This is a genomic window from Vibrio sp. EJY3 (assembly GCF_000241385.1).
Taxonomy (GTDB): domain Bacteria; phylum Pseudomonadota; class Gammaproteobacteria; order Enterobacterales; family Vibrionaceae; genus Vibrio; species Vibrio natriegens.
Genome location: NC_016614.1, coordinates 401,553 through 459,223 on the forward strand (window position 1 = coordinate 401,553; position 57,671 = coordinate 459,223).

Genomic DNA, 57,671 nt, shown 5'->3' on the forward strand with positions numbered 1-57,671 from the left:
TTGATGGATGAAGTAGGGCACACAGAGACACATGCGCCACATCCGTTACATTCATCAAGGTTTAAATTTGGTTGCGCTACTTTCCCAAGCTCCAATTTGAACTGAATCGCCATTGGGTCGCACATATCACCGCAGCTGCGGCATTCAACGTTTTGTTTTGCTAAACAGTTGTCATTTATTTGTGCTTTTGCCTGCCAAGGTTGCTCTGTTTCTGCTAAAAATAGTGGTTCGGGACAGGCATCTGCGCATTGATAGCAAAACGTACATTCATCAATGCTAAAGTCGACCGAAGGGAAGCCGCCGTCACTTTTAGTTATAATTTTAGTTTCGCAGACATCGATACACTTACCGCATCGAGTACAACCATCTGTAAACTGCTCAGGTTGTGCTAACCAAGGTAAGCGTACTGCATCATTGGTGTGCGTTTTTCTTGCAAAGAGTCTTCTTCTTGAAAGGTTTACCACTTAACCACCTCAATGCGGATGTTCATCTTAAAATTTGGTACTCAAATAAGCTTAGCCCACAATTTTCATTAATAAACTGTCATTAACGCTAACGAAATTGTAGTTTTTGACATATTCGTATAAATACCTCCAAGGGGTTAATTGGGGGGTAATGTTGTTTTAGATCAATTAATTCTGTCGCGAGTGATCACATATTGAGGACGCTGAAGCGTCACGGGCTCACTGCATAAGCCAGTCGGACAATAAAGTAAGGAATTCAGATTGTTTAAAAATGTGAAAAAGTCAGTAACTGGGACGATTGCATCTGCAATGCTGATCATTCTGCTGTTATCGATTGCTACCACTGGATTCGCTATTTTCACGCTCGCGTCTAGCCTCAACGATGCTGAAGCGGTGAACGTTGCAGGGTCAATGCGCATGCAGAGTTATAGGTTGGCTAATGATATTCAAATCCAGTCGGTAGATTACTCGGTTCATATTGAAACTTTTGAGCGTTCGATTTATTCACCTTCGATGAAAGCGTTGCAAAACTGGTCAGTACCTGAAGATATAACCCAAGACTATTACGGATTAATTGCTCGATGGCATGAACTCAAATTAGTTCTGAAGCAAGAGGATCCGAGCGACTATCAAATGTTGGTTGCGGGGTTTGTTGCGCAGATTGATGCGTTTGTGTTTAAGCTGCAAAGCTTTTCAGAACAAAAGTTGATCAACTTAGCGTGGGTCGGTGGCCTTGGTCTGGGCGGGATTCTGTGCGCAAGTGTCTTTGTTGTTCTCTTTGTCCGCCGCGAAGTGGTTAAACCGTTGCGATCTTTGGTCGTCGCGAGTGAGCGGATTAAAAACCGCACCTTTGATATTTCGCTTGAAGTTCAAAGCAATAATGAAATGGGCATACTAACACGTACTTTTAACCGTATGGCCACTGATCTTGGCAAACTCTACCGAGGGTTAGAAAAAGCGGTTGACGAAAAAACTCGTAAATTGCAGCAGGCGAACCAGTCTCTCGAAGTGCTTTATGATTCATCAAAAGAACTGACGGCTTCACGAATCGGCCAGGATAATTTTCAGGCTATTTTACAGCACCTTGCTAGTCTGGAAGGTATCAAGGCGGTTAAGCTCGAGATCGAGCAGGTGGGGGAGCCAAATTGGATTCTTGCCGAGGGGGAAGAGTGCTGCCATGACTGCGATGAAGCGTGCCACGCAGATCCGCTCGTACTTGATGGAGAGCACTTAGGGTACTTGTATTGGAAGGCAGGACTGCCGTGTCCAAATGAAACGCTAATTGAAAACTTTGTACAGATTCTTTCCCGCGCAGTTTATTACAATCGAGCTCAGCGACAAGCGGAACAAATATTGTTGATGGAAGAGCGGGCTACCATCGCGCGTGAACTGCATGACTCACTGGCTCAGGCTCTCTCTTACCTGAAAATTCAAGTCGCTTTGCTTAAGAGAAGCGTGAAAAATTTGCCGGATGAAAAGGCAATATCACAAGCGAATCAGGTGATTGCTGAGCTGGATACGGGGTTATCGGCTGCGTATACTCAGTTAAGAGAGCTACTCACAACCTTCCGCTTAACAATAAAGGAGGGGAGTTTTGGGCAGGCATTACAAGAAATGGTTGCTACATTAAATGAACAAACGGCGACTAAGATATCCTTAAACAACCGTCTTTCTTCAACAGAATTAGATGCGCATCAACAGGTGCATTTACTGCAATTGATCAGAGAAGCAACCCTGAACGCTATAAAGCATGCGCAAGCCGACAATATTGTTATTCAGTGCCTCGATTATGACGGCAAGATCACTGTAACAATAGAAGATGACGGAGTAGGCTTTGATCATCAAGACCAAAAAATTAATCATTACGGTATGAGTATCATGCAAGAGCGAGCAACAAGACTGCATGCAGATCTTCATGTAGTCGCGTCGAAAAACAATGGTTGTACCGTAACACTAGAATTCCAACATAGTAAGGAAGTAAACATTGACAGCGTGTAAAGTAATGCTGGTGGATGACCATCCACTGATGCGACGTGGTATTCAACAACTTTTAAGTTTCGAGCCAGAGTTTGAAGTTGTTGCAGAAGCGAGTAACGGTGCGGACGCTGTTGCTAAAGCGCATGAATTGGAACTGGATTTAGTGCTTCTTGACCTCAATATGAAGGGAATGTCTGGTTTGGATACGCTGAAAGCCTTGCGAGCTGACGGTTGTGAAGCGCGCATTGTTATTTTAACGGTCTCGGATAGCCCGGCGGATATTGATGCGATTGTGCGCACCGGTGCCGATGGGTACTTGCTTAAAGATACTGAGCCAGATGAGCTGGTAGAGTTGTTAAAGCAGGCTCATAGTGGTGACAAAACATACAGTCAGGAAGTAGCAAAGTATCTTAGTGAGCGCGGCGAGCAAGAAGACGTATTTGATGCGTTAACCGAACGTGAAAGCCAAATACTCAAAGAAGTGGCGAAAGGGTTTCGAAACAAACAAATTGCCGACCGTCTATTCATCTCAGAATCGACAGTCAAAGTGCATATGAAGAGTTTGCTCAAAAAACTAAAAGTTCCTTCTCGCACAGCGGCTACTGTTCTCTATTTAGAACGTTTTGGCGATAGCAAGTAGCAATAACAATGATCAAACCCGCCTCTATCATGCATAGAGGTGGATTTTCAATAATCTGGGCGAATAGAGTACAAGTCGCTAATATGCTTCCCACATCCTAAATAAAATTCATAAGCCGAGTCTTTGTTCTCGGCGTCAACCATCATGCGGAACATTCTTCCCTGTTCAAAATATAGAATTTCATATTCTACACAGTTATCAAGTTGCTCAACGGCAGCCATACTTAGCCTCCATAAACTATCCTAGAATTATTCAAGCAAATTATATGCCGTTTAGGGAGCGCTATTCGATTTGTTTTTTAGCCAACCAATACGCTCTAATTCACTTTTTTGCGGATAGTAGTGATCAAAAAGTTCTTTTCAAACTCTATATTCTATTAGGGTGACAACAAATATTTGTCACATCAAGGTAAGTTTGCCGCAATATTAAGTGATACCACTGATTATAGAGGGTAAACAAAAGAAAAGGGAATTCGGTAAGTGATTAAATTACATGACGTATCTAATAAAGTACTTCGCTACAGCCTTATATTGATTTCCATTTTTGTCCTGGCTGGTTGTACTAAAAAGTTTTTCTATAACAATTTAGATTGGTTTGTCCTCGAATATCTTGACGATTATGTCACGCTCAACCAAGAGCAAGAAAGTTTGCTAGAAGAGCGGTTGTTATTCTTAGCAGAGTGGCACAAGCAAGAAGAGCTGCCTCGTTATGTCGACCATTTAAAGGAAATGGAAACCATGACAGAGGAAGATATTACGTTAAATTACTTACAGCAAAGCCGAGAAAGATTCCGAGAGCATTATAACCGCATTGTGAGTAAGGTCGCGCCCGAATTGTTCTCATTGAGCTTGTTATTAACGCCGCAGCAGCAACGTGAGTTTTTACTTAACGTACAAAAGGATTATAAGAAGAGAAACGCTAAATATGCGGATAAGACAGAAAAGGAAGTGAGAAAGATTGTTTTTGAAAATACGGAAGAGTGGGTGACAGAATGGATAGGAGAGCTAAATGATGATCAACAACGCTATGTGACGCAATTTTCTAATCAAGTTATTCTCAATAGCCCTTTATGGCGTAATTATCGAGCATCAATATATCAAGAGCTCGAATATATGTTCGACAATAAATCCAACAGTGTTATTTATCAGAAAGTGTTCATGCAATTAATGTTTGAGCCAGAAAGTTTTTATAGTGACCAACTATCTCAAAATATGGATCACAATCTCGCGCTGGTGGACCAACTCACCCTTTCGCTCTCTAAGTCCATGACGGAAAAGCAGTGGAACCATTTTCGCGGCGAGGTTGCCCAGTGGCGTGAGTTAGCACAGGAGCTTCTCGATTGAACGGTAGGATTAGCTCTGTTTTTAAATAGAAAATGATTCAAAGCAAGTTCTTATTCTACGTTGGGCGTAACATGCTAAGAAGCCTAGAGTAATGAGAATAATTATGAAGCATTTAGTTGAAAGATTTCTTCACTACGTCACGTTCAATACCAAATCAAACCCCAAAGTGACGACCTGTCCAAGTAGTCCGGGGCAGCTCGTTTTTGCACAACATTTAAAACAGGAAATGATTAACCTCGGCTTAAGTGATGTTGTTTTAACGGACCATGGTTACCTTATGGCGAGGTTAACTTCTAATGTGAATTACGATGTGCCCGCTATCGGTTTTATCGCGCATATGGATACTGCGCCAGATGCGTCCGGTAAAAATGTTTCGCCTCAGTTTGTGGAAGACTATCAGGGGGGCGATATTGCGCTGGGGCTTGGTGACGAAGTGTTATCACCTGTTCAATACCCTGATTTGCATCAGCTTCATGGTCACAACCTAATCACGACCAATGGTAAGACCCTTTTGGGCGCAGATAATAAAGCAGGTATCGCAGAGATATTATCGGCAGTGGCGATGCTGATTGAAAACCCTGATATTCCTCACGGCGATATTTGCATTGGATTCACGCCCGATGAAGAGATCGGTCGGGGCGCTGATAAATTCGATGTTGAAAAGTTTGGAGCGCAATGGGCTTATACCGTTGATGGTGGTCCTCAAGGTGAACTTGAATATGAAAATTTCAATGCAGCGACCGCTGACGTTGTTTTTCACGGTGTCAGCGTTCACCCCGGAACCGCAAAAGGAAAGATGGTCAACGCGATGAACCTGGCGGCCAAATTTCAGGTTCAGATGCCGGAAGACCAAACGCCCGAAACCACAGAAGGTTACGAAGGCTTCTACCACCTTAAATCAGGCAGTCTTGGCATTGCTCATAGTGAGCTGAGCTATATTATTCGTGATTTTGAGCGAGAAGGTTTAGAAAGTCGTAAAGCTTTTATGCGTCAGCTCGTCGATGAGATGAACGCCGGTCTGAAACATGGCTGTGTAGAAATCAAAATCACAGACAGTTACTACAACATGCGTGAGATGGTCGAGCCTTATCCGCATATTATCGACCTGGCAAAGCAAGCGATGGAAGCATGTGATGTTGAGCCTCTGATTAAACCAATACGAGGCGGAACCGATGGGGCTCGTTTGTCGTTTATGGGGCTACCCTGCCCAAATATCTTTACTGGCGGATTTAACTTTCATGGTATCCATGAATTCGTGTCAGTAGAAATGATGGAAAAATCGGTATTGGTGATCGCCAAAATTGCAGAGCTGACGGCGAAGAAATACCAAAAGTGATAGTAACTACCGCGAACAAATAGAAACAGCCCAGACGATATCTGGGCTGTTGTGTTTTTAGTGTTACTTTAAATGAAGGTTAACGAACGTCTGTTCCTTCAATTTCGATTTCTTCTAACGGCAGCCAGTCCACTTCTACGCCAGCTTGATCGAACATATCCTGACTCACCTGAATCTTATCTCCCCAGCGAGACAGAAAATCTTCTGATTGCTCTGGGCAATGTACGCGTGAGATGCCAGTCTGAATAATTTTTGCCGCGCAGTTAGGGCACGGAAAATGCGTGACCCAAATGTCACAGCCGTCTAAATCACGCTTAGAAAACAGAATAGCGTTTTCTTCTGCATGCAGTGTTTTTAAGTATTTAAGTTCTCGCTCATCGGTATCCACGCTGTCGGAAACCCCGTGTGGATAGCCGTTAAAGCCAACAGAAACGATACGGTTTTGCTTAGTAATTACTGCACCTACTTGTGTGGAGGGATCTTTACTCCAAGATGCCACCAATTCGGCCATTTGGTAAAAACGTTTCGCCCATTTAGAAATCATGTACATCCTCTCGATCGAAGGCTTTGAAATATCGAAATGATAACTCATTTTGTTGTAAAAAATAGTCAAAAAACGAGTGCTGACGCTTAATTGCTCACTTTTCATCGTTCTGTCAGGTAAGGGAGTCTGGTCGACAGGCTCTAGATGTTGGTGAAGGGGGAGAGAAAAGTAGTCATACACTGCGTTGATGTTTGATGGATTTTCATACTCCAGAATTAATAAAGATCATAAAAAAATTTCCATCGCATCACGTTAATTTTACTTGGTTTCATTTAATTACAATTAGAAACGATTTGCATAATTTATGTAGGAGAATTCGCACTCTACAGACGGTAAGGTTGAAGGGTTTTTTAATAATATCCTGTTCCATAAAAATGGTAAATACATGCAAAAGAAAACACTTGTCGCACTAATAGCGGCCACTACTATCCTTGCAGGATGCGGAGAAGTGAAAAATACCCAGGGAGGGAGTCAGGCTCCTCTCGTTGTGACACAGGATGTCATTGTTATCGACTATCAACCAAGCAAGTCGTATATCGGCCGAATTGAAGCGGTAGAAGATACCAATATTACCGCTCAAGTTTCAGGCTACCTGAAAGCGCGTCATTTTGATGAAGGGCAAATGGTAGAAAAAGGCCAATTGCTTTATACCATCGAGCCTTCTTCTTTCGAAGCTCAGGTAGCAAGTGCGAAAGCAGCATTGGCGCAGGCTAAAGCGGCACTTAAGAAAGCAGAGCTTGACCACCAACGCGGGAAAAACTTGCTACCTCGCGGCAGTATTTCTCAGTCAGAGTTTGACGCTCTGACCGCGGCGCTATTAGGTGCCAGAGCGGAACTTGAAGCTGCTAACGCCCAGTTGAAATTAGCGGAGGTTAACCTCTCTTATACCCAGATTCGTGCACCATTTAGCGGCCGTATCAGTGATACCAAAGTAAGTACTGGTGATTTGGTTTCTCCATCATCAGGGGTGTTGACCACGTTGGTTAGCCTTGATCCCGTTCACACCTCATTCAGTGTTAGTGAGCGCGAACGTCTGGCGATGGGTATGGACAAAGTAAAAGGGGATGGCTCCGCGGAATCCAGTAATGTAGAAGTACAGCTAGAGCTGGAAAATGGAGAATTCTTTGAGCACTTAGGGCAACTCGATTTCTTGGGTAACCGCATTAACACCCAAACTGGCACGATTGCGATGCGAGCGATTGTCACCAACCCTGATCATAAGCTATTGCCGGGTCAGCACATCAAAGTGAACTTGCGCGATAAGAACACAAGAGATGTGATTGTCGTGCCACGTCGCGCGGTACAAACGGATCTGGAGGGAGACTTTGTAATGATCACCACCGAAGGTAATGTGGCTGAGCGACGTAACGTTGTGCTGGGGCCGCAAGTAGAGCAAGGGATCATTATTCGTGATGGTCTGGATCAAAACGATTCGGTGATCACACAGGGCTTACAGCGTGTTCGCAATGGCGTAGAAGTGAGTATTCAAACTCCGACTGAAGATAAGCAGTAGGGGGCAGAATGCTAAGTCGTTTCTTTATACAAAGACCTAAGTTTGCTCTGGTCATTTCCATTATTTTGACCTTGGCGGGGGCTATCTCATTAGCCATCCTGCCAGTTGCAGAATACCCACAAATCAGCCCACCTTCAGTTAGCGTATCGGCGTATTACACCGGAGCAAGTGCTGAAGTTGTCGAACAAGCGATTGCCGACCCGATAGAAACCTCGGTGAACGGTGTAGAAGACATGATTTATATGTCTTCGAAAAGTGCCAACGATGGCTCTTACAGTTTGAACGTTACTTTCGATGTTGGAACCGATCCCGACATGGCGCAAGTTAACGTTCAGAACCGAGTGTCGCAGATTGAGTCCAAATTACCACAAGAAGTACGCATGGTAGGCGTGACGGTTAAAAAGCGTTCGCCTGATCTTCTGATGGTACTGAACTTCTATTCTCCAGACGGCAAGTATGACGACCAGTTCTTGATCAACTACATTAACTTGAATGTAAAAGATCAGCTTGCCCGCGCTAAAGGGATCAGTGAAGTTAACGTGATTGGCGGCGGTGAATACGCGATGCGAGTCTGGTTGGACCCTGAAAAAATGGCCAATCTCAAGCTGACAACATCAGATGTGTATGCTGCGTTGGCCGAGCAAAACGTTCAGGTCGCGGCGGGTCGAGTAGGTGCAGCGCCATACAATAACCCGCAAGAAGTACAGTTCAACCTAGTGACAAAAGGCCGTTTGGAGAGTGTTGGCGAGTTTGAAAATGTCGTACTTCGTGCCAATTCTGATGGTTCAACCGTTTACTTAAAAGATGTCGCACGCGTAGAACTGGGTAAAAAGTTCTACGACGGTAATGGTCAGTTCCGTGGTCAAGACGCGTCTATCGTTGCGTTGTCCCTTCAGTCAGATGCCAATGCGCTGGAAAGTGGCAAAGCGGTAATGGAACTGCTTGAGCGTTTGAGTAAAGACTTCCCAGAGGGTATGGCGTACGAAACCAGTTATGACACAACGGTGTTTGTTTCTGAGTCAATTAAAGGGGTCGTCAAAACACTGATAGAAGCGATTTTATTGGTTATCGCGGTTACTTATCTGTTCTTAGGCAGTGCGCGTGCCACGTTGATTCCGGTGGTCGCGATTCCTGTGTCGTTGATCGGTACGTTTGCCATCATGCAAGTAACAGGCTTTACCATTAATACTGTTACTCTGTTTGGTTTGATTCTTGCGATTGGTATCGTGGTGGATGACGCTATCTTGGTTATCGAAAACGTGGATACAACCATGGCGAAGGATCCAACCATTTCACCGCGTAAAGCCACTCTGCTTGCGATGAAAGAGGTAACTGGGCCAATCATTACCTCAACCTTAGTGCTTCTTGCCGTGTTCCTTCCGGTGGCAATGCTTCCGGGCATTACTGGCATCATGTATCGTCAGTTCGCGCTGACTATCTGTATATCGGTAGTGATTTCATCAATTAATGCGTTAACGCTTTCACCTGCGTTATGTTCATTGGTGCTAAAACAAGGTGGTGGCAATACGGCAAACTGGTTCCAGGCATTTAACCGTGGTCTAGAGCGTGTGACCAAAGGCTATGGTCAGATTGCAGGCTTCCTGGTGAAGAAATCACTGTTGCTCGTGACTTTCTTTATTGTTGCAGTTGCGGCGGTATCTTTCTTTGCCAAGACAACATCCACGGCATTTGTTCCTCAGGAAGACAAAGGGATCTTGCTGGTAAATGTTCAACTACCAGATTCTGCGTCATTGTCTCGTACTGAAGAGGTAACGCGTGAGCTAATGCAAATGGTAGAGCAGGAACCTGGTGTTGACGGTGTGACTGTCGCAAACGGTTATTCATTCATGACTGGAGCTGCCGCTTCAAATGGCGCTTCGATGTTCATTAAATTGCACGACTGGGAGACGCGAAACGCCTTAGATGGTGACCACTCTGCAAATAGCATTGCTAACCGTATCAACGGTCTTGCTGCGATGAAATTACCACAGGCAGTAGTGTTTGCGATGGGGCCTCCTGCGGTTCCGGGTATGGGAGCAGCGTCGGGCTTTGAATTTGTGTTGGAAGATACCTTGGGACGCAGCCGTACCGACTTGTCCATGGTGATGGGTGAGATGATTCAGGCGGCAAACCAAGCGCCGGAAATTGCTTATACCTTCAGTACATTCCGTGCCAACGTGCCGCATTACTACGTTGATATTGATCGTGAAAAGGCGCAGCAACTCGGTATTTCACTGTCTTCAATCTTCCAGACACTGCAAGGCAACTTAGGCAGTTTGTATGTGAATGACTTCACCATGTTTGGTAAGAACTTCCGAGTGACCATGCAAGCGGACAGCCAACATCGTAGTAGTATGCAGGACTTAGAACGTTTCCACGTGCGTACGGCTGGTGGAGATATGGTTCCGCTAAGCACACTGGTTAGTTATGAGCAGGTGTTTGAGCCAGATGTTGCATGGCGCTACAACATGTACCGCAGCGCGATTATTCAAGGCCAACCAGCACCGGGTTATTCGAGTGGTGACGCGATCGCAGCCATGGAGCGTGTCGCGGCAGAGGTTCTGCCTCAAGGTTACACCTATGAGTGGACGGGCATGGCTTATCAGGAAGTGCTTGCTGGCAATCAGGCTATCTATGCTTTTGCATTGGCACTGATCTTCATTTACCTGTTCATGGTGGCACAGTATGAGAGCTGGAGTATCCCGCTGGCTATTATTCTCGTCGTGCCGGTCGCGACACTTGGCTCTTTCCTCGCACTGAACCTAACCGGAACACCATTGAACTTGTATGCGCAGATTGGTCTGGTGCTGCTGATAGCCTTAGCCGCGAAGAACGCGATCTTGATTGTGGAGTTCGCAAAGCAAGAGCGCGAAGAAAAAGATGCGGACATCGATAGTGCGGCGGTGAAGGGTGGTACATTGCGCTTCAGAGCGGTAAACATGACGTCGTGGTCATTTATCTTAGGTATTTTCCCATTGATTTTTGCTGCTGGTGCCGGGCATGTGAGTCAGAACTCTTTGGGCATTTCCCTGATTGGTGGCCTGCTATGTGTGCTTCTTGCAGGTACATTCCTGATCCCGGGTTTCTATGCTCTGGTTCAGAAACAGCGTGAGAAGGTGCATGGCGGCAATACTAAAATGGTCCCTCTTGATGATGAGTAGTGATGATCAAATGTTGGTCATCGTCCTTTAAATGAAAAAGCCCGAAGTGTTACGCACTTCGGGCTTTTTATTTGGAACTATCTTAGCGGATTAGGCGACGCGAGTTTTAAACTCTGCAACGGCATCTTCCATATCATGCGCTTGAGCCGAGACGGAATCTACTTCCAGCAAGCACTCTTTTGCTGATTGCATATTATTTTCCGAGATCACATTCAGTTCATTGATTGAGTCGCTAACCTGATTCATCACAATACCTTGCTCCTCAATCGCAGAAGCAATACGCTCCGAGTTCCCCTGAATCGTATGCATGTCAGTGATAATTTGTTGGAGGCTAGCGTCCAGCTGCTCAGAAGCACTCAGCGTTTGTTGCCCTTGATCGTTACACTGGTCGATATCGGACACGACGGCCGACATTTGCACCTGAATATCGGTGACCACTCGCGTTATTTCTTCAGTAGATTGATGTGTACGACTGGCCAGTGCTCGAACTTCATCAGCAACCACGGCGAAACCGCGACCTTGCTCACCAGCACGCGCAGCTTCGATAGCTGCATTAAGCGCGAGCAGGTTAGTTTGTTCTGCGATTTCCTGAATGATATTTACCGCGCCGCCAATCTTATCGACATGCTGATTTAAAGAGCTGATAGATTGCTGGCTGTTAGATAAAATGCCACTCAGCTGGCCAATATTCGTCACAGTGGCTTCGACGACTGTACGTCCTTGCTCTGCATTGTTGGCGGCTTGATGAACGCCTTCTACAGCAACAGACGTACTTTCCGATATTTCACCGATGGTCGCGACCATCTGTTGAACTGCTGTCGCCATAGAGGTGGTGTGATCGGTTTGAGTGTGAAATTGCCCCATGACGCCTTCAAGTTCACGGTGCATATTGTCGGTGCTTGCGGTCAGTTGCATCGACTTCTCTTGCGTGTTCTGAATTAAACGCTCAAGTTTTTCCAGCAGATCATTAAGGTGATGGCTGATATCAAACAATTCATCTTTACCCGCTAGATCGGAGCGTATTGATATATCGTTGCTCTCGCTGATGGTCTTTATTGTTGTTAATAGGCTACTTACGCGAACGTTAATTGATCGAGATATTTGCCAGATAAGCACAAATAGAACGATCAGTACCAGAGCCGTAATGACTTGCTTAATGGTGCTCATACTCTCTTCGCGCTGAGTGGCTGCAGAATCAATCATCGACGAGAAAGTATCGAACTGCGTTTCTACCGCATGAGAGAGTGCTCGAGTCTCACCAAGTAATCCTTTGTTGTAAGCGACCCCAATGATTTGTTTCTGATTGGCAAGTTGCTTTGCAACCTTCAGCAGTTCCGGTGCATCAATACCACCTAGCGAGTTAGGTTCGAATTGACCTGCCTTTACCGCGTTATCAAAATGAATAAGTGCCAGAATCTGCTGGTGGTCGGCAAGTTTTTTCGCATCGAGCAATAGCTGTTCATATCGCCCTAAAAGTCCATTTTCACTGTTAAGACCATATTGTTGAGAAGCGGATGCCAGAGTCTGAAATCCTCTTTGGTAAGCCAGCAGGTCTGTTCTTAGCTGGTGACTTGATGGGAGGTCATAATGCGTCAGTATTTCAGCAAGTTCCTCTTCAAGTTGGATAAATAGGTCAACATTGTCGTTAAATTTTTCTAAGTATTTTAAATCGCTACGAAGAAGAAAGTCTTTCTCATTACGTCGCAAATTTAATAAGCGAATTTCCAAATCACCCACATGCTTAATGGCGTGGTTAAGTTCATTACTCTGGTTGGCGAAATGAGATGAGGTACCTAAAAGGGTCACAATGCCTAAAATGGCGATAGCTCCTAGGAAGTAGAGTTTTTGCCGAATAGTCATATTGTTTTTTCCTGAAAAATTGCTCGGGCGTATTGAGCTGCCGGTGAGATGAAGATGAAATTTTTACTTTGTTATCTGCTTTTGCTTAATACTGTACTTTCTTACGTTGTTGCTTTTTAGTGCCCTGCTTGTTTTTACTGTCAAGGCGACGACGTTGTGAAGCGCGGGTCGGTTTAGTGTTAATGCGCTTCTTCTTTTGTATAGCAGCAGATTCAATCAGTTCTTGCAGCCGATTCAGTGCGTCTTCTTTATTTTGTTCCTGCGTGCGAAACTGTTGTGCCTTAATAATAATCACGCCATCTTTTGTGATACGGCTATCCGAAAGCGCGAGTAATCGCTCTTTGTAAAACTCCGGTAAAGTTGAGTGACGTATGTCAAAGCGCAAATGAATTGCAGTCGCTACTTTATTAACGTTCTGCCCACCATTTCCTTGAGCTCTTATTGGGGATAACTGGATTTCCCATTCCTGAAGTGTGACGGAGTTCGAAATTTTGAGCATGATAAGAGAATGCCGATAGGGACGATTGAAAGAGCTGATAAATTAACATTACAGATGTAAGAATAGAAGAAAAGACATGAACACGATTGATTTCAGGCCATATCAGGGGTTCATCTTCGATATGGATGGTACCTTGCTTGATACGATGCCGGCCCATCTTGCTGCTTGGCAAGCAACCGCCGACCGGTTCGATTTTCCATTTTGTCAGGATTGGTTCCATAGTTTAGGTGGTATGCCGAGCTTTAAGATTGTCATCGAATTAAATAACAAACATGGGTTATCACTTGACCCTAAGCAAGTTTCTAAGTTTAAGATGGAAACCTTCTCGGCGATGGAATTGCACGGTGAGATTATCCCTTGTACTAACGTCGTGTTAGAAGAGTATCACGGTTTTAAAAAAATCGCAGTAGGGACGGGGAGCCAACGCGACAGTGCGATGCGTTTACTCAGTCATGCGGGTCTGTTAGACAAGCTGGATACAGTCGTTACTGCTACAGATGTTGAAAATCATAAGCCGTTTCCAGACACATTTCTTATGGCGGCAGAACAACTCGGTTTAGATGCGTCAGGTTGCCTAGTTTTTGAAGATACGGAGTTGGGTAAGCGAGCTGCACATGCGGCAGGGATGGATTGTGTCATGGTCGACGGTGATGAGCTGGTATTCTTCGCTAAACCGTAAATAAATGAGAAGCTTAACCGTTAGCTATTTGTATATTGTGTGATTGCCATTAAAAAGGGGTGCGTTTGCACCCCTTTTGTCAATCAATATACTGATATCACTGAGCTTATGGTTGAACCATTTCGATTACTTCGTACTCGAATTCTGGAACCACAACTTCAACACGACGGTTTAGAGCGCGACCTTCTTTAGTGCTGTTGTCAGCTACTGGGTTTTCTTCACCCATGCCAGACACAGTCAGACGGCCTGCATCAATACCTGCTGCTGTTAGGTAATCAGCAACCGCTTGAGCACGACGCTCAGACAGTTTTTGGTTGTATGCTGCTGGACCTGAGCTATCAGTGTAACCTGTAATCTCTACGTTAGCTTGAGGGTATTCGTTCAAGTGTTCAACGAAGTTGTCAAGACGTCCAGTAGCTTCAGGTGTAAGTTTTGCACTATCAAACTCAAACGTACCTGAACCGTACTCTTCTTTGTGAGTTTTCATAACTGCAACTGGTTCTGGCTCTGGCTCTGGCTCAACTACGGCCGCGACTACAGGAGCAGCTGCGAATGTGTAGTTAACACCAACAGAGAAGAAGTTTGCGTCCATATCGTCCCATACGTCATCAGACATATCTTGGTAACGTTGGTACTCAGCGCGTAGGCTTAGGTTTCGGTTTAGAGCGTATTCAGCACCTAGCGAGCCTGTTGGAACGAAATCTTTTTCGTCACCAGACATCATGTAAGCACCACCGATCTTCGCAAACAAGTTAAAATCGTCTGAAAGAGGTAGGTTTAACTTAGGTGCAAGAGTCATTGCCCACAGGTCGCCATCGATAGTATCAGCGCCTGCAGCTGTCTTGAAGTTAGCTTCGTAGTTACCTAGGAAGTCTACACCGTATTCAAGATCAAAATATTCATTAAAGCCATAGCCAACGTGCATTCCGGCCGCGAATGCTTCATCATCACAAGGGCTGTTTAGATAGCAAGCATCATCGAGTGTACTCATGCCCACTTTGCCCCCGATATACATTTCAGCTTGCGCAGTGTTCAAAAGAGCGCTACCACCAGCTACCACCGCTGCTACTGCAATTGCTACTTTGTTCATAATGTTTCCTTGTATTGATTGCATATTAATTTATACGTCGTGTTATCAAAATTAAAGAAAAAACCAGTTATTATAGGAAATTAGTTTATTAGTTAATTCATTTCATATCAAGCAACAAAATATAAGAACTAGCTATACTTTTCTGTATTCAATACCTCACAAACTTCTGATATTTCTTACATTGTAGTAAAGATTTTTAAAGGTATAAGAAAATATATGATAATTTTGAACTTTTTTCCGTAAATAAAAATTTACACTGTGTTTGTTATTTAACACTGGTAGATTGTTTGCATTTATTTGCAAAAAGTGATTGAAAGTCTACGGCTAAGCCGATAAGTTACTTGCATCGAAAGTCAAAAATGAACCACAGCCCTTGTTGCTGCTTGCTTTATGAACAATATTGCAATGCTCTTAGTAAGCAAAAAGCTGGGTCATTAACAACAACCAGGATGTAGAAGTAATGTTTCAAACTGATGATGTAAGAATAAATAGAGTAAAAGAACTGTTGCCACCTGTTGCAGTTTTAGAGAAATTTCCAACCACTGAAACCGCTGCTTCAACTACTTTTGATTGTCGTAATGCTATTCATAACATCTTGGAAGGAAAAGACGACAGACTGCTTGTTATCGTGGGCCCATGTTCGATTCATGATCCGCAAGCTGCTGTTGAATACGGTAAAAAGCTGAAAGTACTTCGCGACGAGCTAGGTGAGCAGTTAGAAGTTGTGATGCGAGTCTACTTTGAAAAGCCACGTACGACCGTAGGTTGGAAAGGACTTATTAACGACCCGTACCTAAATGACACTTACAAACTGAACGATGGTCTGCGTATCGGACGTAAACTGCTTCTTGACCTCACTGATATGGGATTACCAACAGCCAGTGAATTCCTTGACATGATCACGCCTCAATACGTTGCTGATCTTATTAGCTGGGGCGCGATAGGTGCACGTACGACAGAATCACAGGTACACCGCGAATTAGCTTCAGGTTTGTCCTGTCCGGTTGGCTTTAAAAACGGTACTGACGGAAACATCAAGATTGCGACTGACGCAATTCGTTCGGCAAGTGCGTCTCACCACTTCTTATCAGTAACGAAATACGGTCACTCTGCGATTGTTGAAACCGCAGGTAACCCAGATTGTCACATTATTCTGCGCGGTGGTAAGGAACCAAACTACAGCGCGGCTCATGTTACCCAAATTAAAGATGAGCTAGATGCAGCAGGTCTGCCTAAGAAAGTGATGATCGACTTCAGCCACGCTAACAGCTCTAAGCAGTTCAAGCGTCAGATGCTGGTATCGGATGATGTATCAGAGCAGATTGCTGGTGGAGAAGATGCTATTTTTGGTGTGATGATTGAATCGCATCTGGTAGAAGGTCGCCAAGATCTTGTTGATGGTAAGGCTGCAACTTATGGTCAGTCTATCACTGATGCATGTATCGGCTGGGAAGACACTGAAGTTGTGTTACGTCAGCTTTCAGATGCAGTGAAAGCACGTCGCAATAAGTAACACTCCTTAACCTTATATACTTATAAAGAGCCAGAGGTCGATGCCTCTGGCTCTTTTTATTTTTTGCTGACAGACATACCAATCTGAAGCCACATGCAGTTTGGTTATTCCCGCGTAAAAACTGCTTAGCGCCTGTGTTCTATTAAAGGCTTGGCCAGTCCTTTGAGTGCATGCAATTGCGTAAATTTCTCTGTGTTTACTCTTAAGAAAAGTGAGGACTTGCCGTTAAAGAGTTACCCGTAGAGGGTCGTGAATCAAATACTTCGTAATAGCTCAACAAATTATTACCGAATGATAACTAAAAATGTGAGAAGCATTGTCTATGTCAGTCAATTCAAATAACAAAACTCAGGAGACTCTGGTCGGAGAGTTTGAGGAACTGGTATCAACTACGAATTTGAAAGGTGTTATCACTTACTGTAACGACGCATTTTGTCGTGTTGCAGAATATACAAATGAAGAGTTGATCGGCCAAAATCATAACATCGTGCGTCATAACGATATGCCAAAAGGGGCGTTTGGTGACATGTGGGCTCGTCTTAAGCAAGGTAAGGCGTGGCGTGGCATGGTCAAAAACAGTACTAAATCTGGTGGATATTATTGGGTTGATGCTTATGTCACGCCAATATATGAACATAATCAGGTCGTAGGCTACCAGTCTGTGCGTGTTAAGCCAAAACGTGAATGGGTTGATATTGCTGCTAAAGCTTATAAGAGTATGAAAGCGGCAGAGAAATCTGGTCGAACTTGGTCTTTAAAGATCAATGAATCGTTACGCTACGCTATTTTGCTTGGTGCTCTGAGCGCCCCAGCCGCTGCTTACGCTCTGTCTGCTGAAGGCCCTTTAGCTTGGATCGCCAGTCTCTTGCCCGCTGGTGTGTTAGCCCTGCTATTTCGCCAAGAATTGATTGATACTCCTCAACAACTTAAAAAATTACAAAAGCAGTACGACAGTGTTAGTAGGCTCATATACTCGGGTGATAGCGCGTTCTCTATAGCGGATTTCCATATCAAAATGCTGTCAGCTCGTATTCGAACCGTGCTGGGGCGTATGACAGACTCCGCTTTACCGTTACAAGAGTGCGCCGAAGATCTTAGCCAGACAACGGCTGAAGTGCATGATGCGCTCAATCAGCAAAATATCGATATTCATAGAGTTCGCGATGCCATGCAAGAGGTTGAAATCTCGGCAAACTCTGCTTCATCCACAACCAATGATGCACATCTATTGATTGATGACACGCTAAAATCGTGTTTGATGGCAAAAGAGACCATCATTCAGACGCACAGTAATTTGACTCAGTTAAGTTTACAAGCTGAGCAAGCCACTGAAACGACGTATAAATTAAGTGATCAGGCACAAAAAGTGAGTCACTTGATGGAAGAAATTGGTGGCATCGCTGATCAAACCAATTTGCTGGCATTAAATGCGGCAATTGAAGCAGCAAGAGCGGGTGAGCAAGGTCGTGGCTTTGCCGTAGTAGCGGATGAAGTAAGAGCACTTTCTGGCCGTACTTCTAATGCAACCGAACAAATACAGGCGTCCATCTCTACCATGTTGTCGACCATACATAGTTGGCAACAAGACATTTTGGCGAATAAAGAGCAGACGGATACGTGTTCTGAAGTTGCAAAACAAAGTACGGTACGTCTATCGGAAGTCGAACAGATGATGCAGACCATGAGCGGCTTAATGGTTGATGTGGCTCAGACCGCGGATAATCAGTTAAAACTGGCGAGTGATGTGAACTTGCATATTCAGTCTATTGCCTCGACGGCGGAGCAAAACCTGGCGGCGACTCATTCTGTGGAGAAAAACAGCCTGCAGCTAAAAGAGCAGGTCAAAGATTTCTATCAACTGGCGCTTCGATTTGAAGATAAGCCGTCGTAAGAATTCTCGTTTATTCAGATAATAAAAAGCCCCGCTGTATTAGCGGGGCTCTGTTTTTATAGCAATTGCTTGAAAGCTAATCTTTGATTAAGCAAGCAATTCTTTCGCTGTGTTTACTACGTTTTCTGTAGTGAAACCGAACATCTTGAACAGTTCGCCTGCTGGTGCAGATTCACCGAAGGTAGTCATACCGATGATCTTGCCGCCGAAGCCTACATACTTGTACCAGAAGTCTGCGATGCCCGCTTCGATAGCGATACGCGCTGTCACGTCTGATGGCAGTACTGCTTCACGGTAAGCTGCGTCTTGTTTGTCGAATGCATCTGTTGATGGCATTGAAACAACACGTACTTGCTTGCCTTCTGCAGTTAGTTGCGCTGCTGCTTCAACCGCTAGTTCAACTTCTGAACCTGTTGCGATAAGGATAAGCTCTGGCTTGCCTTCGCAATCTTTCAGGATGTAAGCACCTTTCGCGATGTCTGCAACTTGCTCTGCAGTACGCTCTTGTTGTGCTAGGTTCTGACGAGAGAAGATAAGTGCTGTTGGTGCATCTTTACGCTCGATAGCCAGTTTCCAAGCCACTGCTGATTCAACCTGGTCACATGGACGCCATGTGCTCATGTTTGGAGTCAGACGTAGAGAAGCCATTTGCTCAACAGGTTGGTGAGTCGGGCCATCTTCGCCAAGGCCGATAGAATCGTGCGTGTAAACCTGGATGTTCTGAACTTTCATCAGAGCAGCCATACGCATTGCGTTACGCGCGTATTCCATGAACATTAGGAACGTTGCACCGTAAGGAACGAAACCACCGTGTAGCGCGATACCGTTCATGATCGCTGTCATGCCAAACTCACGCACACCGTAGTGGATGTAGTTACCTGAGAAGTCATTCGCTTCAAGAGACTTAGAGCCAGACCACATAGTCAGGTTAGAAGGTGCAAGGTCAGCAGAGCCGCCCATGAATTCAGGTAGTAGAGCACCAAACGCTTCTAGCGCATTTTGCGATGCTTTACGTGACGCGATGTTTGCTGGGTTTGATTGAAGATCAGCAATGATTTGGTTCGCTTTCTCTTCCCACTCTGCAGGCAGTTCACCGTTTACGCGGCGTTTAAATTCAGCTGCCAGCTCAGGGTATGCTGCTTCATAAGCTGCAAATTTCTCGTCCCACGCTGCTTCCTTAGCTGCGCCTGTTTCTTTCGCTGACCATTCTGCGTAGATTTCCTGCGGAATTTCAAAAGGACCGTACTCCCAACCTAGTTCTTTACGTGTTGCTGCGATTTCTTCTGCACCTAGAGGCGCGCCGTGACAGTCGTGTGAGCCTGACTTGTTAGGAGAACCGAAACCGATGATAGTTTTAGTACAGATTAGTGTCGGACGAGGGTCTGCTTTAGCTGCGATAATTGCTGCGTTGATTGCTTCAGGATCGTGACCGTCTACCGCTGGGATTACGTGCCAGCCGTACGCTTCAAAACGCTTAGGTGTATCGTCAGAGAACCAGCCTTCAACGTGACCATCGATAGAGATGCCGTTGTCATCCCAGAATGCGATCAGTTTGCCAAGGCCTAGTGTGCCCGCCAAAGAACATGCTTCGTGCGAGATACCTTCCATCAGACAGCCGTCACCCATGAATGCATAAGTGAAGTGGTCAACGATGTCGTGGCCTTCTTTGTTGAACTGTGCAGCAAGTGCTTTTTCAGCCATTGCCATACCAACTGCGTTAGTAATGCCTTGACCTAGAGGACCTGTTGTTGTCTCGATACCTGGCGCGTAGCCGTACTCTGGGTGACCTGGAGTCTTAGAGTGAAGCTGACGGAAGTTTTTCAGATCGTCGATTGATAGCTCATAACCCGTTAGGTGTAGTAGAGAGTAAATCAACATTGAGCCGTGGCCGTTTGAAAGAACGAAACGGTCGCGGTCTGCCCATTCAGGGTTAGATGGGTTGTGGTTTAGGTGAGAGCGCCAAAGAACTTCAGCGATATCAGCCATACCCATAGGTGCACCTGGGTGGCCAGAGTTAGCTTGTTGAACACCATCCATGCTTAGTGCGCGGATTGCATTGGCAAGATGTTTACGATCCATAATAGTTACCGAATAAATTTAATTCTAGGAAAGGAAAATTAAGAGGGGAACGCAAACGTTCCCCTTTTGTGATTCTGTGTAATTACAGCTTCGCTGCGATCATGTCTTCAAGTTTACCTTGGTCAATCGCGAAGTTACGGATACCTTCCGCAAGCTTCTCTACTGCCATAGGGTCTTGGTTGTGATCCCATAGGAACTCTGAATGAGTCATTGGCGCTGGGCGCTCTTGAGTGCCTTTAGAGTCAACTAGCTTCTCAACCACTTCGCCTTCAGCCGCTTCTAGTTCAGCAAGTAGAGCTGGAGCGATAGTTAGACGGTCACAGCCTGCTAGTTCTAGGATTTCACCGATGTTACGGAAGCTTGCGCCCATTACTACTGTGTTGTAGCCGTACTCTTTGTAGTAGTTGTAGATCTTAGATACAGATAGTACGCCTGGATCTTCTGAAGCTTCGAAGTCACGACCTTCCTTCGCTTTGTACCAGTCCATGATACGACCTACGAATGGAGAGATTAGGAATACGCCAGCTTCAGCACATGCACGAGCCTGAGCGAATGAGAATAGAAGCGTTAGGTTACAGTTGATGCCTTCTTTCTCTAGGATTTCAGCAGCGCGGATACCTTCCCAAGTAGAAGCCAGTTTGATAAGGATACGGTCGTTAGCGATGCCAGCATCGTTGTACATTTTAACTAGCTGACGTGCTTTTGCTACGCTGCCTTCCATATCGTAAGAAAGACGTGCGTCAACTTCTGTAGAGATACGGCCAGGGATAGTTTTCAGGATTTCTTTACCGATGTTTACAGCAAGCATGTCACAAGTGTCTTGAACTTGTTGAGCTTTGTCGTCGCTCTGTGATTTTGCATACTCGATTGAAGCATCGATTAGAGGAGCGTACTCAGCAATTTGAGCGGCTTTCAGAATCAGAGAAGGGTTAGTTGTTGCGTCTTCTGGCTGGTATTTTTTGATTGCATCGATTTCACCAGTGTCAGCGACTACAGTCGTCAGTTTACGAAGTTGCTCTAATTTGTTGCTCATTCCGATCATCCTATTTCATTGGGCTCATACTTTGCTGTCAGTATGAAAAGTGCATTTGCAAGCGCGTTAGCCAGCGGAAGTAGAAATCTGTTCTGCTCACTAACTTTTAACTTTTCAGCGTTTGAACATTTGTTGTGAACATTTGCTCTAACTCTGAGTAAATGATGCCTCCATAATTATCTGATCTGTGCGAAAAGTCAATTGTTGATCTGGGGGGAAAGTGACATTCATCAATTATTTTTTCCCGCCTTGGCCCACTATTATCGAGATAAACGTTTGCCCATATAGCACATGGCTTATAAGGGCATTAGCGAAGCCCTATTTTAATCTGAGAATTTGTTTTTGTGATGAGCAAATGTTGAAGTGAAGGGCAGGTGTGACATATGCTACGCTCGTGAGCGCTTGTAATGGCGTTGAGTATTTGCTCGAGTGAAGGGCACAGATAAAATACAAATCAGGTTGAATATGAGTAAATCTATTAACGATGTATCTGATGAAAGTACCGATCTTCTGACTGAGATTTCGGTTGCTTACTACCAAGATGGGGCAACACAAGAAGAGATCTCGAAAAAGTTTGCTGTTTCCCGCGCGAAAGTGGGACGTATGCTAAAGCAAGCAAGAGATGAAGGCATCGTGGAGATCACAGTTAAATATCACCCGGTATTTAGCGCTAAGATTGAGCAAAGGCTGATCGAACGTTTTGGCGTGAAGCGCGCCTTGGTGGCTTTAGATCAGCCAAGCGAAGAGCAGCAAAGGTTACAAGTCGCTGGGCTGGTATCTAAATACATGGCGAGCACGCTACAAAATGGTACTGTAGTGACGGTGGGTCAGGGGCGCAATGTGTCTGCGGTCGCGCATCACGTAGGCGTTATCCCTCAAAGAGACGTTAAGTTTGTTTGTGGTATCGGCGGTATTCACCCACGTGGAGGCATGTTTAACGCTGACCATATTTGCCGTCAGTTCGCCAAAAGCTACGGCGGCACATCAGAAACGCTATATGCCCCAGCCTATGCAGAAAACCGGGAGCAGAAACTTGCTTTCATGCAAAACGCGACGGTTAAGCAGACTCTGGACCTCGCACGTAAAGCCGATGTGGCTCTGGTTGGAATCGGCGACATGAGTGAAAACAGCTACATGGTCGATCTCGGTTGGTTTACCGCAGAAGAAGTCGTGCAGTCGAGAATGATGCAAGGTGTCGTTGGAGATTTCGCGGGGTACGATTTTTTCGATATTAACGGCGTATCCGCAAAGACGGTGATGAGCGACCGTATTATCGGTCTTGGCATTGATGAATTCCGCTCCGTTTCTGAAGTGATTGCCATTGCTGCCGAGAACAGTAAACCTTTGGCATTACTCGGAGCTTTAAGAACGGGCGCGATTGACGTTATTGCCACTAGCGTGAGTAATGCATTAACGGTACTCAACCTAGATGAGCAAATGAACGGCAAAACAGTATCGGATATTTAGTACGAATAATGTGCAATTAATGCAATACGGTTGCGAGTGTTTAGAAATCACTCGCAGCCTGATTTCCTTCCTAAGTTTAAAGCATTAGTTTAGAGCATTCCTCGCGGCTCATTGGAACCCGATTAGCTCGGAGGAAGTCATGAATAAGACACTTTTCTATTCGCTGGTGATGATTTTATATTCACTTGAGCTATTTAAATAAACCGGTATTTACGGTTTGTTCTGGTGATCCGCTAAAATAATGATTTAACGATAATCTATTGATTTTAAATATGACTTGTTCAATTTTATCATCCTGGTTATCGTCTTTCTGATCACATAATTCTTGTTGCAGTGTGCATTTTTAATGATTGCAAATTGAAGCAAAGTATATAAATATTAGCCCGCACTCGCAGTTCTCCATGGTTGGAAGAAGAACAATTTTCATTGTTTTGTTGCGAATTCAGTCAGGTTAGTCGTCGTGTTCTCCCACGCATTCTGACTGCGATAAAGTACAGGGAAAGTTTCAATCCGTTTCTGAGTGGCACACAAATAGCGCACAAAGCTCTCATTTCATCTCATTCTCGTTTGCTATTTCTCCCTGAGCACACCATAACTTTATGAAGTATATCCAAATGACTTCAAGAAACAGGGTCAGAGCGTTGCCGTTTCTGCGACTCAAAGATCTCAAGGTTATTTGGCTATAACAATCAATCTAAAAGAACAAGGAGCATTTATGTACCAAGCACTAAGGAATGGGCTAGTGGCACTTGCTGTCGTATTTTCAGCATCAACGATGGCGGAAAATTACACTATTGGTACCGGTAGTCAAAGTGGTACTTATTACCCGCTAGGTGGCATGTTGGCTAAGATTTGGAGCGAGAACTTACCGGATTTTAATATGCGCGCAGAAGTGACTGCGGCCTCTGTTGAAAACACCATTAAAGTCTCTACCAATAAACAGCTTGCTGGTATTGCTCAAGGCAACGTAGTGCTGCAAGCGTATGAAGGCACGAAACCGTTCCCTCGTAAGATGGACGTTGCGGTGTTGTTTGCACTTTATCCAAATGCTGTGCAGTTCATTGTTCCAGCTAACTCAGACATTAAATCGGTTGCCGATCTAAAAGGTAAACGCGTTTCTCTTGGTGCGCCGGGCTCAGGTACTCGCGTTAGTGCAATCAATATCCTAAACACATTGGGTGTGACAGAAGATGACATCAAAGCTCAGTCTCTGAACTACACTGCGACTACTAGTGCTATCGCGAACAACCAGATTGATGCTGGTGTCATCGTTGGTAGTGTCGGTGTTGGTGCAATCACTGAACTGGCTCTTACTCGTGACATTCGTGTACTAAGTTTCAGCGATGAAGAGCTGAAGAAAATTGCGGCAGATTACCCTTCTTATCTAGAGCTTGACGTACCTGCAGATGCCTACAACAAAGTGCCTGCATTTAAGGTGCCAGCGGTTTGGAACGTTTTGGTTGTGAATAAAAACATGAGCGAAGATATGGCTTATGAACTGACAAAAACGACGTTTGAGCACATCGATGAGATTCGTCAGGTATTGGGCGTAACTAAGTTCACCACCATCGAAAATATGACCAAACTGGACGGTGTTCCTCTACACCCAGGTTCTGAGAAGTACTTTCAGGAACAAACCAAGTAATTCGTATTAAAGAAGTAAAACCAATCCACTTCGGCACTTGTCAGCTTTCAATTTGAACGCATGTTCAAGCGCTTAAGTGGATTGAGATAAAGTTACATGGAGTAAGTGATGAGTAAGATTCATCCGAGTAACCAGAAAATTACCGACGTGATACTTTCGATAGCCGCCGTTGCGGCTATCGCTTTATCTGTCTTTCAAGTTTGGCAGGGGATTGTCGCCAGCCTATCGGCGCCAGTATTTCGCCCAGTTCACGTCAGTTGGGTCTTAGCGATTGCTTTCTTGGTTTACCCGACCTTCAAGTCCCGACATTCTGTACCTGTTTACCTGACAGGACGAGTGATTGATTTTGTTCTCGTTGCGCTAACATGCTGGGCTTCGACCACTATTGCCATGTTTGACTACGATGACATCAGTTTCCTGCTTGATGGTTTAGGCTCGGTGGAACAAGCGGCGGGCGTTGTTTTAATCGTAATGCTGCTTGAAGCGACAAGGCGTACTGTCGGGCTGGTGATGGTAGTGATCGCAGCACTGTTTTTAGCCTATGCGATGTTTGGTGATGTGTTACCCGATAACGTCGCGAGCAAAGGGTTCTCTGTAGAAGAGATTGTTCGCTTCCACATCTATTCGACCAATGGCGTTTATGGTGCGCCGCTAGCGATTGCAGCTGGCGTGGTGTTCATGTTCGTTTTATTTGGCGCGTTTTTGCAGGTGACTGGTGCTGGTCAGTTTTTTATCGATATGGCATTTGCTCTGGCAGGTAAATATCGAGGTGGTCCGGCGAAAGCGAGTGTGGTTGCTTCTGCGGCTCTCGGCTCCATTTCTGGGTCAGCAATCGCAAACACCGTAACCACAGGTGCGTTAACCATACCGATGATGAAAAAGCTCGGTTATAAGCCAGAGCAAGCGGCGGGCATCGAAGCGGCTGCATCGACTGGTGGGCAGATCATGCCACCGGTAATGGGGGCGGGGGCGTTTGTCATGGCGCAGTTTACCGGTATCCCATACAGCGATATTTTATTGGTCTCTATCGCTCCGGCTATTTTGTACTTTGCCTGTACCTTGCTCTATGTGCACCTGATGGCTTGTAAGCTAGGTCTTCAGGGGATGACGGTAACTGAGCAGATTTCTAAAGTGTTGAAAGATGGCTGGCACTACTTACTGCCGCTTGTTCTGATCACCGCACTGCTAATGATGAGCTACTCTCCCGTGCTGGTCGGTGTTTTCGGGTGTGTGGCAATCCTGTTAGCGGCGATGACGCGTAAGCATAGTCGAATCAGTCTCAAACTGTTTATTGAAGGCTTGAGAGAAGGTGCGTTTCTGGCTATCCCTATTTCTGTCGCCTGTGCAACCGCTGGTATCGTGGTGGGTGTCGTTGGTCAGACGGGGATTGGCCTGCAGTTTACGCAGTTCCTGATCGCAATGTCGGGTGGTCACTTGTGGTCGGTATTAGCCTTGATTGCGGTTGCTGCCGTGGTTCTCGGAATGGGGTTACCTGTAACGGCGGCCTACATCGTTCTGTCAATTATGGCGGTTCCTGCCCTGATGGACTTTGGCCTAGGGGTACTAACCGCGCACATGATCGTCTTCTGGTTATCGCAAACTTCAAACGTGACGCCGCCAATTGCGCTGGCTGCATTTGCGGGGGCGGGGATTGCGAATGCATCACCAATGCGTTCTGCGGTGCAGGCATTTAAACTAGCTCAGGGCTTTTTCCTTATTCCGGCAATGATGGCCTTTTCTGGCCTGATCTGGATTGAAGGTGAACCGATGCACTTTGTGATTGGTGTGATTTCGACAATCAGCCTGTTTGTCGCCTTTGCGGGTGGTATCGAAGGGCGTCTGTTCTCGCCATTACAATACTGGCAACGTGGTGTTTTACTGGCGATGGCTTTAGGTGTGCTGTTTATGTCAGATATTTACCGATTGGTAGCGCTCGCTGTGATCGTCGTGATCTGTATGATCAACTATCGTCAGCCGGAAAAACCTGCTTCTCAGGCATCATGATGAGAAAGTAGTGATATTACTTGTATCTAAAAGAAGAAAAACCGCCGTCATTTGAGGGCGGTTTTTGTTTTCACTGTTATGCAGTTTCGTGACTTGTTTGTTTGCTAAATTTCAATTGGCAAGTGAAGGCTTGAACCCCACTCCGTCCACGAACCATCGTACACAGATACATTTCGCAGGCCTAATTGATGCGCGGCTAACAACAAAATGCAGGCAGTAACGCCTGAACCACAGCTGAATATAAGGCGTTGGTCATCTTGAATCGTAAGATCACTAAAAACTTGCTCTAATTCCGAAACGGGTTTGATGTGGCCATCCGTCATCAGCTCCTGAAATGGTAAACAGATTGAGGTTGGAATGCGTCCGCTGCGAAGGCCAGCACGTGGTTCCGGTACTTCGCCTAAAAAGCGCGCTTTAGAACGTGCATCAATGATATTTGCGCTTTGATTTTTTGAGTGTTCGAGTACGGTTTGCGCGTCTAAGAACGCTTCTTCAAACAGAGTCCCGGCAAATGTACCTAATTCAGAAGGTGCTGAGAGTGAATCTACGACAGGGAAGCCGCTGTCTATCCACGCAGGTAATCCGCCATTGAGGACTTTTACGTTATCGTGTCCCATCGCTTTAAACATCCACCATGCTCTAGGCGATGCAAGCGTTCCAGAGTTATCGTAGACGACGATAAGATCATCTTTATGCAGGCCAAGCTGTTGTGCGCTGGTATTAAATCCATCTTCAGTCGGCATCATATGTGGCAGCATGGAATCGGGTAGACAAAAGTCGTTGTCATAGTCAAAACGCAGTGAGCCAGGGATCCATTTATCGGTGATCTTCTTTCCCTCAGAAGGGATTTGGAAGCTAATGCTTGCGTCCAATATTTTCACATTGGGTTGGCCTAATAGGGCACTTAATTCCTTCGCGTCAATCAATGTTTGCATCGTTAAATCCTTATTATTAATACCCATATGATCTGGAGACACGCTAATCGCAACGAACAAATGAGAATGACTGTTCAATGGTTGTTTCTGTGGCTTGACTTAATGTTACCGTCGAACCGACAGGGCATACCACTGATGTTGGAACAGAAACGCGTTGTTGGCCAGTCTCGGGTGAGTTGATAGTCAGGTAGCGACGCTGACCATCTAAAGATTGTGATAGCGTGTTATTTATTACGGTTGCCGTCACGGTTCTCTCTGTGTTTGGAGCGCTTAACCAGAGAAGCAGTAAAACGGCAGTCAAGCTGATTAAAACCAAAATGTATTTTTGGGGATTGTCCAAGATTGAGTTCCGTATATTCAAACCTGAGTAATCTTACTGTTTTACAGGAAAATAAATGTCTGTTCAAAGTTGGATGCCGATTTACGCAAAAATCGCTTTCGTCCCATAGCAAAAAGCTCAACGATAGGTTGAGCTTTTGAATGTTATCTCGCTAATTACAAACCGGGCAGGTTGGCATTTTCATTAAATTCATCTCTCGCCAGGACATGCTTAGTGCGTCAAGTATAAGTATTTTGCCTTTTATTGGCCGACCGTAATTGGCGATCACTTTGATCGCTTCCATCGCTTGCACAGCGCCGACAATGCCAACCACTGGTGCCATTACCCCAGCCTCCACACAGCTTAAAGCATCACTGCCAAACAGGGCACTTAAGCATTGGTAACAGGGTTGTGCTGGATCATCGTACGTGAATACGCTTACCTGACCTTCCATACGGATCGCTGCACCGGAGATTAACGGCGTTTTCGTTGCGAAGCACAGGCGGTTAAGCTGGTTACGCGTCTCTACGTTATCCGATGCATCTACAACAAGCGTATGTTGTTCAATCAGGGTTTGCATTTCTGTATCATCAAGACGCTTGGCAATGGCATCAACGACTATATGAGGGTTAAGCTCTCGTAGCGCATCGCGCGCTGAATCAACCTTGTTACGACCGATATCGGCATCGTGATGCAGCACCTGACGCTGAAGGTTAGACAGCTCGACAATGTCATCATCAACTAATGTCAGCTTACCAACACCAGCAGTCGCAAGGTACTGACTTGACGCACAGCCCAGCCCGCCAGCACCAAGAATCAGGACTGAGCTCTGCTTAAGTGCTTCCTGCCCGTCAAAATCAAACTGACGCAGAATGATCTGGCGGTTGTAGCGCAGCATTTCTTGATCAGAAAGAATATCCACGGTGCAATCCTAGTAAAGTGTTGAGTTGAATAGTTGAATGTTTACCGTCTCACCGATTTCAACTCGGCCACGTTCGCGCTCAAGTACAACAAAGCAATTGGCTAAACTCATTGAGCGAAATGCACCAGAGCTTTGGTTTCCTGTTGTCTCTACAACGAACTTACCGTTTTCTAACGAATAAATCCCGCGCTGGTAATCTGCACGTCCGGGTACTTTCTTGAAAGCCGTCTTAGTGATCGCAGGGATGGATAATGGCTCTTTCCACTCTGTATGCCCGGCTAATTTAGCCAGCATTGGTTGAACCAAAACATACATCGTCATCATTGAAGACACCGGGTTGCCTGGAAGACCGCAGAACCAAGCTGTGGAAAGTTTGCCAAAAGCAAAAGGTTTACCCGGTTTAATCGCCAGTTTCCAGAAGCCGATTTCGCCCAGCTCTTCAAGAATATCTTTGGTGTAATCGGCTTCACCTACACTCACGCCACCCGATGTGACAACCACATCCGCCAGCGTTTGTGCTTGCTCAAATGTCGCTTTAAGAGTTTCTGGACAATCAGGGACGATGCCTAGGTCTACTGGTTCACAACCGAAATTTTCGATCAGAGGTTTAATACCGTAACGGTTGCTGTCGTAGATTTGACCCGCTTCAAGCGACTCACCTAATGGTTTTAGCTCGTCACCGGTAGAGAAAAAGGCCACTTTTGGTTTACGCACGACAGTCACATGACTCACACCTAAAGAGGCGATCATTGGAATATCGCGAGGTGTCAGGCGTGCGCCTTTGGCGAGTACGATATCACCTTGCTGGATGTCGTCACCAGTAGGACGGATGTTGTTCTGAGGCTCTACATCAGTTTGGTTAAACTGGATTCCAGAATCCGTTACTTCCGTGTTTTCTTGCATGATGACGGCATCACAGCCTTGCGGTATTTGTGCGCCCGTCATGATGCGAACACACGTGCCTTGCGGCCATTCGCCTTCAAATGGCTGGCCTGCAAATGACTTTCCGGCTAAAGGCAACGTTGATGACGCTTGCAGATCTTGAATACGGATTGCATAACCATCCATTGCGGAGTTGTCGAACGGAGGTACGTGAATTGGAGATAAAATGTCTTCGGCAAGTACATAACCCAATGCTTCAGCGAGTGGCAGAGACAGAGTCGTTTGGATTGGTTTGATTTGCGATAGCATCTTCTCCATCGCTTCTTCAATTGGCATCAAGCCAGGTGCGTCGCAGCAGCCCATTGAGATAGTCCTATATTCTTATGTTTTGAGGCAACTTTATCATAAAGTGACAAAGCCCACCGATAAAATATGGATGTAATTATTCAAAAATCCGAGTATCCTTGTCACCCATCCAAAAGGGGTAAAAAGTCCTCGTGGAGTCGAGAAAACCGCTCAGTCTATTTTTGTTATGTGTTTTGGATATAAATCACTAAACTGAGCGACCGAAGCGCAAACGGAATGAATCAACGAGAAATGTGTTTCAATCTGAGAGCGGCAGTTATGAAAGAGGAAGTGTAATGTCAGGTCTTAGCGAGTCAGCGAAGTTAGTAAAAGAAGCGCTAGAGCAACGTGGATTAGAAACGCCAATGCGTCCTAACAACGTAAGCCGTGAAGAGAAAAAGGAAAAGATCGAGTACCATATGCGTGAGATCTTAGGCCTCCTTCAGCTTGACCTTACGGATGATAGCCTAGAAGAAACACCGCATCGCATTGCAAAAATGTACGTGGACGAAATTTTCTCTGGTCTGGATTATTCGAACTTCCCGAAAATCACTGTTATCGAAAATAAGATGAACGTGAGTGAAATGGTTCGTGTGAAAGACATCACTGTGACCAGCACTTGTGAGCACCACCTTGTGACAATAGATGGTAAAGCCGCTGTAGCGTATATTCCTCGTGGCAAAATCATTGGCCTGTCGAAGATTAACCGAATTGTACGCTTCTTTGCTCAGCGTCCACAGGTTCAGGAACGTATGACACAGCAGATCCTTATCGCGTTACAAACGCTTCTTGAGTCTGACGATGTGGCTGTGACGATTGACGCGACGCACTACTGCGTGAAATCACGTGGTGTTATGGACGCAACCAGTGAAACAACGACCACTGCGTTGGGAGGCATCTTCAAGAGCAACCCAGCGACACGTGCCGAATTTCTGCACGGTTTACGATAAATCGAATTGAAGAAAAAAGGATGGCCGATGCCATCCTTTTTTTATGCTTGTTTGGAGCGGGATCTGACAATTTCTGGCCAGTACATTTTCACATAGCCTGCCGACACCCAAACGACCAATACCGTAGCAATACTCAGCTCTAAAAAGCCAAAGTCATGCAGCCAGTTCCATTGCGGGTGTGATTCTGCAAAAAATGTGGTTAATCGGTGCATGGCAATTGCACTGATAACCGACGGGAATGTGACCGCTGCTATAGACGGTTGGAACTTCAATCGCAGTAGTCGGAAATAACACAGGTAAATTAGCAAGGTCATTGTGATGGCGATACCCGCTAACGCTCCTGTGAGGATTGGGTCTGGCTCAGGGAAGTTCACTAAATAGGCTGCTAGTGACAAGTTCACAGGAGCCGCCATGATCGCCAGAGTAGGGCGCGCCTTTCTGGGTAACGACCCAAAGAAAACTAAGCGGTATAAAACCAAAGGCAACATAAAGAAATAAATGCCAATGCACATTAGCGCAACGGTTTCTGAGAACACGTTATGCCCGAATTGAGAGCCAGCGAGCGAGCTACTTATTATCCCCACAGGGTACAGAAACCAACTGGGAACAATATTCGACATTTTAAAGTTAGTGAGCTGAAAGCCGAAAAAGAGCACCATCATAGAAAAATGGAGCAAAAGCGCTAAAAACCACAATGGGTAAGCGATAATAGGTGACACTGAAGCAAGGTAATCTGTCAGGATCAGAAGTGCCATGCTCATCGGTGCCATTAAACTGCCGCTTAATGGATTACGAATATCGACGATGAATAAGCGAGGGCTAGTCGCATATTTGATCAGCACCGGAGCAAGTAATAGAGCGCCAAGTGACGAGAGAAATGGTCGAATCGGTTCACCGATAGCTGGAACGTAAAGCGCCCAGGCTTGACCTAAACCAATAATACCAAGTGCCAATGCTGCCTGAGAGGGAGGGACACTATAAAACTGTACAAGTCTTCTCCAGTTCAAATCTACTCCGAAATGATTCTATTCGTATAAAACGTTAATACCGACCTAGCTTTCTGAAAAGGTTTTACCTGAAAAAATATCTCAGTGTCTATTTTTTGCTCAGGTTAAACAAAGCCAAATGTCATGGAACAATTGCTCTATCAGGCGCGAATACTAGCAAGTTTTATTGGTAGTTACTCATAAAGGTATAGGGGAACGATCATAGAATGGCAATTTTGTGAGTTTGGTATCGAATATTTGGTAAAAGATGCAAAAGTAGCAGGTAATCGGCTCCAAACAACCCTTCCGGATAAAAGATTATTTGGAGCGAAAAGGGGACTAAACGCTTAAGATGCTTGATTTTCTGGTAGATCTTGTTGACGTAGCTTGTCATTTTTAAGCGTACGACGAAGTAACTGACTGTATATCGGTTGTCCGCCTAGTAACTGGGCAATAATTACTGCGCCCAGACAGGTAATGATGAGCGGTAAAATAAGGTAGTAGTTATTGGTCATCTCGATAACCAGCAGAATGCCTGTGATTGGAGCACGTACGGTTGCAGCAAATAAGGCGCCCATGCCTGCGATCGCAAACATGCCCGGTTCAATATCTAGGGCTGGTAGCAGCACTTCTGCACTGGCACCAAATGCATAACCAAATAAGGTACCTAAAGCGAGCATTGGTGCGAAAATACCGCCAGGTGCACCAGAGCCAAAACAAAGTAATGTTGTTACAACACGGCCAACAAACAGCAGAACTAACAGTGTGATGGAGTAGTTCCCGTTGGTTACGTCGGGGATGAGTGCGATGCCGCCACCCGTCAATTGTGGCACGTATAAAAGCAGTAAACCGAATACACCACCTAGAATCGATCCCGTAATAAGGTAACGCTTACGATCGTTTTTGTGGATAGCCACAAAGCTATCTTGAGCGATGGTGATGAGTTTATTGAAGATAACGCCGAATACACCAAACAAAGCCCCTAGTAGTAGGAACAGCCAAAGAGACTGTAATGCTGGTGGCTGATACTGAGGCATAGTGATCACCGCATCTTGGCCATTAATCGCCCGAAACACAATGTTGGCCATGATGGCGGAGATGATCACCGCACGAATGGAAATCAATGAATAGCGAAATTGAGGGCGCATCTCTTCAACGACAAACATGATGCCTGCTAACGGCGCGTTAAACGCCGCGGCCAAGCCACCGGCCGCGCCTGAAGCGAGCAGAGAGTGTCTTGTGTCGTCATCTTTTACGCGGAAAATATCTGTCACCATTCGACCGACAGCGCCACCCATTTGTACCGTTGGACCTTCACGGCCTAACACCATGCCTGATCCTAGCGCACCCATACCACCGAAAAACTTCACTGGTAGCACGCGCCACCAACGGACTGGACGAATATTGTCCATCGCGCCTTCTATTTCAGGGATGCCGGAACCTGCAGCCTCGGGAGCAAAACGGTGAACAAGGAAGTAGCCGACAAAAGCCAACATGGCGCTAATAAGTACGGCTGCCAGCCATAGCGGTAACATGCTACCAATTTCACTTTTTAGCCATTCGGTACGAGTTTCAGAAACGAGGTGGACGGCATGTTCGAAGTAAGTTCCGACAACGCCAGCAAGTATGCCTACGATAGCGGCCATTAACAAAACCGATATTGGTGTCGACCCTCGAGAGATAAACTGGTTAATCGCATCTTTCGGCACGTGCGCTAACACAGACTTCACAATTCTCTCTCTCTTGGTCATTAACGGTTTCTCCTGCTTCTGTTTGATGGGACGGAGGAAATTATACGCCCGGAAGAGTCTAGACCTAATCGGCAAAGTTGCAATTTAGCTTTCCACTATTGGTAGCTCAAAGATTCTGACTCTATAGTATTCGCAAATATTGTGCTATTGATCTCATATCTCACGTTGTTTTTTTACAGAGAAAGCTTGTTTTCTGAGAAAAATGAACCATGCTTTAAGTGTAAAGCAACATGACTGCTTCAGAAGGAGGGATGTGACGTTTTACTCACAATTTGGATGGATTCAAACCCTACGGTAATTCCTCGTTTTAAGTTTGGGATGCATCTGTAGACTTCCCGATTCGCACACTCACGATTGAGTAACGAGGTAGAGGCGCACTTGAAATGTGCGCCTTCTTAATGTCTGTCACCTTGAATTGTTAGAGTTTATTTGTTGCACCCTGCTTGATAATTTTTCATTCCACGTTAATGTTTTGCCAACTGTTGCTGCCTTGATAAAACCCAATGCGTTTCTTATCCCTTTTCTTAATTTCCTTTTGTAGTGCTTTATTGCCGCAGTCCACCTTGGCGATGGATAATCATTGGTGGCACAGCGTATTGTCTGATCAACCCTTGGGTCAGCTAAAAAGCACCATTCAAAAAGGTGGCCTTTGGTATCGGTGTGATACCGAATGGAACGATTCGGAACCGTCTGTTGATACGCTTTGTTTAGACGAATTTAGCTACTATCACCAGCATTTGTACGGTGAAGTTATTTTACGTCAGGAAACGGCTGAATTTGTTTTTTTGGCGCAATTCCAATGGCAGAGCTGGAATGACCTAATTCTTAACTTAAGAAAAGATGGCTTGGTAATAAAAAGTATCCATTTTGATGATCAAGAAATGGATGTGCTTAGCTCGCTGAAAAATAAGTCAGCAGACGATGTAGATAAAGAAGTCATCTTAATGATGAATCGTTACCCACCAGAAGCCAATCGGAGAATTCAGTGGGTAAGATCAAGTGAGTTTCAATCAGCGTCTCCAAGTTTGGCGGTGTCGCTGAATAGTGATGGTGACATGATCACGCTTCGAGTTACGCGCTTTTAGGCTCCTGCTGATTTTTGTTCTCATGATGTAATGAGAGAAACGTTGCCATCGCAGACTCATCTAAAAAGCCATCTGCTTTTTTATGTGAGCGCAGATATTGGTAACCAGCGATAAGTTTACGATGCATCTCTTGCTCATCTTCTGGCAGTGTTTCGTTCATCACGTGTTGAAAAGCGACTTTATACGCCTCCAAATCCACCACTTCAGCGCGGCGATAAAGGTACCCGCACCCTGTAGCCAACCACTCAAGAGAGCAGTTTGCTCGCATCGCAATTTGGTTCGCTTTTGTTAGGCTTGGTTCACTACCTTTTAAATATTTTCTAATCAAGGCTTCTGACACTTCAACACGGCGTGCAAACCCGCTGATGCTTTCTTCGCCAATTAAAGTCGATAATCGTTGGGCAAAAGACATATTTCGTACTCCAGTTCGAATTGCGAAAGTTTACCCGTTGAGACAGCGCGAAAACAAGACTAGGATGAAAGCAGATTAAATAAAGGAGAGAACCAATGGTTGCAAAAGTAGTGACTGCACCAAGTGGCCCAGAATTTTCAGAACTGGTTCAAGGATACTGGCGCGCTGTAGATTGGGGAATGACGGCTCAAGAGCGTTTGACCTTCCTTAAGCAACATGTGGAGCTAGGTATTACAACGGTTGATCACGCCGATATTTATGGTAACTACGAGTGTGAAGCACTGTTTGGCGAAGCGTTAAAGTTGGACAAAAGCGTTCGTGAACACATTCAGATCGTAACCAAGTGTGATATCAACTTATGTGGTGATAAAACGCCAGAGCGTAAAATCAACCATTACGACACGAGTTCTGCGCACATTTACCAATCGGTGAACAACTCACTTGAGCGTTTAAATGTAGACGAAATCGACGTTCTGCTTATTCACCGCCCAGACGTTTTGATGGACGCTGACGAAGTGGCAGAAGCATTTTCAGAGCTGCATAAAGTGGGTAAAGTGAAACACTTTGGTGTCTCAAACTTTACGCCGCGTCAGTTTGAGTTGTTGCAATCGCGTCTGGGCAAACCACTCGTGACAAACCAAGTGGAAATCAACCCACTAAACTTTGAGGTTGCGCACGATGGTACGTTGGATCAGATGCAAATGTTGCGCACTCGTCCAATGGCTTGGTCTTGCTTAGGTGGTGGCTCTATTTTCAGCGGCGATAGTGAACAGGCGGTTCGTGTACGTAATGAGCTAGAAGCCATTCGTGAGGAAGTCGGTGCGGCCAGTATTGATCAGGTGATTTACGCTTGGGTTCGTCGCCTGCCTTCTAATCCAATCCCAATTATTGGCTCTGGTAAGATTGAGCGCGTTCAAACGGCTGTTGATGCATTAAACATCGAGTTGACTCGTGAACAGTGGTATCGCGTTTGGGTTGCATCTAAAGGACACGGTGTGCCATAGAGCGCCCTCACAGCATCAATAATTGTATTAGGCATCCACATTGGGTGCCTTTTTTGTATACTTATTTTGTGTGCTTGTGACGAAGAATGTGGTTATGGACTTTAATCTTGCTTTAAAACTTTATACAGCAGAACAAGTCAAAAATGGTGAAGTGATTGCTGCGCAGATGGCTGGCGTTTCAATGTATAGCTTGATGCAACGAGCTGGGATGGCTGTTTACGAGCAATTTCTGCATCTCTACCCCAGAGCAAAGAATGTATTGGTCGTTTGCGGTAAAGGCAATAATGGTGGAGATGGTTATGTTTTTGCTTCTCTCGCTAAGCAAGCCCAACTCAATGTGAAGGTATTTCAGCTTGGAGATACTTCTTCACTTACTGGCGATGCTCGCTGTGCTTACGAAGATTGGCAAACCGTTGATGGCCAAAACAGCAGCTGGGATGACTGGAACACCGCATTACTTGAAGCGGATGTCATCATCGACGCAATACTGGGGACAGGGTTGAGCGGTGAAGTGAGAAAAGAGTATCGCCGCTATATTGAGCAAATTAACCAAATTCTGTGTCCGGTCATTTCAGTCGACATTCCCTCAGGATTATGCGCCAACACGGGCTCTGTGTTAGGTGATGCAATATACGCAAACCACACGGTTACTTTTATCGGTGTCAAACAAGGTTTAGTGACGGCCCAGGCGAGAAGTCATGTGGGTGAATTGCACTTTCGTGGCTTGGGCGTCAATGTAGAGTTTGACTCTATAGAAGAGGAGAGTGCACTAGGTATCGATCACAAAGTCATCCCTCGACTTTTACCTCCACAAAAACCAACCGCTCACAAAGGCGATAACGGTAAATTGCTTTGTGTCGGTGGCAATCTCGGAATGTCCGGCGCGATTCGCTTCTGTGCTTCGGCTGCTGTGCGCAGTGGGTCGGGACTGACGGCAGGGATAACCCATCCAACGAGCCTAATGCCACTGCAAATCGCTTGCCCAGAAGTGATGAGCCAAAGTATTACCGCTGATGAGTTGCGGAATACCGAAAATGAACTGACTAAGCGAATTAGATGGGCTGATGCGTTAGTTTTTGGCCCTGGATTTGGCGATGATGAGTGGGCATACCAAGCTTATCAATATTTGTCTCAGCCGCATAAACCGAAAGTCGTCGATGCCGACGGGTTGAATATACTGGCGATGCTCAGCCAGCGTTATGATGGAACGTTAGTATGCGATAACCAACGAGTGATGACCCCACATCCGGGAGAAGCCGCGCGTTTGTTAAATGTGACCACGCAAGACGTTGAACGTGACCGGTATTCAGCCGCTAGGCAGTTGCACGAACGTTTTGGTGGCGTGGTGGTACTGAAAGGCGCTGGGACGCTCATTTATGATGGCATACGAATGTATGTTTGTCTGGCTGGTAATCCGGGGATGGCAAGCGGAGGGATGGGAGATGTGCTCTCTGGTGTTATTGGTGCGTTGCTGGCGAAAGGTATACCAATCTCTATCGCTGCCAGATTAGGCGTCATGATCCATAGCCACGCGGCGGATATCAATGTGAACCAATATGGAGAGCGAGGATTGTTAGCCAGTGATGTCGTAGAAACGCTTCGCTTTGCCATGAATCCATGAAATTTTGGTCCGATTTTGTGAAAATCTTTGTATTTCAAGCTGCCTATTAGGCTATTACTCGTGTGGAATTTGATGGATTTGAGATATGAAACGTCTGAATCTGGTCACTGAGACGCAACGGTTTGCGCAATCGTTTGAGAGCCATGACATTTTAACTTGTTGAATTTGTTAAATAAGAAAAAAAATTGATGGTTTTAGCGGTGTTTTTGATATGCGATTTTCAAGATGGTAACACAAAAAAATTTCAAATATCAGACTTGTAGGAAATAAATCACAGCCTATAATGCTGAAAACCGGAGCGTCTGCCAACGCTCCGGTTTTTTTGTGTCCGAAGAACAGTGAACTCGTCTGCCAACGACTTCACTACGCACTCTGAGATGACACATAGACATATGAATCAAGGAATTACACAATGCGTATCGAACAAGAACTTAAGTTAGGTTTCAAAGATGTACTGTTTCGCCCGAAACGTTCTACCCTTAAAAGCCGTTCTCAAGTAAATTTAACCCGCGATTTTACATTCAAGCATAGTGGTCGTCAATGGTCTGGTGTGCCTGTAATTGCAGCGAACATGGACTCGGTTGGTAGCTTTGAAATGGCTACTGCGTTAGCTGAGCATGGTGTAATGACAGCAGTGCACAAGCACTACACAGTGGAAGATTGGGCGGAGTTTGCGAAATCAGCAGACAAAGCAACGCTGAACAACGTGATGGTGTCTACCGGTACGTCGGATGCAGACTTCCAAAAAACCAAAGACATCATGGCACTTTCTGATGAGTTCATTTTCATCTGCGTTGATATCGCCAATGGTTACTCAGAGCACCTCGTTGAGTATGTAGAACGCGTACGCGCAGAATTCCCAGACAAAGTTATCTCTGCTGGTAACGTTGTTACTGGTGACATGTGTGAAGAGCTAATTCTTGCTGGTGCAGACATCGTTAAAGTGGGTATTGGCCCAGGTTCAGTTTGTACGACACGCGTTAAAACCGGTGTTGGTTACCCGCAGCTTTCTGCAATCATCGAATGTGGTGATGCGGCGCACGGCCTTGGCGGTATGATCATCGGTGATGGTGGTTGTTCTTGCGCTGGTGACGTTTCTAAAGCATTCGGTGGCGGTGCAGACTTCGTTATGCTTGGTGGTATGCTGGCTGGTCACGAAGAGTCAGGCGGTGAAGTTATCGAGAAAGATGGCAAAACCTTCATGAAATTCTACGGCATGTCTTCTCAGTCGGCTATGGACAAACACTCAGGTGGTGTGGCTAAGTACCGCGCAGCTGAAGGAAAAACCGTACTATTACCTTACCGTGGTAGTGTTCACGGCACTATTCAGGACATCCTTGGCGGCGTACGTTCAACTTGTACATATGTTGGTGCAGCAAAGCTTAAAGAGCTAACGAAGCGCACGACGTTCATCCGCGTACAAGAACAAGAGAACAACGTATTCGGTAAAGAGTAAATCGACTGAATATCGGAAAAATAGAATAATTAAGAGCCGCATTTAGCGGCTCTTTTTTTGCCCTAAATTTGCCTAATGGCGACAAAGTGGCGACAGAGCTCTAAAAAATTTTGTGGCGACAGGCTATAAATTGCTAAGAGGGTTACGGGTAATTACATTAGATAAATGATCGCGAGCGAAGTGTGCGTAGCGCATTGTCATCGAGATATCAGCATGGCCTAATACGTCGCGCAGAACCAGAATGTTGCCACCGTTCATCATAAAATGACTGCCTTTTAATTGTGCGGCTTCGTTCCAACGCGCACCAGTGGATAAACATAGCTTAACAATTTCGAGCATGTCAGTTCGTTCGTGTTGGCCTGCGAGAGAGAGTAAATCGCGGATTTGTTCTGTAGTGAGGAAAGCCAGATCAACATGCTATACGAAAAGCACCGCCGACGCAGTGCAGCAACTTCATCAGAGACAATCCTAGTATAGGGATTACTTTAGTGACGATTTAAGAAGTTCACGTTTTTCGACCAAGAAATCCATTAGGGCACGTATTTTTTTAGGCATGTTCTCTCGTGAAGGAACGTAAAGATAAAATCCGGGAAAAGGCCGACACCAAGGAGTAAGGACTCGCGTTAATGCTCCTTCTTCTAAATGTTTTAATACCCACAAATCAATGTGCTTAACCAATCCGACCCCTTGTATAGCGGCCTGTAACATACTGTAATCGTCATTAAACACGGCACTCCCTTTCGGTTCATAAATGACCGTGTGTTTCTCTTGACCTGGTGATGTCAGAGACCAGTGGTCTATCGTTCCACTGGAGGTGAATCGGTACGCGAGACAGTTGTGTGCTTCTAAGTCATTTGGATTTTTGGGGATACCATGTTGCTTGAAGTAAGAAGGGGAACCCACAATCGCATTTGTTAAAGAGGGAGTAATGGGAACCGCAACCATATGTTCCTCTAAACTGACTCCCAAACGGATTCCCACATCGACACCTTCCGCGACGATGTTCGTAAAGCCATCTTCCATAATCAGCTCTAAACGTATCTTGGGATATAGCGTCAAAAACTCGTTTAGATGTGGCTCGATAAGAAGCCTAGCTGCCGTTCTAGATGCACTTATCCGTATCAAGCCTGAGGGTTCAATATGAGATTCATTCAACTCATTGACAACCTGTTCAATACTCATAAGTGATGGGTGCAAAATGTCGAGTAAACGCTGGCCTTCCTCTGTCAGCGACATGTTACGTGTGGTGCGATTTAACAAACGGACTTGTAGCTGTTGCTCTAACCCTTTGACATGTTGTGATAGGGCTGCGCGCGTTACCCCCATTTCAGAGGCTGCTTTGGTAAAACTGCGATGACGAGCAACATGTGCAAACCACGTCAACGAAGAAACAAGAGAGGGTTCAATTGGCATATTCAGAGCCTAGCAAAATAACATTTGTAAAGTATAGCTAAACAGTCATGTAGGTAAAACGATATTTATCAAACACAGTCCATTCATTAAGATTACCTCGAAGCTTACGTCATCCCATGACGAACAGTTAACCCCTACAGGAGAATTCCGTTATGTCTAAAGTCACTTTCAAAAATCTAAATGGTCAAGGTATTGAAATTTCTGCCGTCATCAATTTCCCGAAAGACTTTGATGAAAGCAAGCAATATGCAGCAGTCGTTGTGTCACACCCAGGCGGTGGTGTGAAAGAACAAACAGCGGGTCTGTATGCAAAAAAACTGGCTGAAAACGGTCTAATCACTGTAGCGTTCGACCGCTCATACCAAGGTGAAAGCACGGGTGAGCCTCGTCAGATGGAAAATCCTTATAAGAGTACGGAAGATGTTAGTGCGGTCGTTGACTACCTAACCACTCTGGCTTATGTCGACAATGACAAAATTGGCGCTATGGGCATTTGTGCAGGTGCTGGCTATAGTGCAAATGCAGCCATTAATGACCGCCGAATCAAAGCCCTAGGCATGGTAAGCGCAGTTAACATTGGCCAAATGTTCCGTAATGGTTGGGAAAACAATGTCCAAGACGCTGATGCAGTGGGCTATTTAGAGTTTGGCTCTAACGCTCGAACCACGGACGCAAGTAGTGGTGAGTTCGCGATTATTCCTCTTGCTCCGATGCGTGAAGAAGATGCGCCAAATGAAGAGCTCCGTGAAGCATGGGAATACTACCACACACCACGTTGCGCGCATCCGAATGCACCAGGTTTTGCATTAACACGTAACCTAAACCAAATCATTACTTATGACGCATACCACAAAGCAGAAGCGTTTCTGACTCAACCAATTCTCGCGATTGCAGGCAGTGTTGCAGGCAGTAAATGGATGAGTGACGACTTGATTGAACGTGCGGCGAGTGCAGATAAAACATTGTATGTGATTGAAGGTGCGAACCACATGTCGCTGTATGACGTACCAAAGTATGTCGACGAAGCCGTATCTCAACTGGTCCCATTCTTCAAAGATGCGCTGAAATAGTCATCATCGATAAATGGATTAGGCACTGACACTGATAATTCTGTGTCGGTGCTATGAACAAAAGCTAGGTCGTCTTCCTCAAACGAGGTTTCTTCTAGCAAAGAATCTGTGTGTTAACCACTCTATCTTTTTTCAGAGAGGCGTCATTATGCCAACTTACGTTATTTTTACTCGTGAGAGTACGACGGACCAGAGTTCTTTGGACAAGTACATGGAGAATGTGCGTCCTACCCTTGATGGCCATTCTGTAAAAGTGCTTTCTGCTTACGGAAGTCAACAAGCATTAGAAGGACAAGGGCCGGAAGGTGTCGTCCTTTTAGAGTTTCCATCAAAGTCGGATGCGTTAGCCTGGTATCACAGTCCAGATTACGCGGACGTTGTGAAGTATAGATTTCAGGGAGCTCGATACCGAGTTGTTATGGTTGATAGCAATTAATATCTCCATAACTCAAATTTAATTCAGGCAATAAGCAAATATTAAATCCTATTTAGAAATTAAAGGAAATTAAATATGAGTAATGTTCTTGTTCTTGGTGCCAGCGGACAGATAGCGCAATGGGTGGTGAAATCTTTGACTAACCAACCAGAAATTAATCAAACGTTGTTCTTACGAAACCCTAAAAAATTAGCCGAATTTGACCCGGCCCAAGCTCAGATCGTAGTGGGTAACGTGCTCGATCGTGAATTACTTAAATCGTCAATGTCAGGCCAAGATATTGTCTATGCCAACCTAATCGGTGATGACCTAGATAAACAAGCAGAAGCTGTTATCGATGCGATGCAAGAAACTGGCGTGAAACGACTTATATTTGTTCTGTCTCTGGGTATCTATGATGAAATCCCCGGTGAGTTTGGTGAGTGGAACGACAACATTATCGGTGAGCCGCTGAAGTATTATCGCCGCGCTGCTGATGCCATTGAAGCCTCTGGTTTAGATTACACCATCTTACGTCCTGCTTGGCTGATGGACGAAGACGAAGTGGATTATGAAATCACAGAGAAGGGGCAGCCTTTTAAAGGCACTGTCGTCTCACGTAAGAGTGTCGGTGATTTGATTGCTAAAGTCATCGTAAATCCAGATCTGCACATTGGCGCGAACCTAGGTGTAAATAAACCGAATACTGACGCCGATAAGCCGTATTTCATGTAAATCACAACATGCTTCTGAGTCACTCCTCATTATCCAGAACGGCAATAGGAGTGACTTTCGACCGGATTTTTACATTAGCAACCGCAATAGCAGGCGAGACACTTGTACGCGGGAACTAATCATACGCAACAAATAGGAGCCATCATGAGCCGCATTTGGTTTGTAACGGGTACTTCCCGTGGTATGGGAACAGATATTGTTAAAGCCGCATTGGAACAAGGCGATAAAGTTGTGGCGACAGGCCGCAGTTTGAACCGATTGAGAGAAGTGTTTGCTGACGCCCCAGCAGATAGAATTCAGCTATTGGAATTAGACGTTACGAGCGAGTCTCAGGCACAACAAGCAGTAAGTGAAGCAGTCAAACGTTTTGGACGGATTGATGTGCTGGTTAACAACGCCGGTTACTGTTTACTGGGACGATTTGAAGAGGCAACTTCAGAACAAATAGAAGCGCAGTTTGGCACTAACGTCTTTGGCATGGCCAATGTCTTGCGTGCTGTGCTGCCAATCATGCGTTCACAAGGCAGTGGTCGTATTTTTAATACATCTTCCATTGCTGGAGTGAAAGCAGTGGCAAATGCAACCTTCTACTCGGCATCAAAATTTGCTGTTGAAGGGATGACGCTCGCTTTAGCGGATGAAGTTGCCCCATTTGGCATACAAGTTACGGCGATTGAACCTGGTTTTTTCCGTACAGAATTTCTCAATGATTCATCAGCGAGTTACGGTGAAAACCAAATTGAGGATTACTTACCTTACGGCCACGCACGAGAGTTGTTAAGCGCTGCGGACGGTCAGCAGCAAGGAGATCCAGCGAAATTAGCCAACGTAATCATGAGAGTCGCAAACATAGAAAAGCAACCGAAACAGCTTTTGATTGGCAATGATGCCATTGATTTTGTGACGCCAACGTTGGTGTCTCGCTTGGCTGAAACGTCGCAATTCGCAAGCTTAACTCAATCCACAGATTTTTAAGAACAAGTCTGTTTGAAAGTAGTGACGTTATCCGAGACAGAATGACTCACTCACTGAAAAATATTTTTAATACCATTGCTGATGAATGTCTTAATGATTAACGATGTAATTAGAGGTTTTAGTTACTAATGATTGACCCAATATTTCAACCTTTTACTTTTGCTAACGGTATCACCTTAAAAAACCGTGTTGTGATGGCACCGATGACTACTTGGTCATCCAATGAAGATGAAACCATTTCTAATGAAGAACTGGCGTATTATCGATCGCGTGCTCATGGGGTCGGTTTGGTGTTGACGGGGTGTACCCACGTGCAACCCAGCGGCATTGGGTTTACTCATGAATTTGCCGCGTATGATGATCGCTTTATTCCAAGCTTGCGTAAACTCGCTAGCGCAGCAAAAAGCGGTGGCGCAACAGCGGTATTGCAACTGTTCCACGCAGGTAATAAAGCAGTGCCAGAGTTGATCCCAAACGGTGAACTTGTTAGCGCCAGTGCCGTTGCAGCGCCCAAAGGGCCTTTTAATGATGGGAAGCTGGCGAGTCGTGCATTAACGGAGCAAGAAATACTTGATGTAATTCGTGACTTTGGTGAAGCCACGCGCCGTGCTATTGAGGCAGGTTTTGATGGCATTGAGCTGCACGGAGCGCACGGCTTTTTGATCCAGAACTTCCTTTCACCATTATTCAACCAACGAACCGACAAATGGGGTGGCACACTCGAAAATCGAATGCGTTTTCCTCTAGAGGTGGTTCGTGAGGTTCGTCGTGTTATTTCGGAATATGCTGATCGTCCTTTCCTGCTCGGTTATCGTATCTCGCCAGAAGAACCTGGAGAAGGCGCGCTTCACATTGACGATGCATTAGCCCTTGCAGATCAGTTAGCGAATGAAGGTCACATCGATTACCTCCACACGTCTTTATACAATATCCTTTCAGGGACATCTCAAGAAGACACCACGGGTAAAACTACCGCAGAGCGTTTTGTCGAAGTGATTGCTGGACGAATCCCTCTGATGGCAGCGGGAGAAATTCGTACGCCAGATGAAGCTCGTGAGGCTGTGAAAATGGATTTGCCGATGGTAGTGGTTGGCCGTAGTTTGGTGATGAACCCTAACTGGGTTGAAATGGCTCAGACTGGACAGGAATCAGAAATCAAGATGCAGTTAGATTCATCCAGTAGTGCTAAAGCGTTACAGATCCCAACTAAATTATGGGAGGTAATTAACGCTACGCCAGGGTGGTTTCCTGTAAACGCATAGCTCACCGTTAGGTGTTGAATTGTTCACGCATGCATTTAATCCCATCATTAAACGATCCTAATTTAGGGTCGTTTTTGTATGTATTCAGTTGAAATTGTGTTCCCAAACACTTGAAAGAGTAAGTATATGAATTATGTCTGATTCGAAAGGAATTTAGGCTAGTTCAATAATCTGATGCCTTGGAAAATGGCCGAGGTAACACCTATCCTTTAAATTCACCCAATTACGTGAAACCCTTAGAAACTTAGGGAAAAACTGTATCGATACCCTAAGAGACTAAAGTAATGCCGCATATTATTTAGGTACTCATCAATGCAAAAAAAAGAAGAATATGAAGTCGCGCCATTGGAGTTATTTTTTGATCTGATTTTTGTTTTCGCACTAATTCAATTATCACACCATCTCGCAGAGCATTTAACTTGGAGAGGTGCAGCTGAAACTGCAACGCTACTAATAGGTGTGCTTTCAGTCTGGTCATACACCAGTTGGGCAGCAACGATGATCCCAGTACATCGCGGAACCAGTACTATTATGTTGCTGGTTGTGACACTGCTGGGATTGATGATGAATGCTTCCATAGGGGCAGCGTTTAGTGATTCGGCCTGGAGCTTTGTGATACCAATGCTTGTTATTCAGGTTGGCCGAACAATTTGGACTATCAACAATTCACCCACAACAGAATACAAGCAACACTTTAAGGCGGTTTTGATTTGGTTGGTATTAGTGTCGCCACTATGGATTATAGGTGCTTTAACAGAACCAGAGACGCGATTGCTTTGGTGGGGGGCGGCTGTCCTTGTTGACCTAATTGGTTCCTATCTTGCTCACCCTATTCCAGGGCATCGTATCAATTTTGAACAACTTCCTTTTGATGCGGAGCATATGCTGGAAAGATACAATTTGTTTGTGATCATTGCTCTTGGTGAAACCATCTTGATGGCTGGAACATCTATCGCGGAGCATCCGACTGATTTCATGACTCTCTTTACAGGAAGTTCAGCGTTGATGATCACAATGTCTTTATGGGCGTTAGCCTTTGGGTCGATACAAAAACATACAGAAGAGTACGCCAAAGTCACAATAAATCCGGTTGGGATAAGCCACTATGCGATGAACGCTTTAATGGTTATGGTCGCGAGTCTCATTGTTTTGGCGGTAGGTAACGAAAAAACCATCCATCATCCAATCGAGCATGCTTCTTTATCAACAGGGCTTATGATTTCACTAGCGCCTGGAGTCTTTCTGATGATGCAAGGATTGTTTTTAAAAACCATGTTGAACATAAAGTCACTCTTGCATTGGGTTGGTGGGGTTACTACTGGGTTATCTGGTTTTTTGATTCTGTGGTTGCCACCATATGCTGTCATTTTTATTGTTGGGTTGGTACTAACCTGTCTTGCACTTTTAGATTGGCACTACAGACACAAAGAAACAGTGTAACTATCAATGTAATAGCAAAATAAACAATGTTAAATCTTCATGATGGTAAGTTTTTTATCTTAATTTTCATTAGGTTAAGTCGGAGTTGTTTAAGGTTTGATGTGAGTGCTAATGATGTTTTGTCATTTTAGGCAATCATCGTCTCGTTTTGTGCAAACAATCAATTGCGTTGCTTCCTATACTCATTCGTAAGTCAAGAGCACAGACAACCGCTGGATACCCAGCTTCTCTTGATAACAATGAACTCTAGTTAGGAGCAATGCACATGAACAAAGTCAACTTCCCAAACACCAATGGCCTGGATATTACGCTAGCCGGTTTGATTAACTTTCCTGCTGACTTCGACAAGAGTCAACGCTATCCAGCGGTTGTGGTTTCTCATCCGGGCGGCGGTGTTAAAGAACAGACCGCTGGTACCTACGCTAAAAAACTGGCTGAACACGGTTTTATAGCTATCGCCTACGATGCCTCTTATCAAGGTGAAAGTACTGGTGAGCCTCGTCAACTAGAAAATCCACACGTCCGAACTGAAGATGTAAGCGCTGTGATCGATTACCTAACCACACTGGATTACGTCGACAACGATCGTATTGGTGCGATGGGTATTTGTGCTGGTGCTGGTTACACAGCGAATGCAGCGATAAACGACCGTCGAATCAAAGCGGTTGGTACGGTGAGCATGGTGAACATTGGTCAGATGTTCCGCAATGGTTGGGATAACAATGTTAAGGATAGTGATGCGCTTCCTTATATCGAAGCCGGTTCAGGTGCCAGAACATCAGATGCAAGTGGTGCAGAAATCGCGACCATTCCAATGGCACCAATGAAAGAAGAAGACGCACCAAACGAAGAACTGCGTCAAGCGTGGGAATACTACCACACTGACCGCGCGGCTTATTGCACCGCACCAGGCTTTGCAACAGCACGCAGCTTGACCCAAATCATTACCTACGATGCGTTCTTCAAAGCGGAGGCATTTTTAACGCAGCCACTTTTAACTGTTGTGGGCAGCGATGCGGGTAGTAAATGGATGAGTGATGACCTGATGGCGCGAGCAGCAAGTGCTGACAAACAAATGCATGTCGTTAACGGGGCAAATCACATGGATCTTTATGATGGTGAATCTCCAATTGCGGAAGCTATCGGTGTGTTAGCGCCTTTCTTCCAACGCACACTGTAAACAAATCTAAGTTAATTCTCGATATTAGGCTCAACTAGCTTGAGCCTATGTTTAGATTAAATGGAAATTGATGATTATGAATACTAAAAAAATCACCTTTAAAAATGCCGATATGGCGTGGGATATGTCAGCGTTAATTCTGTTACCTGAAGGGTTCGATGAATCAAAACGTTACCCAACGATGATCAGTGTCCACCCTTTTGGTAGCTGTAAAGAGCAAACATCCAGTGCGGTATATGGCAAAGCGTTGGCTGAATTAGGTTACGTAGTGATCGCTTTTGATGCGAGTTTCCAGGGAGAGTCTGGCGGACTTCCTCGCTATGTTGAAGATCCAAGCCAACGTGTTGAAGATATCAGTCGTGTCATCGATTATGCAGTAACCTTACCTTATGTCGACGATGAGCGCATTGGTGGCCTTGGTATCTGTGGTGGAGGTGGCTACATCTTAAGCTCAGCGCTGACTGAAAAACGCTTGAAAGCGGTTGTTGGTATAACACCGGTGAACGTAGGGCGCTTGTTCCGCGAAGGATTCAGCTTGTATAACCCAATTGGTGCGCTTGAAGCGATGGCCGCTCAGCGTACGGCCGAAGCTCGCGGCGCAGAGTTGCAAGTCAATGAACTTCTTCCTCCAAGTCCTGAGTTTGCGAAAGAGAACGGACTAACAGAACGTGACGTATTCGAAGCGACGGATTATTACAAAACGCCACGTGGGCAGTCTGAGGGTGGGGCAACACGTATGTTGTTCTCTCACGCACAAAAAACTTTGAGTTGGGATGCGTTTGCCTTTGCGGAATCGTTGATGACTCAACCAATGATGGCTGTTGTTGGTCAAAAAGTCGGTGCATTCGGTGCATTTCGAGATGGACAGGAAATCTTTGGTCGAGCGGTTGCATCGAAAGATCGCCAACTAGTGGATTTGGAAAACTGGTCACACTACGAGCTGTACGACCATCCAGAAGCTGTCGGAATGGCAATGGAAAAGGTTGCTCCTTTCCTTGCTACACATCTCAAGTAAATTGAAATTAAGAAGCGTTTTTCCACAACAGGTGAGCGCTTCTGTTTTTGTTTTAATCATTCTCTTTCAGAAAGTTATCTCTGTTTAAGTATATAGGTGAGTGACTATGATCCGATGGATAGGCATTGTACTGTTAATAGCTGTAGTAGTGGTATTTGTGGTTGCGTTCGTGGTCACTCGTGTCGAAAATGCACAACATTCTGCAAACCAGCAACTACAAGAGCGTCGGGCAACAGCTAGGGATAAACAGGCTACAACAGCGGTTGTGGTGTTTTCCCGGTCTGGCAACACTGGAATCCTTGCCAACCATATTGCAAATAAAACTAACGCTAATATTTATGAAATCACTGCGAACAACTATGAGCTTGGCGTCCCTGGATTGATCAGTGCATTAAAGGACGCGCGGAGCAACGTGGCAGATATTATGCCTACGCGTATCGACCTTTCATCGTATGATACTGTCTATTTAGGCTCACCTATTTGGTTATACAGTCCGGCACCACCTATTTGGCAATTTGCATCAGATAACGATTTCACCAATAAACATGTCGTGTTGTTTAATACTTTCAACAGCAAGTTCGAGCAGCATTTCATTGATGAATTTGAGGCGTTGGTTCGATCTAACGGTGCAGTGAGTTTCTCTCATCAATATGTTAAGCGTGGAAGGATGGGTAGCCAGATTTCTACTGAGCAAATGCTTAAGATTTTTGATCAGAAACAGTGATGGTATAGGGAAAGGTTATGCTAACGACTCGCGGTAATGACAATATCCAAAGCTTGGCTGACAAAGCGTTCGCTTACGGAAAAACCGAAGGCGATCACAACACGAGTATCCAAGGTTTAACAGTGCATATCAGAAACAACCCAACGACACCTTTGCACTGCATTTACACTTTGAGCTTGTCCATGATCTTACAAGGGGCGAAACAATTAGCGATTGAAAAAGATGTGTTACCATGTGTTGCAGGACAATCAATGTTAACAATGTTTGATTTACCTGTCGTTTCACATGTAACTGAAGCAACCAGATATAATCCATTTGTTGCTGTTGTACTAAAACTCGATTATGAACTGATCATGCAGACCTGTGTTGAACTTGATCTTGATAAGCCTTCACGTGATGTGAAGTATAAATCAATATCAATCCATGATATTGACACGGGACTTAGCAATGCAATGACTCGTCTTATAGATTTGCAGAAAGAACCCATTTATCTTGATAGCTTAACTCCCCTGATTAAGAAGGAAATACTAACACGTCTTTTGTTAGGGCCTCATGGTACACACCTGCGACACTTAGCTTCAGCGGGTACGCCTAGTTCGCAAATACTAAATGTAGTCACTTGGATGAAGACAAATTTAACGAATAGTATGGAAATTAACGAGCTAGCTCAACGAGCACATATGAGTGCTTCTTCGTTTCGACAACACTTTAAGGCTTTAACAGGAACAAGCCCTCTTCAATATTTGAAAAACTTACGCTTGCAAGAAGCTAGAGACCAAATGTTATTAAACGGTTTAGATGCAAGCCAAGCTAGTGGTTTTGTAGGCTATGAGAGTGCTTCGCAGTTCAGTCGCGAATACAGTCGATTGTTTGGGCTGCCTCCTCAGAAAGATATTCAACGTTTACGTCAAGTGTAATACTAGGATTTGGTGCTACTTTGTTATATTTGTGACTGTGGGTTGGTGGCTAAGCTTGCTCTGCGGAGCTATGGCAGGGACATCGAAATTCGCTCTGCAGTGTTTTGTAGCACAGGAACAAACTCACTGATCATCCTATCTACGGTGGTCTTACTGGAGTGACAGCTTACATTCAGGGTTAATCGAAGCTTTCCGTTGCGGTTGAATACGGGAACTGCCACGGAACGTAGTCCCAGCTCTAGTTCCTGGTCATTGATGGCATACCCTTGTACGCGTACCTTGGCAATCTCTGCCTTTATTTCACTAGGCGATGTCAGCGTGTTTGGTGTCAACTGGATAAGATTGGATTGCGCTAACAGATGATCTAACTCTTCTTCTGGAAGTGCAGAAAGCAGAACTCGTCCCATCGACGTTGCATACGCCGGAAGTCTGGCACCGATCTGTAAGTTAAAAGCCATCAGAGGACGGACGGGGATTCGGGCGATATAAACGATATTTTCTCCCTCGAGTACAGCTGCCGAGCTAGACTCACCAAGCTGTTGAGTGACCAATTCTAATTGGGTAGAGACTGTGCCTCCGACATCCAATGTCGACAGGTAGGAGTACCCAAGTTCAAGAACCTTTGCTGTCAGGGAGAATCGATTGCCGTCGGTTTCAACGTAGCCAAGTTTTAGCATGGTCAGTAAGAAGCGTCTTGCTGATGCTCTGGATAGATCGTTTTTTTTGGCGACCTCTGTGAGGGTCATACTCATCGAATTAGGCTCGAATGAACGGATTACATTGAGTCCTTTAGCAAACGTAGTCAGAAAATCTTTATCAGAAGTGCTATGTTCCATCGTAATAGATCCAAAACCGAATAATTGTGCGATTATCGCACTATAGAAAAAGACAATCAATGTCTGTAAAGAAGGAAGAATGGTTGTCGTATCAATGAAAAAATCAGGCCTCGCCATGATCGTGGCGTGCCTGAATATTTCAAATCAACACATGTTCGATAGGAGTATTTTGCTAAACAATGCAGGATTTTCTACCGATGGGACGTGACCGATCTCATCGAGAATAATAGGTGCATTTGCTTCACTCAGGTCTGCCAGTTGCTGAAGTACCTGAGGAGGAGTCGCGACATCATCAGCGCCTCCAACCAAGACTAAATGCACAGCTTTGTTCAACGATTTCTGACGAAAATCGGTTTTTCCAAGCATTTCACATAGCAGCGCATAACTGCGGTTATCGCACTCAGTGAGTTGATGTTTCCAGACCTCAATCAGATCTGGTTGTTGTTGACAAGCCAGTTGGCCAAACCAGCGCGGTACTATTTGTTCCGCCATCAAGCCTAGCCCTTTGTCGCGTACATCTATGGAGCGGGCCTGCCAGTTTTCCGGTGTACCAATCACCGCGCCTGTGTTGGTTAGCACGGCAGAAATTACTCTCTCACTATGGTTGATCAGCAGTTGCTGTCCAATAACTCCACCAATGGATGTACCCACAAAATGAAAACGCTCTTCTCCGACTTGGTCGGCGAGCGCGAGCAGTTCTCCTGCCAAGTCATCAGGCATGATTTCTGTAGCATCTACTGCCAACGCCTCACTTTTTCCATGACCGGGAAGATCCCAGGTCACGACTTTAAAGTTCTGGATGAGGTAGGGAAGAACTCCGTCCCAGACGCTTTGATTCATTCCAAGAGGGTGCGCCAATATCAACAGCGGTTTCCCTTCTTCTCCATGGCTATGGTAGCAGATAGCGCGACCTTGATAGCTCATAAAACCCATGCGATCTCCTTGTTTAAGCTCGTTCGATAAGTGTCGCGATACCTTGTCCAACTCCAACGCACATCGTACATAGGGCATAACGTCCACCCGTTCGTTGTAATTGGTGTGCGGCTGTCATCAGTAAACGGGCACCTGACATACCTAAAGGATGTCCTAATGCAATAGCGCCACCATTGGGATTGACGCGAGGATCATCGTCTTCGATTCCTAATTCCCTTAACACCGCGAGCCCTTGCGCTGCAAACGCTTCATTAAGCTCGATAACATCGATATCTTGAATGCTTATTCTGTGTTTCTCCAGCAGTTTTTTCACCGCTGGCACAGGGCCAATACCCATTACTCGAGGCTCCACGCCTGCTGTTGCCATACCCAATATTTTGGCTACTGGCGTTAGGCTGTGTTGACTGACCGCGTCCTCACTGGCAACGAGCATGGCCGCTGCACCATCATTTACACCCGAGGCATTGCCTGCTGTAACACTTCCACCGTTGCGGAATGGGGTTGGCAGGGAGGTGAGCTTTTCCAACGTGCTTGGTCGTGGGTGTTCATCGGTATCGAATATTAACGGTTCTTGGCGTTTGCGCTGAATTTCAATCGGGACGATTTCTTGTGCAAAAATTTGGTCCGCAATAGCTTGTTGCGCTTTTTTCTGTGATCGAAAAGCAAAAAGATCCTGATCTTCACGTGAAACATGATAGGTTTCAGCAACATTTTCCGCTGTCTCTGGCATGGAGTCGACACCGTATAATTGTTTCATTAATGGGTTAACGAAGCGCCAGCCAATCGTTGTGTCTTCAATTTGTTGGGTTCGGGTGAATGCGCTGTCGGCTTTACCCATCACATAAGGCGCACGTGACATCGATTCCACACCACCAGCCAGTACCAAATCCATTTCTCCCGCTTTGATAGCCCGGAAAGCCGTTCCGACTGCATCCATCCCTGAGCCACATAAGCGATTAATCGTGGTACCTGGAACGGATGTCGGTAAGCCTGCAAGCAGAGCTGACATACGTGCGACATTTCGATTGTCTTCGCCTGCTTGGTTGGCCGAACCCATGATGACTTCGTCAATTGCTGCAGGATCCATATTGGGTGCTTGTTCTAAGACAGCTTTAAAAATTTGGGCTGCAAGATCATCTGGGCGAACACTTGCAAGGGCACCACCGAAGCGACCGATAGCTGAACGTCGAGGGTTACAAAGGTAAACATTAGTCATAGCGGTACTCACTCTTGGTTGGCATGTTGGCGCTGAGTTCTTTCTTTTAATTCACGTAATACTTTTAGTTCTAAGCTACTTGGCGCTGGTGTCGTTTCTAGGTTATCGGAAAACTGAATTTCCCAGCCAGTCGCTTCTATGACATCTTCTTGAGTCACTCCAGGGTGCAGCGACACTACTATCAATTCCTTGATTGCAGGGTCAGGGCGAAGGATACATAAGTCTGTGATGACAACCGTCGGGCCTTTGCCGAGATTAGGGACGTTGTCTCTTGCCTTTCCATCGCGACCGAAGCCTACAGTGGTGATGAAATCAACATCTTTTACAAAGGTACGTTTTGAATGCTTCACTGTGATAAAGACTTCTTTTGCATTGGTGGCAATTTCTGGGGCACCACCACCGCCTGGTAAACGCACTTTTGGTTCGCGGTAATCACCAACCAGAGTCGTATTCAGGTTTGCAAAACGATCGATTTGTGCCGTACCTAAAAATCCTACGCTGACATGACCACCTTGTAACCAATAACGAAACATTTCAGGAACAGATACGGTGCTCAATGCCGAGTGACACAATTCACCGTCACCTATCGACAATGGCAAAACGTTTGGCTTGGTCTGCAACGTCCCCGATTCATAAATAAGGGTAATATTCGGCGCATGAGTCAGTCGGGCAAGATTCGCGGCTTCACTTGGCAGGCCGATGCCGACAAAACAAGTCATGTTATCCGTTAGTGCACGAGCTGCGGTGATGCTCATCATCTCTGAAGACGTGTATTCAAAACTCATTATGCTTCTCCCTGTTCGAAAATGTTTTCCTGTAACCAAGCTTGGAAGCTTGTGCGGTCGCGTGATATGCCATCCCATTGTTTGTAGAAGCTGTTGTCGCGTTCATAGTAGCCCAAGGCATAGGAAGGCTTCGCACCTAAAGGAACGTGTGAAATAGCCGTGATTGCCCAAGAAGGGAGAACGCAAGCGTTAACTGAAGCATCGAGGTCATCAACAATTTCTTCGACTGTGACAATGCTACGCTTGGCTGCTAGAACGGCTTCTTTTTGCACACCGAGTATGCCTTCGATCAGTACATTGCCTTTTTTATCGGCTTTTTGAGCGTGAATGACTGTGACGTCTGGTCTAATAGAAGGCACGGCAGCCAACTGTTCGTTGCTAAAAGGGCAGGTAATGAATTTGATCTGTTCATTCACTTTTGGCAGGTCACTTCCTACGTAGCCACGGAATACTGCGAGAGGCAATCCAGCTGCACCAGCTTCATAAGCGCATGCCATTGCCGCATGGCTATGCTCAAAGAGTTCCAATTGATGTGGCCAGCCTTTTTCTACAGCGTCTCGTAGTCGGTGCAAAGATCCTACTCCAGGGTTTCCTCCCCAAGAAAAGATCAACTTTTTCACACATCCTGCGCCAATTAACTGGTCATAGACCAAATCAGGCGTCATACGAATTAACGTTAAATCCCTTTTTTCCTGACGGATGATTTCATGCCCAGCTGCGAACGGGATGAGGTGGGTAAAACCTTCCATCGCGACGGTGTCGCCGTGGAAAATATGCTTGCTTATCGCTTCTTTGAGAGGAAGGAACTCAGCCATAACAATGTCTCCTTACTGATTATGTGCTTCACGTTATTGTGCGTTATTCGAACTAATATTCTCTATTCGTACATAATGTTTGCTCAAAATATCAGCCATCGTCAAGTAAAAAGAATAAAAAAGTTCGAATATTGTTTTATTTGTGCGTATATCGAACGTTAGGCAAGTAAATGCAACCGAGAAAAATCGGGGGTATCGAGTGGTTTCAAAACAGAAGTATTTGTGAGGTGAAGTGTGTAGAAAGTGGCATTTAAGCCACATAATCGTTTGATGAATCGGGCAAAAGGTACCTAACCCATTTAAGGGTTAGGAGTATCGGCCCGTTCTGCGGTTTTCAACTAGCTCTTCCAAGATTGTGTTCACTAGTCGCATTACCGCGTTGATGTTTTCTCCTCTTCGGCGAGAGGCAATGACTTGTGTTTTGATACTGGTATCTTGGAGCCGGACGTACTCAATACCTTCTCGGTTTAGTTTACGTACCTGTTCCGGAACCAATGTAAATCCCATCTCTGAAGCAACCAAGGAAAGTGCGGTTTGTAAGTCATTGACTTGTTGGCTGACATTGCTTCTTAAACCACGGTTATAAAATAGTCCCTGAGTAAAATGAGCAAATTGTGCGCCGGGACCAGTGGGAAACGTGATCATTGGAATTTCGGCCAATTCTTGTAAGGAAGGGTTACTTTTCCCTAACTCATGGCCACTCGGAATTGCAGCTATTAACGGTTCCTCAAACAGCAGTTCCTGTTCGATTTCAGGGTCATCGATATGGACTCGGCCAAAGCCGATATCAATTTTTCCTGTTTTCAACGCTTCAATTTGGTCACGAGTTGTTAATTCATGTAACACGATTTCTAAATTTTTGTTTTTCCTTAGCCGTCTTACCATTAGTGGTAGCTGGCCGTAAAACACCGAAGGAACAAAGCCGATAGAAAATAATGTTTTGCGTTTTTTCGTTATCTGCTGCGTTCCTTCAATCGTCACCATCACTTTGTCGAGAATTTGTTTCGCATGAACTAAAAAGTACGCGCCGCCATCCGTCAACTCTAATCCCCGGGGCTTACGAATAAACAACTGAACACCAACTATTTCCTCAAGTTGCTTTATCTGCCTAGTTAGCGGCGGTTGGGCAATACATAGCTTTTCTGCGGCTCTGGTGAGATTTCCTTCCTCAGCGACAGCGACAAAGTATCGCAGGTGTCTTAACTCCATCATACCTCCTGGGTATTGCTCACTACTTATTTGATATTTGTATCAGCTCACTATTACACATAACCTTCACCAAACAAATGATTCACATCTCATTTACATATTGTTTAACAAAGTTACTTGGAGCCTATATGTCAGCAACCATTCATTCCATTGAGGCGAGTCTGATTGATATCCCAACAATACGTCCGCACAAGCTTTCCGTTACAACCATGGGCGTACAAACGATGGTGATTGTGCGGATTAAAGATTCTGACGGATTCGAGGGGATCGGCGAAGCGACTACCATTGGCGGCTTAGCTTATGGCCCTGAAAGCCCTGAGAGTGTCAAACTGACCATTGATACTTACTTTGCACCTCACTTCATCGGGCAGCCGTCTCACAACATCAATACCTTAAAGGTAAGGCTCAATTCTGCCATCCGGGGTAACAACCTGGCGAAGTCGGCGATAGAAACCGCTTTGTTGGATTTACAAGGGAAGCGCTTAAACCTCTCGGTATCTGAATTACTTGGCGGGGCAGTCCATCAACATCTCCCGGTTCTATGGACGCTAGCCAGTGGTAATACCAACCAAGATATCGATGAAGCACTGAGTTTAATAGACGCTCAGCGCCATTGTGATTTCAAACTCAAAATTGGTTCTGGAGCATTAAAAGATGATGTTAACCACGTCATTGCTATTAAACAGGCCGTGGGCGATTCGGCGAGTATTCGTGTCGATGTCAATCAGGCTTGGGATGAATCCAGCGCAGCTATTGCTATGGCGAAATTCACTGAAGCGGGTGTTGATTTGGTCGAACAGCCAACACCAATGAAAGACTTTGATGCTTTGGTTCGCTTGTCTCAGAAATTTTCCCTACCGATTCTAGCCGATGAATCAGTCGCAGACGCTAAGGATATGTATCACCTAGCGAAAGGCGGATTCGCAGGTGCAGTTGCTTTAAAAATCGCGAAAGCCGGTGGCCCAATCCAAGCCCTACAACAAGCACATGTTGCTCAAGCTGCAGGCATCGGATTATACGGTGGCACACTTCTAGAAGGCACGATTGGCACAGCTGCTTCCTTGCACGCTTGGTCAACACTAGAAACCTTGCATTGGGGAACGGAGATGTTTGGCCCGTTACTGATGAAGGATGACATCGTGACGAATCCACTCAACTTCCATCATAACGGCGTCGATTTACCGACAGGCCCGGGCCTCGGTATCGAGATTGACGAAGATAAATTTGCCTATTACCGCCGAAGCTAATTTTACGGAGAACCCCTCATGTTATTCAAAGTAGAAATGATCGTGAAAATTCCACACTCGCTGCCGGAAGATACGGTC

51 protein-coding genes and 1 pseudogene (2 of these 52 cut by a window edge) are annotated in these 57,671 nt (G+C 45.3%); 29 read left to right on the plus strand and 23 right to left on the minus strand.

The genetic code is table 11. From position 1 onward, the window contains the following. A protein-coding gene (napF, locus tag VEJY3_RS17770; protein ID WP_014233794.1) for a ferredoxin-type protein NapF crosses the window boundary here: on the minus strand, positions 1–464 show its 5' portion. The gene continues 22 nt to the left of window position 1, outside the view; only the first 464 of its 486 coding nucleotides appear in the window; the start codon lies at positions 462–464; the stop codon falls past the left edge of the window. Between the two features lie 261 nt (positions 465–725). Here napF and narQ point away from each other — a divergent pair, with 261 nt between their 5' ends. Together narQ and VEJY3_RS17780 are read left to right on the plus strand one after the other, a co-directional pair. Continuing rightward, complete coding sequence (narQ, locus tag VEJY3_RS17775) at positions 726–2,462, plus strand: nitrate/nitrite two-component system sensor histidine kinase NarQ (RefSeq protein WP_014233795.1); 1,737 nt, start codon at positions 726–728, stop codon at positions 2,460–2,462. A gap of 4 nt (positions 2,463–2,466) precedes the next feature. Then, positions 2,467–3,081: a response regulator gene (locus tag VEJY3_RS17780; protein WP_020334165.1), complete on the plus strand. Its 615-nt coding sequence runs from the start codon at positions 2,467–2,469 to the stop codon at positions 3,079–3,081. Between the two features lie 47 nt (positions 3,082–3,128). Here VEJY3_RS17780 and VEJY3_RS17785 read toward each other — a convergent pair whose 3' ends face one another. Continuing rightward, entirely contained in the window at positions 3,129–3,302 is a 174-nt protein-coding gene (locus VEJY3_RS17785; protein ID WP_014233797.1) for a hypothetical protein, read from the minus strand. A gap of 258 nt (positions 3,303–3,560) precedes the next feature. Between VEJY3_RS17785 and VEJY3_RS17790 the strand changes: the two genes are divergently transcribed. Continuing rightward, the gene (locus VEJY3_RS17790; protein ID WP_014233798.1) at positions 3,561–4,424 is read left to right on the plus strand and encodes a DUF6279 family lipoprotein; all 864 of its coding nucleotides are present in this window, start codon (positions 3,561–3,563) and stop codon (positions 4,422–4,424) included. A 103-nt stretch (positions 4,425–4,527) separates the two neighbouring features. Next, on the plus strand, positions 4,528–5,760 hold the full coding sequence (gene pepT / locus VEJY3_RS17795; protein ID WP_014233799.1) for a peptidase T: 1,233 nt from the start codon (positions 4,528–4,530) through the stop codon (positions 5,758–5,760). Between the two features lie 79 nt (positions 5,761–5,839). On the opposite strand, the gene VEJY3_RS17800 is transcribed toward pepT, so the two are convergent. After that, complete coding sequence (locus VEJY3_RS17800; RefSeq protein ID WP_014233800.1) at positions 5,840–6,304, minus strand: dCMP deaminase family protein; 465 nt, start codon at positions 6,302–6,304, stop codon at positions 5,840–5,842. Positions 6,305–6,689: 385 nt separating this feature from the next. Here VEJY3_RS17800 and vmeY point away from each other — a divergent pair, with 385 nt between their 5' ends. Together vmeY and vmeZ are read left to right on the plus strand one after the other, a co-directional pair. Then, positions 6,690–7,817, plus strand: coding sequence for a multidrug efflux RND transporter periplasmic adaptor subunit VmeY (gene vmeY / locus VEJY3_RS17805; protein ID WP_020334171.1), 1,128 nt, complete (start codon positions 6,690–6,692; stop codon positions 7,815–7,817). Positions 7,818–7,825: 8 nt separating this feature from the next. Continuing rightward, entirely contained in the window at positions 7,826–10,978 is a 3,153-nt protein-coding gene (vmeZ, locus tag VEJY3_RS17810; protein ID WP_014233802.1) for a multidrug efflux RND transporter permease subunit VmeZ, read from the plus strand. Positions 10,979–11,068: 90 nt separating this feature from the next. Here the strand turns inward: vmeZ and VEJY3_RS17815 are convergent, their stop codons facing one another. After that, entirely contained in the window at positions 11,069–12,838 is a 1,770-nt protein-coding gene (locus VEJY3_RS17815) for a methyl-accepting chemotaxis protein (RefSeq protein WP_014233803.1), read from the minus strand. Positions 12,839–12,923: 85 nt separating this feature from the next. After that, entirely contained in the window at positions 12,924–13,337 is a 414-nt protein-coding gene (gene arfB, locus VEJY3_RS17820) for an alternative ribosome rescue aminoacyl-tRNA hydrolase ArfB (RefSeq protein ID WP_014233804.1), read from the minus strand. 76 nt (positions 13,338–13,413) lie between these two features. On the opposite strand from arfB, the gene VEJY3_RS17825 reads away from it, so the two are divergent. Then, entirely contained in the window at positions 13,414–14,016 is a 603-nt protein-coding gene (locus VEJY3_RS17825) for a beta-phosphoglucomutase family hydrolase (RefSeq protein WP_014233805.1), read from the plus strand. 106 nt (positions 14,017–14,122) lie between these two features. Here the strand turns inward: VEJY3_RS17825 and VEJY3_RS17830 are convergent, their stop codons facing one another. After that, a complete protein-coding gene (locus VEJY3_RS17830; protein WP_014233806.1) occupies positions 14,123–15,106 on the minus strand; it encodes an OmpA family protein in 984 nt (327 codons plus the stop codon). A 460-nt stretch (positions 15,107–15,566) separates the two neighbouring features. Here VEJY3_RS17830 and aroG point away from each other — a divergent pair, with 460 nt between their 5' ends. Together aroG and VEJY3_RS17840 are read left to right on the plus strand one after the other, a co-directional pair. Further along, on the plus strand, positions 15,567–16,619 hold the full coding sequence (aroG, locus tag VEJY3_RS17835; protein ID WP_014233807.1) for a 3-deoxy-7-phosphoheptulonate synthase AroG: 1,053 nt from the start codon (positions 15,567–15,569) through the stop codon (positions 16,617–16,619). A gap of 322 nt (positions 16,620–16,941) precedes the next feature. Further along, positions 16,942–18,510 carry a PAS domain-containing methyl-accepting chemotaxis protein gene (locus tag VEJY3_RS17840; protein ID WP_014233808.1) on the plus strand — a complete coding sequence of 523 codons (1,569 nt, stop codon included), beginning with the start codon at positions 16,942–16,944 and terminating at the stop codon, positions 18,508–18,510. Between the two features lie 87 nt (positions 18,511–18,597). Here VEJY3_RS17840 and tkt read toward each other — a convergent pair whose 3' ends face one another. Together tkt and tal are read right to left on the minus strand one after the other, a co-directional pair. Then, the gene (tkt, locus tag VEJY3_RS17845) at positions 18,598–20,589 is read right to left on the minus strand and encodes a transketolase (RefSeq protein ID WP_014233809.1); all 1,992 of its coding nucleotides are present in this window, start codon (positions 20,587–20,589) and stop codon (positions 18,598–18,600) included. A gap of 82 nt (positions 20,590–20,671) precedes the next feature. Continuing rightward, positions 20,672–21,622, minus strand: a complete 951-nt coding sequence (gene tal / locus VEJY3_RS17850) for a transaldolase (protein ID WP_014233810.1) — start codon at positions 21,620–21,622, stop codon at positions 20,672–20,674. Positions 21,623–22,087: 465 nt separating this feature from the next. On the opposite strand from tal, the gene VEJY3_RS17855 reads away from it, so the two are divergent. The 3 genes from VEJY3_RS17855 to VEJY3_RS17865 all read left to right on the plus strand — a co-directional run bounded on the left by VEJY3_RS17855 (position 22,088) and on the right by VEJY3_RS17865 (position 26,738). Then, entirely contained in the window at positions 22,088–23,089 is a 1,002-nt protein-coding gene (locus VEJY3_RS17855) for a sugar-binding transcriptional regulator (RefSeq protein WP_014233811.1), read from the plus strand. A gap of 715 nt (positions 23,090–23,804) precedes the next feature. Continuing rightward, entirely contained in the window at positions 23,805–24,734 is a 930-nt protein-coding gene (locus VEJY3_RS17860; RefSeq protein WP_020334178.1) for a TAXI family TRAP transporter solute-binding subunit, read from the plus strand. Between the two features lie 108 nt (positions 24,735–24,842). After that, entirely contained in the window at positions 24,843–26,738 is a 1,896-nt protein-coding gene (locus VEJY3_RS17865) for a TRAP transporter fused permease subunit (RefSeq protein WP_014233813.1), read from the plus strand. Positions 26,739–26,842: 104 nt separating this feature from the next. Here VEJY3_RS17865 and VEJY3_RS17870 read toward each other — a convergent pair whose 3' ends face one another. The 4 genes from VEJY3_RS17870 to moeA form a co-directional block, all read right to left on the minus strand. Beyond that, positions 26,843–27,673, minus strand: a complete 831-nt coding sequence (locus tag VEJY3_RS17870) for a sulfurtransferase (protein ID WP_014233814.1) — start codon at positions 27,671–27,673, stop codon at positions 26,843–26,845. Positions 27,674–27,716: 43 nt separating this feature from the next. After that, entirely contained in the window at positions 27,717–27,920 is a 204-nt protein-coding gene (locus tag VEJY3_RS17875; RefSeq protein WP_237708193.1) for a hypothetical protein, read from the minus strand. Between the two features lie 244 nt (positions 27,921–28,164). Beyond that, complete coding sequence (gene moeB, locus VEJY3_RS17880; protein WP_014233816.1) at positions 28,165–28,914, minus strand: molybdopterin-synthase adenylyltransferase MoeB; 750 nt, start codon at positions 28,912–28,914, stop codon at positions 28,165–28,167. A 9-nt stretch (positions 28,915–28,923) separates the two neighbouring features. Further along, the gene (gene moeA / locus VEJY3_RS17885) at positions 28,924–30,159 is read right to left on the minus strand and encodes a molybdopterin molybdotransferase MoeA (RefSeq protein WP_014233817.1); all 1,236 of its coding nucleotides are present in this window, start codon (positions 30,157–30,159) and stop codon (positions 28,924–28,926) included. A 278-nt stretch (positions 30,160–30,437) separates the two neighbouring features. Here moeA and folE point away from each other — a divergent pair, with 278 nt between their 5' ends. Next, positions 30,438–31,091 carry a GTP cyclohydrolase I FolE gene (gene folE / locus VEJY3_RS17890; protein WP_014233818.1) on the plus strand — a complete coding sequence of 218 codons (654 nt, stop codon included), beginning with the start codon at positions 30,438–30,440 and terminating at the stop codon, positions 31,089–31,091. 41 nt (positions 31,092–31,132) lie between these two features. On the opposite strand, the gene VEJY3_RS17895 is transcribed toward folE, so the two are convergent. Continuing rightward, positions 31,133–32,098 carry a TDT family transporter gene (locus VEJY3_RS17895; protein ID WP_020334184.1) on the minus strand — a complete coding sequence of 322 codons (966 nt, stop codon included), beginning with the start codon at positions 32,096–32,098 and terminating at the stop codon, positions 31,133–31,135. A 326-nt stretch (positions 32,099–32,424) separates the two neighbouring features. Further along, positions 32,425–33,828, minus strand: coding sequence for a H(+)/Cl(-) exchange transporter ClcA (gene clcA, locus VEJY3_RS17900; protein WP_014233820.1), 1,404 nt, complete (start codon positions 33,826–33,828; stop codon positions 32,425–32,427). 596 nt (positions 33,829–34,424) lie between these two features. Here clcA and VEJY3_RS17905 point away from each other — a divergent pair. Further along, complete coding sequence (locus VEJY3_RS17905) at positions 34,425–34,913, plus strand: hypothetical protein (protein ID WP_237708194.1); 489 nt, start codon at positions 34,425–34,427, stop codon at positions 34,911–34,913. On the opposite strand, the gene VEJY3_RS17910 is transcribed toward VEJY3_RS17905, so the two are convergent. Next, positions 34,900–35,325, minus strand: coding sequence for a transcriptional regulator (locus tag VEJY3_RS17910; RefSeq protein ID WP_014233822.1), 426 nt, complete (start codon positions 35,323–35,325; stop codon positions 34,900–34,902). The two genes, VEJY3_RS17905 and VEJY3_RS17910, sit on opposite strands and share 14 nt — an antisense overlap. A 95-nt stretch (positions 35,326–35,420) precedes the next feature. Here VEJY3_RS17910 and VEJY3_RS17915 point away from each other — a divergent pair, with 95 nt between their 5' ends. From VEJY3_RS17915 to VEJY3_RS17925, 3 genes are all read left to right on the plus strand, one after another. Beyond that, positions 35,421–36,329: an aldo/keto reductase family oxidoreductase gene (locus VEJY3_RS17915; RefSeq protein ID WP_014233823.1), complete on the plus strand. Its 909-nt coding sequence runs from the start codon at positions 35,421–35,423 to the stop codon at positions 36,327–36,329. Between the two features lie 94 nt (positions 36,330–36,423). After that, entirely contained in the window at positions 36,424–37,950 is a 1,527-nt protein-coding gene (locus VEJY3_RS17920) for a bifunctional ADP-dependent NAD(P)H-hydrate dehydratase/NAD(P)H-hydrate epimerase (protein ID WP_014233824.1), read from the plus strand. 412 nt (positions 37,951–38,362) lie between these two features. After that, a complete protein-coding gene (locus tag VEJY3_RS17925; RefSeq protein ID WP_014233825.1) occupies positions 38,363–39,406 on the plus strand; it encodes a GMP reductase in 1,044 nt (347 codons plus the stop codon). A 123-nt stretch (positions 39,407–39,529) separates the two neighbouring features. Here VEJY3_RS17925 and VEJY3_RS17930 read toward each other — a convergent pair. Together VEJY3_RS17930 and VEJY3_RS17935 are read right to left on the minus strand one after the other, a co-directional pair. Beyond that, positions 39,530–39,814: pseudogene (locus VEJY3_RS17930) on the minus strand (hypothetical protein); the annotation flags it as partial. Between the two features lie 72 nt (positions 39,815–39,886). Further along, positions 39,887–40,819 carry a LysR family transcriptional regulator gene (locus tag VEJY3_RS17935; protein WP_014233827.1) on the minus strand — a complete coding sequence of 311 codons (933 nt, stop codon included), beginning with the start codon at positions 40,817–40,819 and terminating at the stop codon, positions 39,887–39,889. A gap of 152 nt (positions 40,820–40,971) precedes the next feature. Between VEJY3_RS17935 and VEJY3_RS17940 the strand changes: the two genes are divergently transcribed. From VEJY3_RS17940 to VEJY3_RS17985, 10 genes are all read left to right on the plus strand, one after another. Next, complete coding sequence (locus VEJY3_RS17940) at positions 40,972–41,889, plus strand: alpha/beta hydrolase (RefSeq protein WP_014233828.1); 918 nt, start codon at positions 40,972–40,974, stop codon at positions 41,887–41,889. 148 nt (positions 41,890–42,037) lie between these two features. Beyond that, on the plus strand, positions 42,038–42,325 hold the full coding sequence (locus VEJY3_RS17945) for a DUF1330 domain-containing protein (RefSeq protein WP_014233829.1): 288 nt from the start codon (positions 42,038–42,040) through the stop codon (positions 42,323–42,325). A 75-nt stretch (positions 42,326–42,400) separates the two neighbouring features. Next, on the plus strand, positions 42,401–43,039 hold the full coding sequence (locus tag VEJY3_RS17950; protein WP_014233830.1) for an SDR family oxidoreductase: 639 nt from the start codon (positions 42,401–42,403) through the stop codon (positions 43,037–43,039). A gap of 144 nt (positions 43,040–43,183) precedes the next feature. Beyond that, a complete protein-coding gene (locus VEJY3_RS17955; RefSeq protein ID WP_014233831.1) occupies positions 43,184–44,014 on the plus strand; it encodes an SDR family oxidoreductase in 831 nt (276 codons plus the stop codon). A 128-nt stretch (positions 44,015–44,142) separates the two neighbouring features. Then, entirely contained in the window at positions 44,143–45,276 is a 1,134-nt protein-coding gene (locus VEJY3_RS17960) for an NADH-dependent flavin oxidoreductase (RefSeq protein ID WP_014233832.1), read from the plus strand. A gap of 312 nt (positions 45,277–45,588) precedes the next feature. Continuing rightward, entirely contained in the window at positions 45,589–46,716 is a 1,128-nt protein-coding gene (locus tag VEJY3_RS17965; protein ID WP_014233833.1) for a low temperature requirement protein A, read from the plus strand. A gap of 265 nt (positions 46,717–46,981) precedes the next feature. Then, positions 46,982–47,896 carry an alpha/beta hydrolase gene (locus VEJY3_RS17970; RefSeq protein WP_014233834.1) on the plus strand — a complete coding sequence of 305 codons (915 nt, stop codon included), beginning with the start codon at positions 46,982–46,984 and terminating at the stop codon, positions 47,894–47,896. Positions 47,897–47,972: 76 nt separating this feature from the next. Next, complete coding sequence (locus VEJY3_RS17975; protein ID WP_014233835.1) at positions 47,973–48,911, plus strand: alpha/beta hydrolase; 939 nt, start codon at positions 47,973–47,975, stop codon at positions 48,909–48,911. Between the two features lie 106 nt (positions 48,912–49,017). Further along, a complete protein-coding gene (locus VEJY3_RS17980) occupies positions 49,018–49,635 on the plus strand; it encodes a flavodoxin (RefSeq protein WP_014233836.1) in 618 nt (205 codons plus the stop codon). A gap of 17 nt (positions 49,636–49,652) precedes the next feature. Further along, on the plus strand, positions 49,653–50,552 hold the full coding sequence (locus VEJY3_RS17985) for an AraC family transcriptional regulator (protein WP_014233837.1): 900 nt from the start codon (positions 49,653–49,655) through the stop codon (positions 50,550–50,552). A gap of 68 nt (positions 50,553–50,620) precedes the next feature. Here VEJY3_RS17985 and VEJY3_RS17990 read toward each other — a convergent pair whose 3' ends face one another. The 6 genes from VEJY3_RS17990 to VEJY3_RS18015 all read right to left on the minus strand — a co-directional run bounded on the left by VEJY3_RS17990 (position 50,621) and on the right by VEJY3_RS18015 (position 56,346). Then, positions 50,621–51,388, minus strand: a complete 768-nt coding sequence (locus VEJY3_RS17990; protein WP_041170465.1) for an IclR family transcriptional regulator C-terminal domain-containing protein — start codon at positions 51,386–51,388, stop codon at positions 50,621–50,623. A gap of 144 nt (positions 51,389–51,532) precedes the next feature. Next, positions 51,533–52,321, minus strand: a complete 789-nt coding sequence (locus VEJY3_RS17995; RefSeq protein ID WP_014233839.1) for an alpha/beta fold hydrolase — start codon at positions 52,319–52,321, stop codon at positions 51,533–51,535. A gap of 13 nt (positions 52,322–52,334) precedes the next feature. Continuing rightward, entirely contained in the window at positions 52,335–53,537 is a 1,203-nt protein-coding gene (pcaF, locus tag VEJY3_RS18000; protein WP_014233840.1) for a 3-oxoadipyl-CoA thiolase, read from the minus strand. Positions 53,538–53,545: 8 nt separating this feature from the next. Then, positions 53,546–54,322 (minus strand): CoA-transferase subunit beta, encoded by a 777-nt coding sequence (locus tag VEJY3_RS18005; protein ID WP_014233841.1) that lies wholly within the window; start codon positions 54,320–54,322, stop codon positions 53,546–53,548. Next, on the minus strand, positions 54,322–55,137 hold the full coding sequence (locus VEJY3_RS18010) for a CoA transferase subunit A (protein ID WP_014233842.1): 816 nt from the start codon (positions 55,135–55,137) through the stop codon (positions 54,322–54,324). Before VEJY3_RS18010 ends, VEJY3_RS18005 begins: the two co-directional genes overlap by 1 nt. Positions 55,138–55,443: 306 nt before the next feature. Further along, complete coding sequence (locus VEJY3_RS18015; protein WP_014233843.1) at positions 55,444–56,346, minus strand: LysR family transcriptional regulator; 903 nt, start codon at positions 56,344–56,346, stop codon at positions 55,444–55,446. Positions 56,347–56,474: 128 nt separating this feature from the next. On the opposite strand from VEJY3_RS18015, the gene VEJY3_RS18020 reads away from it, so the two are divergent. Both VEJY3_RS18020 and catC read left to right on the plus strand, forming a co-directional pair. Continuing rightward, positions 56,475–57,593 (plus strand): muconate/chloromuconate family cycloisomerase, encoded by a 1,119-nt coding sequence (locus tag VEJY3_RS18020; RefSeq protein ID WP_014233844.1) that lies wholly within the window; start codon positions 56,475–56,477, stop codon positions 57,591–57,593. Positions 57,594–57,611: 18 nt separating this feature from the next. After that, on the plus strand, positions 57,612–57,671 hold the 5' portion of the coding sequence (gene catC / locus VEJY3_RS18025; protein ID WP_014233845.1) for a muconolactone Delta-isomerase. The gene runs 231 nt beyond the window's last position; only the first 60 of its 291 coding nucleotides appear in the window; it begins with the start codon at positions 57,612–57,614; its stop codon lies beyond the right edge, outside the window.

What these genes read in the sequence shown, in the direction of transcription:
- VEJY3_RS17780 (WP_020334165.1), top strand. Translation starts at nt 2,467, where the DNA reads ATGCTGGTGGATGACCATCCACTGATGCGACGTGGTATTCAACAACTT.
- VEJY3_RS17785 (WP_014233797.1), bottom strand. Translation starts at nt 3,302, where the DNA reads ATGGCTGCCGTTGAGCAACTTGATAACTGTGTAGAATATGAAATTCTA.
- pepT (WP_014233799.1), top strand. Translation starts at nt 4,528, where the DNA reads ATGAAGCATTTAGTTGAAAGATTTCTTCACTACGTCACGTTCAATACC.
- VEJY3_RS17800 (WP_014233800.1), bottom strand. Translation starts at nt 6,304, where the DNA reads ATGATTTCTAAATGGGCGAAACGTTTTTACCAAATGGCCGAATTGGTG.
- vmeY (WP_020334171.1), top strand. Translation starts at nt 6,690, where the DNA reads ATGCAAAAGAAAACACTTGTCGCACTAATAGCGGCCACTACTATCCTT.
- vmeZ (WP_014233802.1), top strand. Translation starts at nt 7,826, where the DNA reads ATGCTAAGTCGTTTCTTTATACAAAGACCTAAGTTTGCTCTGGTCATT.
- VEJY3_RS17815 (WP_014233803.1), bottom strand. Translation starts at nt 12,838, where the DNA reads ATGACTATTCGGCAAAAACTCTACTTCCTAGGAGCTATCGCCATTTTA.
- arfB (WP_014233804.1), bottom strand. Translation starts at nt 13,337, where the DNA reads ATGCTCAAAATTTCGAACTCCGTCACACTTCAGGAATGGGAAATCCAG.
- VEJY3_RS17825 (WP_014233805.1), top strand. Translation starts at nt 13,414, where the DNA reads ATGAACACGATTGATTTCAGGCCATATCAGGGGTTCATCTTCGATATG.
- VEJY3_RS17830 (WP_014233806.1), bottom strand. Translation starts at nt 15,106, where the DNA reads ATGAACAAAGTAGCAATTGCAGTAGCAGCGGTGGTAGCTGGTGGTAGC.
- aroG (WP_014233807.1), top strand. Translation starts at nt 15,567, where the DNA reads ATGTTTCAAACTGATGATGTAAGAATAAATAGAGTAAAAGAACTGTTG.
- VEJY3_RS17840 (WP_014233808.1), top strand. Translation starts at nt 16,942, where the DNA reads ATGTCAGTCAATTCAAATAACAAAACTCAGGAGACTCTGGTCGGAGAG.
- tkt (WP_014233809.1), bottom strand. Translation starts at nt 20,589, where the DNA reads ATGGATCGTAAACATCTTGCCAATGCAATCCGCGCACTAAGCATGGAT.
- tal (WP_014233810.1), bottom strand. Translation starts at nt 21,622, where the DNA reads ATGAGCAACAAATTAGAGCAACTTCGTAAACTGACGACTGTAGTCGCT.
- VEJY3_RS17855 (WP_014233811.1), top strand. Translation starts at nt 22,088, where the DNA reads ATGAGTAAATCTATTAACGATGTATCTGATGAAAGTACCGATCTTCTG.
- VEJY3_RS17860 (WP_020334178.1), top strand. Translation starts at nt 23,805, where the DNA reads ATGTACCAAGCACTAAGGAATGGGCTAGTGGCACTTGCTGTCGTATTT.
- VEJY3_RS17865 (WP_014233813.1), top strand. Translation starts at nt 24,843, where the DNA reads ATGAGTAAGATTCATCCGAGTAACCAGAAAATTACCGACGTGATACTT.
- VEJY3_RS17870 (WP_014233814.1), bottom strand. Translation starts at nt 27,673, where the DNA reads ATGCAAACATTGATTGACGCGAAGGAATTAAGTGCCCTATTAGGCCAA.
- moeA (WP_014233817.1), bottom strand. Translation starts at nt 30,159, where the DNA reads ATGGGCTGCTGCGACGCACCTGGCTTGATGCCAATTGAAGAAGCGATG.
- folE (WP_014233818.1), top strand. Translation starts at nt 30,438, where the DNA reads ATGTCAGGTCTTAGCGAGTCAGCGAAGTTAGTAAAAGAAGCGCTAGAG.
- clcA (WP_014233820.1), bottom strand. Translation starts at nt 33,828, where the DNA reads ATGACCAAGAGAGAGAGAATTGTGAAGTCTGTGTTAGCGCACGTGCCG.
- VEJY3_RS17910 (WP_014233822.1), bottom strand. Translation starts at nt 35,325, where the DNA reads ATGTCTTTTGCCCAACGATTATCGACTTTAATTGGCGAAGAAAGCATC.
- VEJY3_RS17915 (WP_014233823.1), top strand. Translation starts at nt 35,421, where the DNA reads ATGGTTGCAAAAGTAGTGACTGCACCAAGTGGCCCAGAATTTTCAGAA.
- VEJY3_RS17920 (WP_014233824.1), top strand. Translation starts at nt 36,424, where the DNA reads ATGGACTTTAATCTTGCTTTAAAACTTTATACAGCAGAACAAGTCAAA.
- VEJY3_RS17925 (WP_014233825.1), top strand. Translation starts at nt 38,363, where the DNA reads ATGCGTATCGAACAAGAACTTAAGTTAGGTTTCAAAGATGTACTGTTT.
- VEJY3_RS17935 (WP_014233827.1), bottom strand. Translation starts at nt 40,819, where the DNA reads ATGCCAATTGAACCCTCTCTTGTTTCTTCGTTGACGTGGTTTGCACAT.
- VEJY3_RS17940 (WP_014233828.1), top strand. Translation starts at nt 40,972, where the DNA reads ATGTCTAAAGTCACTTTCAAAAATCTAAATGGTCAAGGTATTGAAATT.
- VEJY3_RS17945 (WP_014233829.1), top strand. Translation starts at nt 42,038, where the DNA reads ATGCCAACTTACGTTATTTTTACTCGTGAGAGTACGACGGACCAGAGT.
- VEJY3_RS17950 (WP_014233830.1), top strand. Translation starts at nt 42,401, where the DNA reads ATGAGTAATGTTCTTGTTCTTGGTGCCAGCGGACAGATAGCGCAATGG.
- VEJY3_RS17955 (WP_014233831.1), top strand. Translation starts at nt 43,184, where the DNA reads ATGAGCCGCATTTGGTTTGTAACGGGTACTTCCCGTGGTATGGGAACA.
- VEJY3_RS17960 (WP_014233832.1), top strand. Translation starts at nt 44,143, where the DNA reads ATGATTGACCCAATATTTCAACCTTTTACTTTTGCTAACGGTATCACC.
- VEJY3_RS17965 (WP_014233833.1), top strand. Translation starts at nt 45,589, where the DNA reads ATGCAAAAAAAAGAAGAATATGAAGTCGCGCCATTGGAGTTATTTTTT.
- VEJY3_RS17970 (WP_014233834.1), top strand. Translation starts at nt 46,982, where the DNA reads ATGAACAAAGTCAACTTCCCAAACACCAATGGCCTGGATATTACGCTA.
- VEJY3_RS17975 (WP_014233835.1), top strand. Translation starts at nt 47,973, where the DNA reads ATGAATACTAAAAAAATCACCTTTAAAAATGCCGATATGGCGTGGGAT.
- VEJY3_RS17980 (WP_014233836.1), top strand. Translation starts at nt 49,018, where the DNA reads ATGATCCGATGGATAGGCATTGTACTGTTAATAGCTGTAGTAGTGGTA.
- VEJY3_RS17985 (WP_014233837.1), top strand. Translation starts at nt 49,653, where the DNA reads ATGCTAACGACTCGCGGTAATGACAATATCCAAAGCTTGGCTGACAAA.
- VEJY3_RS17990 (WP_041170465.1), bottom strand. Translation starts at nt 51,388, where the DNA reads ATGGAACATAGCACTTCTGATAAAGATTTTCTGACTACGTTTGCTAAA.
- VEJY3_RS17995 (WP_014233839.1), bottom strand. Translation starts at nt 52,321, where the DNA reads ATGGGTTTTATGAGCTATCAAGGTCGCGCTATCTGCTACCATAGCCAT.
- pcaF (WP_014233840.1), bottom strand. Translation starts at nt 53,537, where the DNA reads ATGACTAATGTTTACCTTTGTAACCCTCGACGTTCAGCTATCGGTCGC.
- VEJY3_RS18005 (WP_014233841.1), bottom strand. Translation starts at nt 54,322, where the DNA reads ATGAGTTTTGAATACACGTCTTCAGAGATGATGAGCATCACCGCAGCT.
- VEJY3_RS18010 (WP_014233842.1), bottom strand. Translation starts at nt 55,137, where the DNA reads ATGGCTGAGTTCCTTCCTCTCAAAGAAGCGATAAGCAAGCATATTTTC.
- VEJY3_RS18015 (WP_014233843.1), bottom strand. Translation starts at nt 56,346, where the DNA reads ATGGAGTTAAGACACCTGCGATACTTTGTCGCTGTCGCTGAGGAAGGA.
- VEJY3_RS18020 (WP_014233844.1), top strand. Translation starts at nt 56,475, where the DNA reads ATGTCAGCAACCATTCATTCCATTGAGGCGAGTCTGATTGATATCCCA.